Below are 41,468 nucleotides of genomic sequence, written 5' to 3'. Positions count from 1 at the left end.
CCAGTACGCCCAGCGCCGGACCTCCGAAGGCAAGACCCCCCGGGAGATCCGACGCTGCCTCAAGCGCTACATCGCCCGCGACCTCTACCGACTACTCGAAGCCGGACCCACCACCCCTTGACGAACCATAGGAGCGTCGCCGGGCGCCTCGTCGTCAGGCCGTGTGCGCCGGGCGACGCTCGCTGCGCGGGGCGCGAGCCGCCGGCGCCCCCTTGTCCGGGGCGATGCGCAGCTGGCGGCCGGCCACGTTGGCCCGGCCGATCTTGTTCATGGCCGCGTCGTCGAGCGGCTTGGTGATGTCGACCAGCGAGAAGCTGCCGAAGATGTCGATCTTGCCGATGTCGGCACCACGCAGGCCGCCCTCGTTCGTCAGCGCGCCGACGATGCCGCGGGGCTGGGCACCGTGGGCGTGGCCGACGGCGACCCGGTAGCGGGTGCCCTCGGCCGGGCGACGGATACCGCGGGGGCGGTCCCCGTCGCGGTCGGCGCGAGGGTGGCGCCGGGTGCGGTCGCCGTCGCGGTCCGAGCGCTCGGCGCGCTTCGTCTCACGGGTGCGACCGCCCTTGACCTCGGCGCGCTCCTTCTCGTGCTCGGCCTGGGCGGCGAGGTGCTGCGGACCGTCGTCGCCCACCGCGAGCGCCAGCAGGGCGGCCGCCACCTGGGCGGGGTCGGGCGTGGTGCCGTCCTCGCCGGGGGTCAGGTGCTCGGTGAGCAGCTGGGTGTACAGGTCGAGCCGGCCGGCCTCGAGGCGGGTGGGCACCGTGGACAGGATGGTGCGCGCACGGTGGGCGGAGACGTCCCGGGGGGAGGGGATCTCGGCCTCGACGAGGCGGGTGCGGATGGTGCGCTCGATGTGCTTGAGCTTGCCGCGCTCGTGGGGGGTCACGAAGGACAGGGCCTTGCCGGTGCGGCCGGCGCGGCCGGTACGGCCGATCCGGTGGACGTAGGCCTCGGCCTCGCGGGGCAGGTCGAAGTTGACGACGAGGCCGATGCGGTCGACGTCGAGACCGCGGGCGGCGACGTCGGTGGCGACCAGGACGTCGAGGGCGCCGCTGCGCAGGCGCTCGACGATCTTCTCGCGCTCCTTCTGGGCGACGTCGCCGGAGATGGTGGCGGCGGACACGCCGCGCTCGACGAGGGCGACGCCGACCTCCTCGGCGGCCGCACGGGTGCGGGTGAAGACGATGGTGGCGTCGGCGTCGGAGGTGGCCAGGACGCGGACCAGGGAGCCGACCTTGTGGCGGAACGGCACCACGGCGTAGGTCTGCTCGACGGTGGTGACGGTGCTGGACTGCCGGCTGACGGCGATCTGCACGGGGTCGGTGAGGTGGGTGTCGGCGACCTGGCGGATCGCGGGAGGCATGGTGGCGGAGAACAGGGCAACCTGCCGCTCGGCGGGTGCCTGGCCGAAGATGGTCTCGACGTCCTCGGCGAAGCCCATGCGCAGCATCTCGTCGGCCTCGTCCAGGACGAGGAACTTCACGGTGTCGAGGTGGAGCGCGCCGCGGTCGAGGTGGTCCATCACGCGGCCGGGGGTGCCGACGACGACGTGGACGCCGTCGCGCAGGGCGCGCTGCTGCGGCTGGTAGGGGGCCCCGCCGTAGACGGGCAGGACCTGCACGCCGGGCAGGTGGGTGGCGAAGGACTCGACGGCCTCGGCGACCTGCATGGCGAGCTCACGGGTGGGGGCGAGCACGAGCGCCTGCACGTGGCCGCGGGCGACGTCGGCGTCGGGGTCGAGGGCGGCCAGCAGGGGCAGGCCGAAGGCGGCGGTCTTGCCGGTGCCCGTCTGGGCGACACCGGTGATGTCGCGGCCGGCGAGGAGCGGGGGGACGGCCTCGGCCTGGATCGGCGAGGGCGTGGTGAAGCCCAGGTCGTCGACGGCGCTCTGCAGCGGCGCAGGCAGGCCGAGGTCGCGGAAGGTGGGCTGGGCGTCGGTGGGCAGCGTGGAGTCAGGGGTGCTCATGAGCGATGACCGTTCGTCGGGTGCGGGGGAGTCCTGCGTCGCCGTGACGGCGAGGCGGTCGCTCGGTCCCGGACACACACCTGCCCCGCCGCTGATGGCGGGACCCTTGAACACGCGGGAAGACGACGAACTCCGAAGGATGTCCTCCCATGCTACGGGGCGGGGCTCGCCGTGGGCAGTGCCCGGTCCGGTGAGGTTGCCCACTACGTCGTGAGTGAGCCGGTGGTGCGTAGGATGTGCGGGGTAGCAGCCCGGTGGACGCAGGCGGTGAACGTGCAGGCAGGTCGGCAGGCCGACTCGGCGGTGTGGACGGTGCCGAACGTCGTCAGCATGCTCCGGCTGGCGCTGGTCCCGGTGTTCGCGGTCCTCATCGTCACGGGCGAGGACGTCTGGGCGCTGGTGGTGCTGGCCGTGTCCGGGGCGACGGACTGGCTCGACGGCGTGCTGGCGCGTCGGCTGAACCAGGTGACGAAGCTGGGCCAGATGCTCGACCCGGCCGCCGACCGGCTGTTCATCCTGGTGACCCTGATCGGCCTGGCATGGCGCGAGGTCATCCCGTGGTGGGTGCTGGCCGTCATCGTGTCGCGCGACGTCATGCTGGCCTTCCTGGTGCGGCCGCTGGCACGCCGGGGGTACGGTCCGGTGCCGGTGACCTTCGTCGGCAAGGCCGGCACGTTCGCCCTGCTGTACGCGTTCCCGCTGCTGCTGCTGGCCTCGATGCCCGGTGGCGTCGGTGCGGTGGCGCACGTGGTCGGCTGGGCCTTCGCCTGGTGGGGCATCGGCCTGTACTGGTGGGCAGGTCTGCAGTACGTGCGTCATGTGCGCCGGCTGGTGGACGACGACCGAGACGACGCGCGGACGGAGGGTGCGGCATGAGTGTTCCGACGCAGCGGCGCCCTGACGAGTCGATGACGCTGCTCGTCGAGGTGATGGAGCGCCCGCTGGACCCTGGCTACGCGCAGGCGGCCGAGCGCCGGGCGGCCGGCGAGCGCCCGAGCCGTGCGACCTGGCTCCTGCTCGGTCTGGTGGCGGTGCTGCTGGGGCTGATGACGGTGGCCGCCGCGCAGCAGCTGCGAGCGCCGGTGGAGGGCGTCTCCGCCCGCGAGGTGCTGGAGGAGGAGATCACCGAGCGCCAGGCGATCGCCGACGACCTGCGGGAGCGGTCGGCCTCGTTGTCGGCGGAGATCGCGACGCTGAACGAGGAGGCGCTGGCGGCGCAGGACGCCGAGCTGCTGGACCGGGTGCGGCTGGACGGGGTGACGACCGGGTCGGTGCCCGTGTCCGGACCCGGGCTGGTGGTGACGCTCAGCGACGGCGCCGCGGGCACGACGCCGGACGGCACGGCGTCGTCGGCGCCGGTGCAGGCCGTGGATCTGCAGCGGGTGGTCAACGCGCTGTGGGCCTCGGGCGCCGAGGCCATCAGCGTGGGCGGCGAGCGCCTGACGTCGGTGTCGGCGATCCGGCACGCGGGTCAGGCGATCATGGTCGACCTGGTGCCGCTGCCGGGACCGAGCTACGAGGTGCGGGCGATCGGTGACCCCGAGGCGATGCAGACCGCGTACGCTCGGACCGACGCGCCGGCCTACACCCAGCTGCTGTCGTCCCAGTACGGCATCGCGTCGTCGGTCTCGACGGCGGACTCGTTGGACCTGCCCGGCGTGGGCAGCCAGTTGTTGCGGTACGCGGAGCCGGTGGGTCCGGACGCAGACCAGGAGGGGAACTCATGATCGCCGTCGTCGGGCTCGTGATCGGCGTGGTGGCCGGTCTGCTGCTGGAGCCGACCGTGCCGGTGGCTCTGCAGCCGTACCTGCCGATCGCGGTGGTGGCGGCGCTGGACGCGTTGTTCGGCGGTCTGCGCGCCAAGCTGGACGGGCTGTTCGACGACAAGGTCTTCGTGGTCTCGTTCCTGTCGAACGTGCTGGTGGCGGCGTTCATCGTGTTCCTGGGCGACCAGCTCGGGGTCGGGTCGCAGCTGTCGACCGCGGTGGTGGTCGTGCTGGGCATCCGGATCTTCTCGAACGCGGCCGCGATCCGACGGCACCTGTTCAAGGCGTGAGGATGAACGACAAGGACGAGCGCGAGGAGCCGGTGGAGCCGCGCGAGGACACCCCGGAGGCGACCGAGGCCGGGGAGGGGCCGCAGCCGGCCGTGGACCCGCTGGACCGTTCGGTCCCCGTGGAGCGCCTGGAGGACCCCGCACCGGCGCACGCCGCCGACGCTCCTGAGGTGCCCGCGGAGCACACCGACGGGGCCGACACCCGGCCGGGGACCTCCGAGCCCGACCACACGTCGCCCGAGCACACCTCGCCGGAGGACTCCCCGCCCGAGGACACCACCGCGAGCGCCGCTCCCGAGGACGACCGGCCCGAGGACCAGCGGGAAGCGCCCGCTGAGGAGGATGCCCACGAGTCCGCGGACGCGGACGGGCCCGCCGACACCGAGCAGGCAGCGACCCCGGCCACCGGGTGGCGCGCGCTCGGCGAGGCCATGCACCCGCGCGGCAACCGGTCCCAGCTGCTGGCGGCCGTGCTGTGCGCGGCCCTGGGCTTCGCGCTGGTGGTCCAGGTCCAGCAGTCGTCCCAGGACCCGTTGTCCTCGGCCCGCCAGGACGACCTGGTGCGTCTGCTGGACGAGGTGACGCAGCGCGCCGAGCAGCTCGGCGACGAGGTGGCCGACCTGACCCGGACGCGCGACGAGCTGGCCTCGGGCACCGGGCAGGCCCAGGCCGCCCTGGAGCTGGCCGAGGACCGCGCGACGTCGGAGGGCATCCTGTCGGGCCGGCTGCCCGCCGTCGGGCCGGGGCTGGAGATCCGTATCAGCGACCCGCAGCGCGTCCTGGCGGCGTCGAAGCTGTTCAACATGCTCGAGGAGCTGCGCAACGCCGGCGCGGAGGTCGTGGCCGTCAACGACGTGCGGCTGGTGACGTCCACGTGGTTCATGGACGGCGAGGGCGGCGTCATCGTCGACGGCCGGCTGATCGAGCCGCCCTACCGGTGGCAGGTCATCGGCGACCCGGCGACGTTGACGCCCGCGCTGGAGATCCCCGGCGGTGCGCTGGCCGCCGTGCGCAACGACGGGGCGGAGGCCACCACCGTCGAGCGCGACGAGGTCGAGATCTCCGCCGTGCGGGTGCCCAGCGAACCGCAGTACGCGACGCCGCAGCGCCCCGAGGAGTAGAACCACCCGCAGAACCACCCCCGTCGGGCCGCAGGGCCGCTTCCGTCCGCGGGTGGTGAGAAGATAGGTTGAGCGGACGACGGTGCACGTCGACCGTGTGATCCAGCAGGAGGACGAATGACGGACCCGCGCTCCAAGCCGCCGCACGAGGCCGGCGTGGACACCACCGCGCACCTCGGCCGGATCGGTGGCTCGACGGAGGAGCAGACCCCGCGCGTCCCGCTGACCGCCGAGGAGTCGGCCGCCGTGTCCGCGCTGCCCCGGCACTCCGCCCTGCTGGTCGTGCAGTACGGGTCCGGCGCCGTGGGCGAACGCTTCCTGCTCGACACCGACCGCACCGTGGCGGGCCGCAGCGAGCACGCCGACATCTTCCTCGACGACGTCACCGTCTCCCGCAAGCACGCCGAGTTCGTCCGTGAGGGCGACCGCTTCGTCGTGCGCGACATCGGCTCGCTGAACGGCACCTACCTCAACCGGGACCGGATCGACGCGGCCGTGCTCACCACCGGTGACGAGGTCCAGATCGGCAAGTTCCGCATGTCCTTCCACGCCAGCCCGCAGGCGCCCCGGGACATCCAGGCGCCGGGGTCGTGACAGCCGGTTCCGGGGCGGCCTCGGCTCCGGAGCCCGACGCGCCCGAGCCGTGGCCGCGGGGCATCTCGCGGCACGCCGGCATGCGCATCTCCGACGTGCTGAACCACCTGCGCGGAGACTTCCCGCACGTGTCGCACTCCAAGCTGCGCTTCCTGGAGGACCAGGGACTCATCACGCCGGTGCGCACCCCGGCCGGCTACCGGCAGTACAGCCCCGCCGACGTCGAGCGGCTGCGGTTCGTGCTGGCCGAGCAGCGCGACTCCTACCTGCCGCTGAAGGTCATCAAGGAACGCCTCGCCGCCATGGACGCCGGGGAGCCCGCGCCCGCACCGTCGCCGCGCCTGGCCGCTCCCGCCGGGGCGACGGGGGAGGCGCGGCGGCGCTGGACCGTGGAGTCGGTCGCCGAGACGACCGGCAGCAGCGTCGAGCTGGTCCGGTCCCTGGTCACGGCCGGCGTGCTGCACACCACCCCGGACGAGGCCCTGGACGGTTCGGCCGCCGAGGTGGTCCGCATCGTGCAGCGCCTGACCGAGCACGGTATCGAGCCGCGCCACCTGCGCCCGCTGCGCTCCTCGGCCGACCGCCACGTCGCGCTCGTCGACCAGGCCGTGGCCCCGTACCGCAGCCAGCAGCGCGGCAACAGTGCCGAGGCCGCCGCCGACCTGGCCGCCGAGCTCGGCGAGCTGCTGGCCCGCCTGCACACCACCTGGGTCCGCCAGGGCACCCGGGGCACGGACTGACCACCTCCTGACGCACCGTCCGGCACGGCGGAGGGCGCCGCGTCGTCGTACCGTGGAGAAGGTGGACAGAGACGAGGGCGCGCAGGCGCCCATGGTGCCGGTCGAGGTGCTCGGGGTGCGCCAGCAGCAGAACGACCAGGAGATCGTCGTGCTGCTCCTGGACACCTCCGCCGAGCTCGCCGTCCCCATCGTCATCGGTGCCCGCGAGGCCTCGGCCATCGCCATGGCGCAGGCGGGCGTGGCCACCCCGCGACCCATGACCCACGACCTGCTGCGCGACCTGCTCACCGCCGTCGGGGTCGAGCTCGACCAGGTCGAGATCGTCGCGCTGGACGGCGGCATCTTCTTCGCCGAGCTCGTGCTGTCCAACGGCACCCGGCTCGACTCGCGCGCGTCGGACGCGATCGCCCTGGCGGTGCGCACCGGGAGCCCGGTGCTGTGCTCGGCCGAGGTCGTGGCCGCCGCCGGCGTGGAGGTCGTCGACCTCGCCCAGCAGCGCGAGGTCGAGAAGTTCCGCGACTTCCTCGACCACGTCAACCCCGAGGACTTCACGGCGCCGGAGGGGGAGGACAGCCCCGACACGCCACCTTGACCCTGCGGCCGGCGACGACGGGACGCGCGTATCCTCGAGGCACACCCTCGGCCGATGCCGAGCGGCCGCACCGCAGGTCACGGCTCGGCATCAGCCCGCGACACGCCGCGTGCGCCGGAGGCGACGTCGTTGACGGCCCCCCGGGGCCGCCATAGCGTGGAAGCGACATCACGGGAGGCACAGTGGACAGCAGTGGCGAGGCCAGCGCCTCGGTCGACCCCACCCCGGCAGGCGCCCAGGGCCTCCTGTTCGGCGAGGACCTCACGGAGCAGGACGCCGGGACCGGCTACCGCGGGACCACGGCCTGCCGCGTCGTGGGCATCACCTACCGCCAGCTCGACTACTGGGCCCGCACCGGGCTGGTCGAGCCGTCCATCCGTGCCGCTACCGGGTCGGGGACCCACCGGCTGTACAGCTTCCGCGACGTGCTCGTGCTCAAGATCGTGAAGCGGCTGCTGGACACCGGCGTCTCGTTGCAGCAGATCCGCACCGCGGTGACCCACCTGCGCGAACGCGGCGTCGAGGACCTGGCGCAGATCACCCTGATGAGCGACGGCGCCTCGGTGTACGAGTGCACCTCTCCCGACGAGGTCGTCGACCTCGTCCAGGGAGGCCAGGGCGTCTTCGGCATCGCCGTCGGACGGGTGTGGCGCGAGATCGAGGGCACCCTGTCCCAGATGCCGACCGAGTCCCTCGAGCAGGACGACCCGGAGGTCGTGCGGGCCGGCGACGAGCTCGCCGCCCGGCGTCGCGCACGGACCGCCGGCTGACCGGTCGGCCCGTCCACCACCACCACGGCCCCGTGGGGGGCCCGTCCCCGCGGTACGCGGTGGACCGACGTGTCAGAGCAGCGGCTCGAGCGGCTCCAGCACGCGCTCGGCGACCTTGTTGACGAACGAGCGGCCCAGCCACTCCTCGTAGGTCAGCTCCCGCGAGTTCGACTCGTCCATGCGGAACACGTCCTCGAGCCGGGCGGCGAGCCCCCGGTCGACGATGTCGAGGTTGATCTCGTAGTTGCCGGTCAGGCTCAGCCGGTCGATGTTCGCCGTGCCGACCGTCGCCCACCGGCCGTCGATCGTCGCGGTCTTGGCGTGCACCATCGCGCCCTGGTACAGCATGATCCGCACCCCGCCGCGCAGCAGCTTGGTGTAGCGGCCCCGGGCGAGCCAGTCCGCGAGCGCGTGGTTGGACCGCTCGGGCACCAGGACACGCACGTCGACGCCGCGGGCGGCGGCGGCCAGCAGCGCCTGCAGGATGTCCCGGTCGGGGATGAAGTAGGCCTGCGTGATGTAGATGTGGCTGGTCGCGCGGTCGATCGCGTCGAGGTAGATGCCGCGGATGGGGAACACCAGGTCGCTGGGGGCGTTGCGCGCCGCGCGCAGCGCGGGCTGCCAGTGCTCGGCGCCCTTGTCCTGCAGGACCGGGTGCCGCGGGCCGCGCCACCGGTTCCAGAAGTCGACGAAGGCGTTGCGCAGCTCCCACACCGCGGGGCCCTCGATGCGCAGGTGGGTGTCGCGCCACTGCGTGGCGTACAGGTCGCCGATGTTGTACCCGCCCACGAAGGCGACCCGGTCGTCGACGACGAGGATCTTGCGGTGGTCACGACCCGAGTGGCGGATGTTGAGCGTCATCAGCCCGGCACGGAACGCGGGGAAGCGCAGGACGTGCACCTGGGGCGGGAAGACGAAGAACGACGGCGGCACGACGAGGTTCGCGAACCCGTCGTAGACGACGTAGACCTGGACCCCGCGGGCGCAGGCGTCGGCGATGGCCTGCTTGAACCGTTCGCCCGTGCGGTCGCCCTTCCAGATGTAGGACTCGAGCATGACCGTGTCCTCGGCGGACTCGATCGCCTCGATCATGTCCTCGTACAGGTCGGCGCCGAAGGTGTAGAGCGTGGCGTCCGACCCCTCGACGTCCGTGGTGGACGGTCTGGCGGTGGGGAAGTGGGCGTCCAGCGGGTGGCGCTGGCCGCGCACCTTGTCGATCGCCATCACGGCCGCGCCGGCGGTCACGGGGATCGCGGCGGCCACGGCCGCGGCACGGCCGGCGAGTCGCAGGACTCGGCGCCAGTCCACCTGGATGTCGACGGGGAGGGCGGAGCGAAAGGATCCTTCGGGCACAGGCTCACCGTAGCGACGACTCGGAGGATCTGCCCGGCGAATCGGACAGGTCCCCTCGGGGGGCGCCTTCCAGGGAGCGGGCCAGGGGGTGGGTGCGCAGCGCGGCGGCCAGCTCGCCGTCGATGCGGTCGAGGTAGACGTCGGTGGTCGCGATGGAGGAGTGGCCGAGCAGCTCGGCCACGACCTTGACGTCCCAGCCGTCGGCGACGAGCAGCGTGGCGGTGGTGTGCCGCAGGGCGTGCGGTGTGGTCGGCCGCCGGTAGGGCTCGGGCATGCGGGCCACCGCCCGGGCGAGCAGGGACCGCACCGCCTGGGTGTCCAGGCGGCGGCCCCGCCAGGACAGCAGCAGCGCGTCCTGGGCGTCCGCGTCGTCGGGACGGCGCTCGGCCAGCCGTGGCCGCAGCGTGGACAGGTAGGTCTCCAGCGCCCCGGCCAGGGGTGCCGTCAGGGCGACGGTCCGCGTGCCGCCGCCCTTGCCGAGGATCCGCCAGGACGTCTGGTCCGGCTCGCGGCGGAAGTCGGCGACGTCGGCGCGCACGAGCTCCGAGACGCGGGGGCCGAGGACCATCAGCAGCGCGACCACGAGGCGGTCGCGGGCCGCGAGCGCCTGGTCGTGGCGGGTGCGTTGCGTGGGGTCGGTGGCCTCCTGCTGGACGGTGCCGAGCAGGGCCTGGGCGGCCGAGGCCGACAGGGCGGTGCGCTGGACCCGGACGCGTTCGCGGACCTTGGCCGGGGGAGCGGCCCACTGCATCGGGTCGGCCTGGACCCAGGCGTGGCGGGCGGCGTGGGAGAAGAAGCGGGTCACCGACTGGCGGAACCGGTTCACGGTGGCCGTGGAGCGGCCGGGGCCGGTCTTGCGGGCGGGGTCGGTGAAGCGGCCGTCGGGTCCGGCCTGGTAGCGCACGAGCGCGGCGTCGACGTCGTCGCCGGTGACGTCGTCGAGCACCCGGTCCGGCCCGAGCAGGTCGACGAGCTCGCGCACGTCGCGACGGTAGGAGCGTTCGGTGGCGGCGGAGAGCACGCCCCGGACGGTCTCGACACGGACCGCGGCGAGGTAGCGCTCGGCGGCGTCGACGACGGAGACCCGTTCGGGGCGGGGCGGTGCGACCATCGGGTGCCTCTTTCGTCGGCCGGCGGCGGGGCGGGCGCAGGCCGGTGACCTGCGACGTCGTCGCTCACGATAGGGCGCACCTCTGACAGGATGACCGGGATGCCCCGTTCTCTCGGCGCTCTCGCCGCCCTGCTGGTCCTGTCCGTGACGCTCCTGTCGGGCTGCACGCCGCCGCCGTCCTACGGTGCGGCGCTGGCCGACGGGGCCGAGCTGGGCGACACCCAGCCGTGGCCGGACTCGGTGCGCGGCGCGATGCCCGGCGTGGGCTACCGGGACCCGTACGGCGGCGCCGCGCCGGTGGACGTCGCCGACGCCGTGATCGTCGGGACGTTCACGGGGTGGCGGTCCGCCGAGCCCCGGCGGCCGGTGCACTGGAGCGGCGACGCCGACGAGTGGGACGTCTACAGCAGGGGAGCGGTGCTCGACCTCGCCGTGGACGAGGTCGTCTCGACCGGGCCGGACGTGACGGTGGGCGACACCGCGCGGGTGCTGCTGGCCGACGGCTTCTTCGAGGAGCGCGACCTCGCCGACGTGGCCGACGAGCTCGTCGCCGTCGACCGGGTCGCCGTGTTCCTGAACCGACCGCTGTTCACCGAGCGGACGGGTTGGGTCGTCAGCCTGGACTGGAGCCTGCTGGGGGAGGTGGCTGGGGACGGAACGGTGACGTGGCCGGTGCTGACCGCGGCGCGCGCGGCGGAGGAGGAGCGCCGCGACGGCGAGGCGCTACCGCCGCAGCGGCAGGGCAGGACGCCGGGCAGCCTTCCGGTCGACGTGGCCACGCTGGCCGAGCTCCGGGCCGAGGCCGAGTGAGGGCCACCCGGCCTCGCGATGCGCAGGACTGCTCAGACAACTGTGTTGCCCTATACACAATGGTATGCGTCGATTGTCCGTTTCAGGATAGCAAGGTGCGCGCCGTGGTGCGCGACGTCACCAGATCGGCCGTTCTGCGAGCGTCCTGGCGTCCAGGCCGCGTGCTAGCGTCCGGGACAGAGTCCACGACCAGGACTCCCGGACGAGGGGTGCCGTACCCGGAGCGCGACAAGACGGCATCGGGGAGTGGTGGTCATGTCCTGGGTTCTTCTCGTGCTCTCCGGCGTGCTGGAAGCCGTGTGGGCGACCGCGCTGGACCGGTCGGACGGATTCAGCCGACTCGTGCCGTCGATCGTCTTCGGCGTGGCGCTGACGGCCAGCATGGCCGGCCTGGCGTACGCGCTCCGCGAGCTGCCGGTCGGCACGGCCTACGCCGTCTGGGTCGGTATCGGCGCGGCGCTGACGGCCGGCTACGCCATGGCGACGGGCGCCGAACCGGTCACCGTGGTGCGCATCGCGCTGATCCTGGGGATCGTGGCCTGCGTCGCCGGGCTGAAGATCACCACCTGAGCAGCTAGCGCGACGGCGCCACGCTGCGGCGCATCACCGTGTTCTTCATGCCCTTGGGCCGGATGAAGTCGAAGCCGGCGCGCTCGTAGACGGCCTTGGTCCCGTTGTACAGGAACGACGAGGAGAGGCGGCGCTCGCCGGGGATGTGCGGGTAGCCCTCGACGATCCCTCCGCCGTCCCGTGCGATCAGGTCGAGGGCGCCCTGCAGCGCCACGGTCACCAGGCCGTGCTGGCGGAACCGCTTGTCGACGAAGATGCAGGTGATCCGGTAGTCCGGCTCGAGGTCCTGCTCGGCGAGGTACTGCTTGAGGTGGTGGAGGCGGGGCAGCTCCGCCGGTGTCCCGTACTCGGCCCAGGCGACCGCTTCCTCGCCGTCGTCGCCCTCACGGACCACGAGCGCCGCGTGGGCGACACCCTCGTCGACGAGGCGCTGCTTGAACGCCCGGTTGCCGTCGTAGCCCGGGCCACGGTCGTCCCGGTCGGGATGGAAGCTGGTGCACCAGCACCCGCCGAAGATGCCGTGGTGGCGTTCCACGAGCGCGGCGAACAGCGGCCAGGTGTCCGGGGTCAGGGCCTTGATCGTCGTCGAGCCGGGGTCCTGGTGCGGCATGGTTCGACTGTAGCGAGCGGTGACCCCGGCGACCAGGGGTCGACCCGGGGGACGTGGAGCAGGCGCTCGAGCAGGGGTCCTCATCCCGCAGAATGACATAATGTACATTATCGGCCTACTGGGGATCCGCAGGAATCCGGGCCTCAGCCCCTCTCGTGCCGCTCGCCGGTCCGGATCGTCGGGAGCTGCCCGGATCGTCCGACCGGATCTTCTGCGCGCATCGTCGCTCCGCGCACCACCCGCTGCGGCGGTTCTCGCCACGCACGGCACCCACCGTCGGCGGACGCCTCCCGTCGGAGCGCGTCGATACCGTCGCGGATCGCCCGTACGCCGGCGTCCTGGGCCCGGTCGACCCCGTGCGCGCGTCGTGCCGAGCTCGACGGGCGGGCGACGGCGTCTGCGATCTTCCCTCTCCGTGCCTCTCCCCTGCCGTGCGAGCGAGATTGCTTGACTGCAGCATGAACGATGCATCTGGATACACCCTGGTGACATCCAGGAAGCATTGCGCTGGTAGTCATGAGGTGCACGTCTGTTCGGAATGATCACTTCGTCGGAGAGGTATCAGCATGTCAGGCAGAAAGTCACTCAGGGCGGCTACCGCGGCCCTCATGGTGGGTGGGCTCCTTCTCGGAGGGGCCTCGGTCGCCGGGGCACACCCCGGCCACGACTTCAGCGGCGACAGCAAGCCGTTCAAGGAGCGCTACTTCGACAACGGCGTCGTGGGCGACGTCAGCCCCGGCGGTGTGCCCATGGAGGCGCTGTCGGGTGCGCGGTGCGAGGACGGTATGGCTGCCGACCTCTTCCCGTGCCACAAGGTCGACCTGGCCTCCTTCACCCCGCTGCAGGACCTGGACTCCACGTTCCTCAACGACCTGTGGGGCTGGGAGGACGAGGTCACCGGCATGCAGCTGGCGATCGTCGGCACGTACGAGGGCACCGCGTTCGTCGACGTCACCGACGGCGAGAACCCCGTCCTGCTCGGCACCCTGGGCGCGGTGGACCCGGGCGACTCGGGCAACACCTGGGGCGACGTCCGCGTCTTCGAGGACACGGCCTACATCGTCACCGAGTCGATCGACCTCAGCACCTACGACCCGGCCACCGGCTACCTCGAGGGCAACGGCGTCCAGATCGTCGACCTGACCCAGTTCCGCGGCGTGACCGAGGAGATCGAAGTCGTCGAGGAGCCGCGGATCACCGACTTCACCCAGAGCCACAACGTCTCGATCAACACCGAGACGGGGCGGATGTACGTCGTCGGCGCGGTGTACTCGGTCAAGAACGAGTGCGCCACGGCGGAAGGGACCGTGTACAGCGGCTCCGGCGGTGCGATCGTCTACGACCTCAACGGCGACCCGGCCGCGCCCAGCCTCATCGGCTGCCTCAACGAGGACGGGTACACCCACGACATCCAGTGCGTGGTCTACGAGGGCCCGGACGAGGACTACCAGGGCCGCGAGATCTGCATCGGGTCCAACGAGGACACCGTCACGCTGTACGACGTCACGGACATCGACAACCCCGTGGTGCTGTCCCGGCTCGACTACGAGGCGGCCGCCTACACCCACCAGGGCTGGCTCAGCGAGGATCACCGGTTCTTCTTCCTCGGTGACGAGCTGGACGAGCTCTACGGCACCGCCCCGGAGCGCACCACCTACATCTGGGACTTCAGCGACCTGGACGACGCCGAGCTCATCGGCATCCACGGCGACGGCAACTCGTCGATCGACCACAACATGTTCGTCAAGGACGGGCTGCTGTACCAGTCCAACTACACGTCCGGACTGTGGATCTACGACACCTGGAAGGCCGAGCAGGGGCGGGTGACGTCGCGGGGCTACTTCGACATCTTCCCGTCCGACGACCGGACCGACTTCTTCGGCACCTGGGGCAACTACCCCTACTTCGGTGACGGGAAGGTCGTCGTGACCAGCAGCGACGAGGGCCTGTTCGTCCTGCAGTCGCGGGCCAAGAGCTCCTCGCAGAACAACGGCAAGGGAGTGTCGCCCGCGTCGGTCCGCTGACGGGCACCGGGCGATGAGCGTCGCGGCGGTCGGACCGTTCCGGGTCCGGCCGCCGCGGCGTTCGTGCTGCTCAGCCGGCCCGTTCGAGGTCGAGCGCGAAGTCGGTCCGCCACGTGGTGCCGCCGTCGTCCGACGCCTGCCAGCGACCCGTGATCCGGTCCGGCGCCACCGCGGCGACGAACCGCTGGAACATGTCGTCGTCCTCGCGGGTCAGTGTCCAGCGCCCGTCGTCGACGTCCATGGCGAAGACGCGGCTCACGCCGCGCTCGTCGTGGTAGAGCGCCGTGTAGGCGTCGCGCACGTCGTGGTGCCCGAGGGCCAGGCTCATCGCGCTACCGGTCGCGCCGTCGCCACCCGGGGTGGTCCAGCGGCAGAGCACGAAGGCGTCGTGCCACCACTCGATCGTCGTCGTGCCGACGACGGGCTGCTCGGTAGGTTCCAGGAACCACGCGTCGTGCATCGTGGTCCGCCAGGTCCCGGTCAACCCGTCGAGCCGCTGCATGGAGGCGCTGCGCATCGGTTCTCCCCTGCTCTTTCGTCGGTCGATGTCCTGGTGGACGACACCGGCGGCCGGGACTCCTCGCCCCTCGGGCGTGCGCGGGCGCTCAGGCGTCCATCGCGGCGATCTGGACCAGGTTGCCGCACGTGTCGTCCAGGACGGCCGTCGTCACCGGGCCCATCGACAGCGGCTCCTGGGTGAATCGCACGCCGAGGTCGCGCAGGCGCTCGTGCTCGGCGTGCACGTCGTCGACGGCGAACTGGGCGGCCGGGATGCCGTCGGCCACCAGGGCGGCCTTGAAGGGGCCGACTGCGGGGTGGTCGGACGGCTCCAGGAGCAGCTCGGGGCCGTCGGGATCCTGCGGCGACGCTACGGTCAGCCAGCGGTTCTCCCCCATCGGGATGTCGTGCCGGACGACGAACCCGAGGGCTTCGGTGTAGAAGCGGCGGGCGACCTCCTGGTCGTCGACGAAGATGCTGGTCAGGTGGATCTTCATGGTGCGTCCTTCCGTTCGTCGGGCACGGGCCACCGCGCGACGATCTGTCGCAGCGGTGAGGTGTCGAGGTCGTGGAACTTGTACCGCCCCTCACGGCGCGTGGTGACGAGCCCCGCGCCCTCGAGCACGGCCAGGTGCTGCGACACCGCTTGGCGGGACATCGACAGCCCGTGCTTCATGGTCAGCCGCGTGCAGATCTCGAACAGCGTCTGCCCGGACTGCTCGGCGAGCTCGTCCAGGATTGTGCGCCGCGTCGGGTCGGCCAGCGCCTTGTAGAGGTCCTCGGCCACAGGTCGAGGATAGGCAAGCCCGCACTTGCCTGTCTAGCGCAGTACGACCGGGCCGCCACTCCCCTGCCTGGTTGCGAGACGACGACCGTCACGGACGATGGGACCGGTCGACGTCACCGGACGCCTCTCGACAGGAGCCAGCCATGGACCTCGGAGCCTTCTCCGTCAGCCTCGCAGTGCAGGACCTGGACGCCTCTCGGCACTTCTACGAGCGGCTCGGGTTCACCGTCTTCGGCGGCGACGCCGAGCAGAACTGGCTCATGCTGCGCAACGGTGACCACGTGATCGGGCTGTTCCAGGGCATGTTCGAGCGCAACATCCTCACGTTCAACCCGGGGTGGGACCAGCAGGCGCGTCCCGTGGACGGCTTCACCGACGTGCGCGAGCTGCAGCGCCGGGTCCGGCAGGCCGGCGCCGAGCTCGAGACCGCGGCCGACGAGACGACGACCGGCCCGGCGAGCTTCGTGCTGATCGATCCCGACGGCAATCCCGTGCTCGTCGACCAGCACGTCTGAGGCCGCTGGTCACGTCTCGGTCCGGCGCAGCGCACGTTGCGCCCGCGCCACGGTCCGGGCGAGCTCCTCGTCCGGGCGACCCTGGAGCAGGGCGAACGCGACGATCTGCAGCGGGAAGGTGCCGGCGAAGCCGCGGGCGCGGTGCACGGTGTCCGGGTCCGCGAGCGCCGTGGCCGCCGACCAGAGGTCGAAGGAGGTGGCCACCGTGGCGACGTCCTCGGCGGGGTCCTCGCGCGCGGTGAGGTCCCAGTCCAGCACCGCACCGACCCGGTCGCCGTGCCACAGCACGTTGGTGGACCCGAGGTCGCCGTGGTTCACCGTGCGGGGCGCGTCCTCGACGGTGGCGAGCACGTCGATGCGTCGCACGGCCTCGCCCCGTAGGTCGGCGTCGAGCAGGGGGACGACGCGGTCGCGGAGGGTCGCTTCCCAGTCCTCTCCCCCGCAGAACGCCCGGCGCTGCGCGAGGTACGGCTCGAGCGGGGCCGGGTCGAGCCCGTGCACGGCGTCGAGCACCTCGCGCAGGGCGCCGGCGTCGGGGCGGGTGGCCGGCGTCGTGGTGCCGTGCAGGCGGCGGGTCGCGACGGTGAGGTGCCCGTCGAGCTCGACGGGCGCGGCGAGCGACCGGGGAACGTCGAACGGCAGGTCGGGCAGGGCGTCCACGAGTCGTTGCGCCCGGAGCACCTCTCCCCCGGCCCGGCGCTCCCGCGCGATGCGGACCGCCGCTCGATCGGTGAGTGCCACCAGGGTGTTCGACCCGTGCTCGACCCACTCGGGGTCGTGGGGCGGCGGGTCGACGTCCGCGAGCGCCGCGGCGACGAGGGCGTCCAGCGTCGGCTGGTCGGGGCGCGGGTAGCGGGTCTCGTGCGCCACCAGGTCACGCCTCCGGGGTCCGCACCATGCGCAGGTCGGTGACGCCGTCGGCGACGGTGGTGGCGCCGTCCGGGGTGAAGCCGTGCTTGCGGTAGAAGGCCTGGGCGCGCGGGTTGGGCTCGGCGACCCAGAGTGCCGCGGACTCCTCCGGGCCGATCACGGCCTCCAGCAGCCCGGGGCCCGCTCCGGTGCCGTGGTGGGCGGCGTCGAGGTAGAGCACGAACAGCTGGCGCGACCAGGCGGCGTCGTCGTCCACGGGTGGACCGGACATCGCGATGCCGACGATCTCGTCGTCGGCGGTCGCGACGGCCGTGCGGTGTCCGCGGTCGTCCTGGACCGCCAGCACGTGGGTCCACAGCCGCTGGCGGGCGTCGACGAACCCGGGGTCGTCGAGCACGTGGTCGGGCATCAGCCCGCGGTAGGTCTGCTGCCAGCAGCGCACGTGCACACGGGCCATCGCCGTGGCGTCGTCGGGGCGTGCGGGGCGGACCCGGGGCGAGCTCATGCGCCGACCGTACCGGCCGCCGGGCGCGCTGGGCCGCGCCCGGCGGTGGGGTCATCCGCCGACGTAGTCGGCCAGGTGCCGGCCGGTCAGGGTGGACCGGTCGGCGACGAGCTCGGCCGGGGTGCCCTCGAAGACGACGCGACCGCCGTCGTGCCCGGCGCCGGGGCCGAGGTCGACGAGGTGGTCGGCGTGGGCCATGACCGCCTGGTGGTGCTCGATGACGACGACCGTCTTGCCGGCGTCGACGAGCTGGTCGAGCAGCGCCAGGAGGTTCTCGACGTCGGCCAGGTGCAGCCCGGTGGTGGGTTCGTCGAGCACGTAGGTGCCGCCGCGTTCACCCATGTGCATGGCGAGCTTGAGGCGCTGGCGCTCTCCCCCGGACAGGGTGTTCAGGGGCTGACCGAGGTGCAGGTAGCCGAGCCCGACGTCGCGCAGGTGGGTCAGGGTCGTGGCGACGGCCGGGACCCGGGCCTCGCCGGTGGAGAAGAACGCGTGGGCCTCGGTGACGGACAGGTCGAGGACGTCGGCGATGTTCTTGCCGCCCAGGGTGTGGTCGAGCACCTCGGCCATGAAGCGGCGCCCGCCGCAGTCCTCGCAGGGTGTCTCGACGGTCTCCATGAAGCCGAGCTCGGTGTAGATGCGCCCGTTGCCCTTGCAGGTGGGGCACGCGCCCTCGGAGTTGGCGCTGAACAGGGCGGGCTTGACGCCGTTGGCCTTGGCGAAGGCCTTGCGGACCGGTTCGAGCAGGCCGGTGTAGGTGGCGGGGTTGGAGCGCCGTGAGCCCTTGATGGCGCCCTGGTCGACGACGACGACACCGTCACGGCCCGCGAGGTTGCCGTGGATCAGCGAGCTCTTGCCCGAGCCGGCGACGCCGGTGACGACGGTGAGCACGCCGGTGGGGATGTCGACGTCGATGCCCTGCAGGTTGTTCTGCCTCGCCCCGCGGATCTCCAGGGCGCCGGTGGGCTCGCGCACGGAGTTCTTGAGACGGGCGCGGTCGTCGAGGTGGCGGCCGGTGAGGGTGCCGCTGGCGCGCAGCCCGTCCACGGTGCCCTCGTAGCAGAGCGTGCCGCCGTCGGACCCGGCGCCCGGCCCCAGGTCGACGACGTGGTCGGCCACGGCGATGGCCTCGGGCTTGTGCTCGACGACGAGCACGGTGTTGCCCTTGTCGCGCAGGTCGACCAGCAGGTCGTTCATCCGGGCGATGTCGTGCGGGTGCAGGCCGATGGTGGGCTCGTCGAAGACGTAGGTGACGTCGGTCAGCGCCGAGCCGAGGTGGCGGATCATCTTGACGCGCTGCGCCTCTCCTCCGGACAGCGTGCCGGCGGGCCGGTCGAGCGAGAGGTAGCCGAGCCCGATCTCGACGACCGAGTCGAGCAGGGCCACCAGGTGGGCGACCAGGGGTGCGACCTCCGGCTCGTCGACGCCGCGCACCCAGTCGGCGGCGTCGGTGATCTGCATCCCGCACACGTCGGCGATGCTCGCGCCGTGGATCGTGGCCGACCGGGCGGCCTCGTTGAGTCGGGTGCCCTCGCAGGCCGGGCAGGGGCCGAACACGGCGGCGCGCTCGACGAAGCGGCGCACGTGCGGCTGCAGCGAGGCGGGGTCGCGCGAGAACATCGACTCGCGCAGCTTCGGGATCAGGCCTTGATAGGTCATGTTCATGCCCAGGGCCTTGATCTTGCCCTTGTCCCGGTACAGGAAGTCGTGCCGCTCGGTGTCGCTGTAGTCGCGCACCGGCTTGTCGGGGTCGACGAAGCCGGACTCGGAGAAGCCGCGCACCATCCAGCCGTCGGCCTTGTAGCCGGGCGCGAGGATGGCGCCGTCGTTGAGGGACCTCGACTCGTCGACGATGACGGACAGGTCGAGGTCGGACACGGTCCCGCGGCCCTCGCACTCGGGGCACATGCCCCCGAGGTAGACCTGGTCGCGGACCACGGTCTTCTCGGTGGTGCCGCCGGCCCGGTCGGTGCGCATCACCCCCGAGGCGCGTGAGGTCGGCACGTTGAAGCTGAACGCCGTCGGCGGGCCGACGTAGGGCTCGCCGAGGCGGCTGAACAGGTGGCGCAGCATCGCGTGGGCGTCGGTGACGGTGCCCACGGTCGAGCGGGCGTTGGCACCGAGCCGCTCCTGGTCCACCAGGATCGCGGTGGTGACGCCCGACAGGTCGTCGACGTCCGGACGCGGCAGCGACGGCATGAACCCCTGCAGGAACGTCGAGTAGGTCTCGTCGATGAGCCGCCGCGACTCGGCGGCGATGGTGGCGAAGACCAGCGAGCTCTTGCCCGACCCGGACACGCCGGTGAACACCGTCAGACGGCGCTTGGGGATGTCGACGTCGATCTCGCGCAGGTTGTTCTCCCGGGCGCCGCGCACGCGGATGACGTCGTGGGCGTCGGCCGGGTGGACGCCGGCGGCGGTGGTCTCGGTGCGGGTCGCCATCGGCTCAGCCGACCTCGTCGATGCGCACCATGTTGCCCGCGGGGTCGCGGAAGGCGCAGTCGCGCACGCCCCACGGCTGCTCGGCCGGTTCCGAGACGACCTCGACCGCCGCGCCGGCGATCCGGGCGAAGGTGGCGTCGAGGTCCGAGGTGGCCAGGATGATCGACTGGTAGCTGCCCTTGGCCATCAGCTCGGTGATGGTGCGGCGCTCGTCGTCGCTGATGCCCGGGTCCGCGGCGGGCGGGGCGAGCACCAGGCGTACGTCGGGCTGGGACGGCGACACGAGCGTGAGCCAGCGCATCTCGCCGGAGCCGACGTCCTGGACGAGCTCGAAGCCCAGCAGGTCGCGGTAGAAGGCCAGCGACGCCTCGGGGCGGGTGTGCGGCAGGAACGTGGTGTGAATGCGGATGTCCATACCGGTCACGCTAGACATCCGGCGGCGGCGGCGCTTCTCGATTCCTGATCGGGCGGTCGATCTGCTTGGTCACGCACGAGGGCAGCTCGCCGGCCGGCGCGGTGCGGGCCCGGCGGCGATACTCCCCCGGCGGCATGCCCACGAGCTCGCTGAAGCGGGTGGTGAAGGTGCCCAGCGAGGACGAGCCGACGGCGAAGCACACCTCGGTCACGCTCAGGTCGCCGCGGCGCAGCAGCGCCATCGCCCGCTCCACGCGCCGGGTCATCAGGTAGCTGTAGGGCGACTCGCCGTAGGTCTCCTTGAACCGGCGCGACAGGTGCCCCGCCGACATGCCCACCCCGGCCGCGAGCGCCGGCACGTCCAGCGGCTGGGCGTGGTCGCGGTCGATGCGGTCGCGCACGCGGCGCAGCAGCGCGAGGTCGGCCAGGTGCTCCTCGGCGGCGCGGCGGGTCATGTCCCGATCCTGCCAGTGCCGCCCGCGCCGTACGCACGGCACCGCCGGCGTGCTGCGGCGCGCGCGGGGGCTCAGTAGCCGGTGTAGCGCCCGGGGCGGTGGTTCATGGCCAGGACGAGGTTGAGCAGCACGGCGCCGAGGGCGGACAGCAGCACGGTGGTGGCGGGCACGACGGCGAAGGCGGCCAGCACGACGGTGGTGTCCAGGGCCATCTGGACGTACCCGGCGCGCCAGCCGAGGCGCTCCTGGGCGATGAGCGCGACGATGTTGAACCCGCCGAGGCTGGAGCGGTGCCGGAACAGGATGAGCAGGCCGACCCCGGCCAGGGCGTTGCCGGCCAGGACGCCGTACAGCGGCGGCAGGTCCACGGTGCCGAACACGGCCGGGTGCAGCACGGAGAAGCCGGAGACCAGCGCGATGGCGGCGCCGGTGCGCAGGGTGAAGCTCCAGCCCTTCTTGGTGATCGCCAGCAGGAAGAACGGCAGGTTCACCGCGGCGAACAGCACGGCGAAGGGCAGCGGGGCGACGTAGCTGACCAGCAGCGACAGTCCGGCGGTGCCGCCGGTGACGGCGGAGACGGACTCGAGCAGGAACAGTCCGAGGGAGACCACGAAGGTGCCGGTCAGGATGCCGAGGGCGTCCTCGAACGGGGTGTGCTTGACGGCGGTGGGGGCGGTCGGCTGGTCGGCGGGTGCGGGCGGCGTGGTCATCGGCGGGTCGGGTCCTCGTGGGTCCGTGGGCGGGCAGGGGCACGGGGTGGCCGTGCGCGTGCCATGGTGCCACGTGCCGGGAGCGCCACGTGCCGCGGCCAGGACGACGTCCGGACCCGCCGCAGGGGTCGGCGGGTCCGGACGTCGGGTCCGGCCGGGCGCGGAGGGGAAGGTGCGCCCGGCGTGCTGCGCGGCCTCAGCCGCGCATGTCCATCACGACGCGGCCGTCGATGGCGCCGGCCAGCATCTCGTCGAAGATCTCGTTGATGTCGCCCAGGGGGCGCACCGTGTAGGTCGGGTCGACCTCGCCGCGGGCGAAGAAGTCCAGCGCCTCGGCCATGTCGGCGCGGGTGCCGACGATGGAGCCGCGCACGGTCAGGCCGAACAGCACGGTGGAGAAGATGTCCAGGCCGAACTCCTCCGGCGGCAGGCCCACCAGGGACACGGTGCCGCCGCGGCGCAGCCCGCCGACGGCCTGGGGGAAGGCCTTGCCGTTGACGGCGGTGACCAGTCCGCCGTGCGCTCCCCCGCCGGTGACCTCCTGGATCCTGGCGGTGACGTCGGGGTCGGTGGCGGCGTTGACGGTGGCCTCGGCGCCGTGCCGGCGGGCCAGGGCGAGCTTGTCGTCGGCGACGTCGACGGCCACGACGCGCATGCCCATGGCGCGCGCGTACTGCACGGCGATGTGGCCCAGGCCGCCGATGCCGGAGACGAGGACCCACTGGCCGGGCTTGACCTCGGACTGCTTGAGACCCTTGTACACCGTGACCCCGGCGCACAGGATCGGGGCGGCGGCGGCCAGGTCGACGCCGGCGGGGATGATCGGGGCGAAGCGCGCGTCGACCAGCATGTACTGGCCGAAGGAGCCGTCGACGCTGTAGCCGCCGTTGGTCTGGTGCGGGCACAGGGTCTCGCGGCCGGTCTCGCAGAACTCGCACTCGCCGCACGCGCTCCACAGCCAGGCGTTGCCGACGGTGTCGCCCACGGCCAGGCGGGTGACGTCGTCGGCCACGGCGACGACCTCGCCGACGCCCTCGTGGCCGGGCACGAACGGCGGGACGGGCTTGACCGGCCAGTCGCCGTGGGCGGCGTGCAGGTCGGTGTGGCACACGCCGGAGTACAGGACCTTGACCAGCGCCTGGCCGGGGCCGGGCTCCGGCAGGGCGACGTCGGTGATCTCCAACGGCGCGGCGAACTGGGTGACGACGGCTGCCTTCATGCTCATGGTGACCTCCTAGGGTCGCGCCGGGGCGGTGTCTCGGGAGGTGCCTGCCGCTGCCGTGCGGCGGCTCCCCGGCTCCGACGCCCAGTCTACCGCTTGTGGTCTGACCATAGGGTGCGCGGCGGTGTGGAGTGCGCCACGTCTATCGGTTGCTGTAGAGTAACGGTTACTGATGAGCAACATTGTGTCCGCCCACGCCGTGCTCGACGCCCTCGGGGACCCGACCCGTCGGCAGATCGTCGAGCGCCTGGGCCGCGGTCCCCGGCCGGTGGGTGCGCTGGCCGACGCGCTGCCCGTCGGGCGGCCCGCCGTGAGCAAGCACCTGCGCGTGCTGGCCGACGCCGGGCTGGTGCGGCACACCGCCGTGGGCACGCGACACCTGTACTCGCTGGCGCCGGCGGGCCGCGACGCCGTGCAGGCGTGGCTGACCGAGCAGTGGGGCGAGGTCCTGGGGGCCTTCGCCGAGCACGTCCAGACCCTCGAGCACGCCGAGCAGCGGAGGCCACCATGAACGTCGAACCCGTCGTGTGCCAGGTCGTCGTGCCCTGCCCACCGGCACGGGCCCACCGCCTGTTCGTCGACGACATCGGCACCTGGTGGCCGCTGGGCGAGCACGGCGTCTTCGGCGCGGGCGGCACCGTGACCGTGACCGAGGGACGCATCGTCGAGACCGGCCCGGACGGGCGCACCGCCGTGTGGGGCACGCTCACCGACGTCGCCGAGCCCGGCCTGCTGGCCTTCACCTGGCACCCGGGCGCCGACCCCGAGGCCGCGACCCACGTCCGGGTCACCTTCGCCGACGACGGCGCCGGGGGCACCCGGGTCGAGCTCGTGCACACCGGCTGGCCGGCGCACCGGGACCCCCGCGCCGCGCGGGAGGCCTACGACCGTGGCTGGCCCGGCGTGCTGGCGGCGCTGGCCGCGGCCGCCTGAGCCCCGTCCCCCGCGCCGAGGCGGTCGCGCAGGTGCGCGGCCAGGCGCACCGACGCCTCGATCTCGGCGCGCCGGATGGAGACCGACTCCACGTTGAACCCGAACGGGATCCGGTGCCGCGTGCAGAACTGGGCCAGGTCCTCGGCGATCGCCACGCACTGGTCGTAGCTGGTCGCCAGCGGGTCGTCGGTGTGCCGCAGGTCGTTGCGCATCCAGGTCGGCACGTGCACCCCCAGCCACTCCAGGAAGGCCAGGGTGCGCTCCGAGCCGCACACCGACAGCGTGAACACCACCGGCACCGTCGTGCTGCCCGCGTCGCCGCAGGCGTAGTGGTAGTCCGAGACCATCGACTTGGCCGCCCCGACGTCGTAGACGACCTGGGTGACGAAGAAGCTCGCCCCGGCCGCCTGCTTGGCGCGCATGCGCTCGTGCTCTCCCCCGCGCGAGGCGTGCCGCTCGGGGATCGCCACCCCGCCGGTGGCCAGGTCCGGTGCGTGCTCGCGGCGCAGCCGCCAGGCCTCGGGCAGCGTGGTGCGCACCGCGCTGTCCGAGGAGGAGGCCCCCACCAGCACCGTGCGCACGCGCCGGACGTCCTGGGCCGCGAACCAGTCCGCCAGCGCCCGGGGGTCGTGCTTGCCCGCGCTGCGGTAGACGATCACCGGCCGGTCCCAGGAGCCCAGGTGCTCCTCGGCGAAGTCCCCCGGGTCGAGGGTGGGCAGGTAGGGAAAGGGCCGCTCGTGGGGGTTGCGGTCGGACTCGTCGTCGATGTCGTAGATCACCAGCGCGTCCAGGTCCAGGTCGCGCAGACGCGCGCAGGTGCGCTCGGCGATGCGGCGGGCCTCGGCCGGCTCGGTGGACCGCCGCGGCGGGGTGATGGCGAACAGCAGCCACGGGCGGGACGGGGCGGCGTCGGACATGCGTCCACGCTAGCGGCGCCCGCCCGGCGGCGCCCGACGCCCGGTACCCCGCGGCCCGCCCACGCTCGCGCGGCACTTTCGCCGCAGGTCGACAGGCTTTTGAGCGCTGCGGCTGACAAAGTCCGTCGGCGCCGATAAGTTGAGCGGACGAGATCAATCCGTCTGCGCAAAGGAGCGTCATGACTTCCTCGACCCGTTCGCGCCGCCTGGTCGCGGCGTCCGCCACCGGCGCCGTCGCCGTGGGGCTGTGCGCCGCGGCCACCGCCCCGGCCGCCGCCGCCGAGCACGAGCTGGAGGAGATCCTCGTGGTCGGCAAGACCCTGGGGTTCCGGCACTCGCACATCGACGAGACCACCCACGCCCTGATCGACCTCGGCGCCGAGCACGGCTTCGACGTCGACGTGTGGGACCCGCCCAACGACTCCGGCGGCTGGTGGGGCCCCGGCTCGCCCGGCCAGCCCGACCTGACGATGGACACCACCCCGTTCACCACCGCCGCCGACCTCGAGCAGTACGACTCGATCGTGTTCGTCTCCCCGGTGGACAACACCAACAACCTCGACCCCGACCAGCCGCGACTGCTCGACGACGCCGAGCTCGCCGCGCTGCAGGGCTACGTCCACGACGGCGGCGGCGTGGTGGGCATCCACGCCGCCACCGACACGATGCACACCTCGAGCTGGTTCACCGACCTCATCGGCGGCGGGGCACGGTTCGCCGGGCACCCCCAGCAGCAGACCGCCACCATGCGCGTGGAGAACCCGGCGCACCCGTCCATGCTCGACGTGCCCACCGCCTGGGAGCGCTGGGACGAGTGGTACAACTACACGCTCAACCCCCGCGGGGAGGTCCAGGTGCTGATGACCCTGGACGAGTCCACCTACGACGGCGGCAGCATGGGCGCCGACCACCCGATCGCCTGGTGCCAGAACTTCGAGGGCGGGCGCTCCTGGCACCAGGGCGCCGGGCACGTCGACGAGTCCTGGTCCGACCCGACCTTCCTGACCTCGGTGCTGCGCGGCATCCGCTGGACCGCCGGCACCGTCAGCGGCGGCGGGGACTGCGTCACCTTCGGCGAGGTCGACGCCCTGGTGGCCGAGCTGCCCGCCGACACGGCCCGCGACCGGGTCGCGCTGGCCCAGCTCGAGCAGCGCCTGGACACCGCGCGCGAGCACGCCGAGGCCGGCGAGCACGACGACGCGGTGCGCACCCTGCGCCCCGCCCGCGCCCTGGCCGGCGCCCTGGTCGCCGACGACGCCGCGGCCGAGCACCTGGCCGGCAAGGTCGCCGACCTGATCACCTGGCAGCAGGCCGTGGCGACCACGTCCTGACCCCGCCCCTCGTCGGGCAGGGCCGGCGCCCCGCACCCGCACGGGTGCGGGGCGTCAGTCCTGCCCGGTGACCGTGCGCACCGCCTCGGCCACCGCCTCGGCCACGCGGTGGTCGAACACGCCGGGGATGACGAACGCGCTGTTGAGCTCGTCGTCGGCCACCACCCCGGCGATCGCCAGCGCCGCGACCCGCATCAGCTCGTCGGTGATCTCGGTCGCCCCGGAGTCCAGCAGCCCGCGGAACAGCCCCGGGAAGGCCAGCACGTTGTTGATCTGGTTGGGGTGGTCGCTGCGGCCGGTGGCCACCACCGCCGCGTGCTCCGAGGCCTCGACCGGGTCCACCTCCGGGGTGGGGTTGGCCAGCGCGAACACGATCGCGTCGTCGGCCATGCGGGCCACGTCGGCCCCGGTGAGGATGTCGCCCGCCGAGACGCCGACGAACACGTCGGCGCCCACCAGGCCCTCGCGCAGCGTGCCGGTGAACCCCTCGGGGTTGGTGTGCTCGGCGATCCAGGTGCGGTGCGGGTCGTCCTGCGGCGCGCCGGGGCGCAGCGCGCCGGTGCGGCCGAAGGCGACGATGTGCTCGGCGCCCTGGGCGCGCAGCAGCCGCACGATCGCGTTGCCGGCCGCGCCCACGCCGGAGACGACGATGCGCACCCGCGAGATGTCCTTGCCCACCACCTTCAGCGCGTTGACCAGGGCGGCCAGCACCACGATCGCGGTGCCGTGCTGGTCGTCGTGGAACACCGGGATGTCCAGCTCGGCGCGCAGACGCGCCTCGATCTCGAAGCAGCGCGGGGCGGCGATGTCCTCGAGGTTGACTCCCCCGTACACCGGGGCGATCGCCTTGACGATCGCGACGATCTCGTCGGTATCGGTGGTGTCCAGGCACACCGGCCAGGCGTCCACCCCCGCGAACTGCTTGAACAGCGCCGCCTTGCCCTCCATCACCGGCAGCGCCGCGGCCGGGCCGATGTCGCCCAGGCCCAGCACCGCGGTGCCGTCGGTGACCACGGCGACCGTGTTGCGCTTGATGGTCAGCCGGCGCGCGTCGTCGGGGTTGTCCGCGATCGCGGTGCACACCCGCGCCACCCCGGGGGTGTAGGCCCGCGACAGGTCCCGGCGGGTCTTGATCGGCGACTTCAGCGCCACCTCGATCTTGCCGCCCAGGTGCAGCAGGAACGTCGAGTCCGACCACTTGAGCACGTGCACGCCCTCGAGCTCCTCCAGCGCCGCCGCCACCCGCTCGCCGTGCTCGGCGTCGACGGTGTCGCAGGTCACGTCCACCACCAGCCCGTGCGAGGTCGAGTGGGCGATGTCCACGCCGGTGACCGCCGCACCGGTGTCGGCCACGGCCGCCACGACGGTGCTCGAGGCCCGCTGGGAGGCCGGGACCTGCACGCGCAGGGTGATGGTGTAGCTGGGGCTGGGCAGTGCCACGGTGCATCCTTCCGCGGCGGCGACGGTGCCGCCCGGTCGAGAACGGGTCGAGGGCCCCAGTATGGCGCGTCGACCAGCGCGGACGTCGCCCCCGCACCGGGCGGTGGTTATCGTGCCCCGGTGACGTACCAGCAGCAGGACCTCGACACCGCCGTGCACGAGCTCGTGGCCGCGTGGCTCGGGCCCGTCCGCGTCGTGGCCGAGCACTCCTCGGGCCTGCTCGGGACCCGCGTGTGGCAGGTCCGGGCCGACGACGGCACCCGGGCGGCCGTCAAGCGCTACGCCGGCGCCGACCGCCACTTCGAGCGCGAGCTGGCCGCGCACACCCAGGTCCTGGCCGACATGACTGGCCGGGCCGGCCACGCCGACCAGGCCGACCAGGGCCGCTTCCCCCGGCTTCTCGGCGCCGACCGCGACCACCGCCTGCTCGTGCTCGCCTGGCTCCCGGGACGCCTCGTCGAGCACCAGCCGGCCGAGGAGCAGCCCGACACCTACCGGCAGGCCGGGACGCTGCTGGCCCGGCTGCACGCGGCCGGCTCGCGCGTGGACGGCGACTGGGAGGCGGCCGAGCACTCCCGCACCCTGGAGCTGCTCGCGGCCGAGCACCGCATCGCCCCGGCGACCGTCGCCCGCCTGCGGGCGGCCCTGGCCCGGCACGAGCACCCGCCGGTCCGGGTAGTGCCCACCCACGGCGACTTCCACCCGCGCAACTGGGTCGTCGACGACGCCGGGACCGTGCGCCTGATCGACTTCGGGCGCCACGCCTGGCGTCCGCCCGTCACGGACCTGGCGCGCCTGGACGCCCAGCAGCTCGCCGGCCGGCCGGACCTGACCGCCGCGTTCGTCGAGGGCTACGGCACCGACCCCCGTCGCGGGCCCGGCTGGCGGCGCGTGCGCCTGCGCGAGGCGATCGCCGCGGCGGTCTGGTCCCACCGGGTCGGGGCGTCGTCGCTGGAGGCGCAGGGCCACCGGATGATCGCCGCGGCGCTCGCGGACGAGGAGGCGGCCGGGGCCGTCGGCTGACGCCGGATCAGCACGCTGGCGGCCGCCGCCAGAGCGCAGAGGACCGCCACGGCGACGAACGCCGGGCCGTAGGACCCCGTCAGGTCGCGCACGACGCCGGCGCCCAGCGCGGCCCCGGCGGCCCCGACCTGGTGGGCGCCGGTCAGCCAGGCGAACACCACGGCGCCGTCGAGGTCGAAGTACTCGCGGCACAGCGCGACCGTGGGCGGCACGGTGGCCAGGTCCAGCAGGCCGAAGGAGACGGCGAAGACCACCAGCGCGGGGGTGAGGTCCGGCCCGAGCAGCACGGGCAGCGCCGCCAGGCTCACCGCCCGCAGGGCGTAGGTGCCCGCGAGCAGCAGGCGCGGGTCCACCCGGTCGGTGCCCCACCCGGCCGCGACCGTGCCGGCCACGTTGACCGCCCCCATGACCGCCAGCAGCGTCGAGGCGAGCGCGGGGGCGAGCCCGACGTCGGCGGCCGCCGGCACGAAGTGGCTCATCATCACCCCGTTCGTCGAGGCCCCGCACACCGCGAAGGTGGCCACCACGAGCCAGAACGGACCCGTGCGTGCCAGGCGCGTCAGCGCGGCCAGGCTGCGTCGCATCGTGCCCCGGTCCAGGACCGGCGCCGTGGGTGCCGACCCGGCCGCCCACGGCGCCCGCACCGGTGCCCGGCCGTCGGGGCCGTCGGCTCCGGGCCGGTCGCGCAGCAGGCCGGCGGCGGCCAGCGCCACCACCCCGGCAGCGCCGGCGGCGACCCAGGTCGCCGCCCGCCAGCCCGCCGTCGTGGTCAGCCCGGCCAGCACCGGCAGCAGCACCATGCCGCCGACCATCGTCCCCGACGTCAGCAGGCCGGTGACCAGCCCCCGGTGCCGGGTGAACCACCGCTCGGCCACCAGCGCCCCGAAGGCGGTGGCGATCGCGCCGCAGCCCAGTCTCACCAGCACACCCCAGGCCAGCACGAGCTGCCACGAGGCGGTCACGGCCGTGGTCGCGGCGGCCCCGCCGGCTACGAGCAGCAGCGCCACCACGGCGACACGGCGTACGCCCAGGCGGTCCGTCGCCGCCGCCGCGAACGGCGCGGTGAGCCCGTACAGCACCGCGTTGACCGCGATCGCGACCGAGATCGTGCCGTAGGACCAGCCGAGCTCGTCGTGCAGCGGGCCCACGAGCAGGTTGGGCAGGCCGACGAACACCCCGGCGCAGACGATGACCACGAACGCGGTGGCGGCCACGACCACCGCGCGGGGCGCCGGTGGGCCCCCCGTCGGCGGCGAGGTCACGGGGCGCGGTGCAGGACGGGAGCGTCGTCGGAGTGCCATGGCTCCACGGTGCGCGGCGGGCGACCCGCCCCACGAGTGGCCAGAAGGTCAAGTGATGAAAGAATCGGGCCATGTCCGTCCAGCCGGGATCAGGCCCCGCACGCCGGGCCGACGCCGTCTCCCGGCCCCACCGCGTCGCCGTGCTGGTCCGGCCCGGGGTGATGCCGCTCGAGCTCGGCCTCTGCCACCAGCTGTTCGGCCGGGCCCGCGACACGGCCGGCCGCGCGCCGTACACCGTGACCACGTGCGCGCCCGCACCCGGTCCGGTGCCGACCGACGCCGACTTCACGATCCACGTCGCCGCCGGGCCGGAGGCGCTGGCCGCGGCGGACACCGTCGTCGTGCTCGCCTCCCACGCCCCGGGCGAGACCGAGATGACCGGGACGCTGGGCCCCGACCTGGCCGCCGCCTGGGACCGGGTGCGGCCCGGGGCGCGGCTGGCGTCGATCTGCACCGGCGCGTACGTGCTCGCTGCCGCCGGGGTCCTGGACGGCCGGCGCGCCACCACGCACTGGAACTCCGCCGCCGACCTGGCACGCCGCTTCCCCGCCGTGCAGGTCGACCCCGACGTGCTGTTCGTCGACACCGGCGACGTGCTCACCTCCGCCGGCGAGGCGGCCGGGATCGACCTGTGCCTGCACCTGATCCGGCGCGACCACGGCGCGGCCGTGGCCAACGACGTCGCCCGTGCCGCCGTCGTGCCGCCGTACCGCGAGGGCGGGCAGGCGCAGTACATCCCGCGCCCCGCCGCCTCCCCGCACGGGCCGGTGACGGCATCGGCCCGCGCCTGGGCGCTGGACCGCCTCGACCAGGACCTCTCGCTGGCCTCCTGGGCCGCCGCCCAGGCGATGAGCGTCCGCACCCTGACCCGCCGCTTCGCCCAGGAGACCGGGCTGTCGCCCTGGCAGTGGCTGACGGCCCAGCGCGTGGCCCGTGCCCGCGAGCTCCTGGAGAGCACCGACCTGTCCGTGGACCGGGTGGCCGCCCAGGTCGGGTTCGGCACGGCGGTGTCCCTACGCACCCACCTGCACGAACGCCTCGGGGTGACGCCGTCGGCCTACCGGGCCACGTTCCGCGGCCCGGCGGCCGTGACGTCCTGAGGGTCAGCGCCAGCCGAGCTGCGGGGCCACGTGCCGCACCACGTTGTCGATGACGTGGGCGTTGTAGTCCACCCCGAGCTGGTTCGGCACCGTCAGCAGCAGCGTGTCCGCCGCCGCGACGGCCGAGTCCTCGGCCAGGTCGGCCACGATCTGGTCGACCTCGCCGGCGTAGGTCTTGCCGAACCGGGCCCGGCCGCCGTCGAGCACGCCCACCTGGTCCGTCGAGCCGGTCGCCGTGCCGAAGTAGGCACGGTCGCGGTCGTCGGTGATCGGGAACACCGACCGGGACACCGACACCCGCGGGGTGTGCGCGTGGCCGGCCGCCGTCCACGCGTCGCGGAACCGCTGGATCTGCTCGGCCTGCAGCTCGTGGAACGGCACCCCCGTGTCCTCGGTCAGCAGCGTCGAGCTCATGAGGTTCATCCCCTGGGTTGCGGCCCACTCGGCCGTCGCCCGCGAACCCGCACCCCACCAGATGCGCTCGCGCAGGCCCGGGGAGTGCGGCTCCAGGCGCAGCAGGCCCGGTGGGTTGGGGAACATCGGACGCGGGTTCGGCTCGGCGAACCCCTCGCCCGTCAGCAGCTCGAGGAACCGCGCGGTGTGCCGGCGCGCCATGTCCGCGTCCGACTCCCCCGCGGCCGGGACGTGGTCGAAGTGCCGGTAGCCCTCGATCACCTGCTCCGGGCTGCCGCGCGAGATGCCGAGCTGCAGACGCCCGCCGGCGATGAGGTCCGCCGCGCCGGCGTCCTCGGTCATGTAGGCCGGGTTCTCGTAGCGCATGTCGATCACGCCCGTGCCGATCTCGATCCGGCGCGTGCGCGCCCCGACCGCGGCCAGCAGCGGGAACGGGCTGCCCAGCTGTCGTGCGAAGTGGTGCACCCGGAAGTAGGCGCCGTCGGCCCCGAGCTCCTCGGCGGCCTCGGCCAGCTCGATCGACTGGTGCAGCACGTCCGCCGCGCTGCGGGTGGCCGAGGACGGGTGGTCGGTCCAGTGACCGAAGGACAGGAAACCGATGTGCTTCATGTCCATGACAACCGATGGAACGGCACGACATTCCCGGCCCGGGTGCGATCGGCACCCCGTGCTCCTAGCGTGGGGTCATGCTGCTCGCCCACGACATCGCCGGTACCGGCCCGCACGTCGTCCTGCTGCACGCCGGTGTCGCCGACCGGAACATGTGGGACCCCGTCATGCACGGGCTGACCCAGGTCTTCCGCGTGCTGCGCCCCGACCTGCGGGGGTTCGGCGAGACTCCGCTGCCCGCCGAGGACTACGTCGACGCCGACGACGTCGCCGAGGTCATGGACGCCTGCGGCATGGACGACGCCGTCGTGGTCGGCAACAGCCTCGGCGGACGCGTCGCTCTCGAGCTCGCTACCCGCCACCCCGCCCGCGTGCGCGAGCTCGTGCTGCTCTCGCCGGCCTACCCCGACCTGCCGCCCAGCGACGCCCTGCACGACTTCATCGCCCGCGAGGAGACCCTGCTCGACGCCGGCGACCTCGAGGCCGCCGTCGCGCTCAACGTCGACACCTGGCTCGGGCCCGCCGCCGACGACGACACCCGGGCCGCGCTGGCACGCATGCAGCACCGTGCCTTCGACATCCAGCTCGCCGCCGAGGCCGACGCCGACGTGCGCGGCGCCGCGGTCGGTACACCCCGGCCCGTGGCGGTCGACCTCGACCAGATCCACGTGCCCACGCTCGTCGTCTCCGGTGCCCACGACCTGGACCACTTCCGCGCCGTCGCCGAGCGCCTCGTGGCCGCCCTGCCCAGCGCCGAGCACCTCGACCTCGACTGGGCGGGCCACCTGCCCACCCTGGAGAACCCCGACGCCATCGAGCCGCTCCTGCTCGACGTGCTGCGCGACGACCCCACCGTGCACGCACCGTGACGCCACCCCTCCCCCGCGCGGGTCGGTGTCCGCGGCAACCGGTGCGAAACACGGCTGGACGATGATGCCCGGATGAACATCGCCGTCGACTCCCCCGCCCGCGACGACGTCCGTGCCCTGCTGGACGAGCACCTGACCGAGATGCGCGCCACTTCGCCCGAGGAGTCCGTCCACGCCCTCGCCCCGGCGGCGCTCACGGCCCCCACCATCACGTTCCTCACCGCCCGCAGCGACGAGACCGGCGCCCTGCTGGGGTGCGGGGCCCTCAGCGAGCTCGCCCCGGGCCCGGGCGGGCACGGCGAGATCAAGTCGATGCGCACCGCCCGGAGCGCTCGAGGGCTCGGAGTCGCCACCCGGTTGCTGGGCGAGCTGCTCGCCCTGGCCGCCGAGCGCGGCTACGAACGGGTGAGCCTGGAGACCGGCTCGGAGCAGTTCTTCGCCCCGGCACGGCGGATCTACACCCGCCACGGGTTCGTCGAGTGCGAGCCGTTCGCCGACTACGTGCCCGATCCGAACAGCGTTTTCATGACGTTTGCCTTGCCCGTCCCGCCTCCTGAGGGCGATCGCTGAGCAGTCGTCGGGCCGCCATCACCGGGTTGCCCGCTGAAAGCGTCCGTGACACGCCGACATGGGTGACTCTGACCTGCGTCGGTGCAGGTCATCGCCGTGCCCGGACCAGTAGTCTCCCCCCATGGCCTACACGGAGAAGCGCACCGGAACCGGCGGCACGACGTCGTACGTGGGGCGCTTCCGGATCGACGGCCGCCTGCGCAGCACCCGGGCGTTCCGGGCCCGGCGCGACGCGCTGGCCGAGGCACGCCGGGCCGAGGAGGCAGGCAAGCGCGGCGACTGGGTCGACCCGAGGTCCGGCATGCTCACCGTGGCCGAGTGGTTCTCCGCGTGGCAGGCCGGCCGCGCGGACCGCGCCCCGCGGACCCTGGAGTCCGAGCGCGAGCGGTTCCGCTCCCTGGTCGCCCCCACCTTCGGCGAGGAGCCGTTGCGCCGGGTGACGCACGACGACGTCGCCCGGTGGGCGGTCGAGATGCGCGGACCCGGACGCACCGAGCCGGCCTCCGCGGCCCGGCGCCGCGACGCGGTGCGTTTGCTGGTGGCGCTGCTGGACGCGGCGGTGGACGCCCGCCGGCTGACGTCGAACCCGGCGCGCACCCCGTCCGGCCGGGTCCCGTCGCTGCCGCGTGCGTCCACGACGAAGCCGCACCGGTACCTGTCCCACGAGCAGCTGCGCCGCGTGGCCGACGCGACGACGTCCGCCCAGGCGCGCCCGCTGGTGCTCCTGGCCGGGCTGACCGGCCTGCGCTGGGGCGAGGTCTCGGCCCTGCGCACCGGGGACGTGGACCTGCTGCGCCGTCGTGTCACGGTCGAGCGCGCCTACACCCGCCTGGACGACGGCACCCTGCTGCTCGGCAACACCAAGACCCACGCGCGCCGGGAGGTGCCGGTCCCCCGAGTGCTGGAGCCCGAGCTGACCGACCGGCTCGGCGGCCGCCCGGGCACCGCGCTGCTGTTCACGGCGCGCGACGGCGGCCCGCTGCGCCGCGAGTCCTTCGACCGGCACGCCTTCCGTCCGGCCGTGCGCGCCGCCGGCGCTGCGGTGAGCACGCTGCAGGAGCTGCTCGGGCTGACCGCGACCGGGATCTACGACACGACGGCCCTGACCGCAGTGCGCCGGGTCCAGGCCGAGCACGAGCTGCCGGTCACCGGGGTCGTGGACCCCGCGACCTGGGCGGTGCTGGTCGCGGCCGACCGCACCCGTCGCGACGGGATGACCCGTGGCGAGAAGATCGCGCGCACCCGTCGCCTCGACGTCGTGGCCCGGGTGACCCTGCGCGCCGGCGCCGAGGACTTCGCCCCGCTGACCCTGCACGACTTGCGGCACACGGCGGCCTCCCTGGCCATCGCCAGCGGCGCGAGCGTCAAGGCCGTCCAGCGCATGCTCGGCCACGAGTCGCCGGTGCTGACGCTGCGCACCTACGCCGGTCTGTTCGAGGACGACCTCGACCGCCTCGGCGAGTCGATGTCCGCGCAGTTCGCGGCGCACGCCCCGACAACCGGTGCTCACGATGTGCTCAGCGAGGCGTCGTCGGCGCCCGCGGGAGTGGTCGACCTGTCCATGCGCGCGGCGCTCTGACCTGCACAGACGCGGCATCCTCTGCTCTGGAACCCTTGCCTGCGCACCCGCTTTGGAAAAGCGGGTGTCGGTTATTGGAAAAGAGGAGTAGGAGTAGTCTCAGGTGATGACGCAGACTACTCCGCAGGACCTGGATGTCGAGCCCGAGGCCTCCGACCTCGCCGCTCCCCCGCCGCCGGTCACCGCGCGCGACCGCGTGTTCGCCGCGGCCGACGCCCTGCTCGCCGACGACGAGCCCGTCACGGTCAGCACCGTGCGCGAACGGGCCGGCTGCTCCAACGCCACGGCCACCACCCACCTGCGCGCCTGGCGCGAGGCACGGGCCGCCGCCGCGGCCGACGCGGCGCGGCTGCCCGAGCTGCCGCGGTCGGTGGAGCTGCTCGTCGAGCGGGGCGTGGCCGGGCTGTGGGGGGCGGCCGTGCGTGCGGCGCGCGAGGAGCACACCGCGCAGGCGACCCGGAGGGACGAGGACCTCGCTACCGCGCGCGAGGACGCCGACCGGCTCGCCCGCGCGCTGGACACCGCCCGGGACGAGCGCGACGACGCCCGCGCCGCGCTGTCCCAACTGCGCGACCAGACGTCCGACCGGGTGGAGTCGTTGACCGAGCGGCTCGCGCAGGCCGAGGACGAGCGCACACGGGCCGCGGACGCCGCGCACCGGTCCGCGGGTCAGGTCGACGAGCTGCGCGAGACGCTGCAGCAGCTGCGCAGCCAGGCCGAGGAGCTGCGCAGGGACCTGGCCGCCGCCGTGGCGGCACGGGCCGACGCGGCCGAGCAGCGTGCCGAGGCGCGGGCGGCGGCCGAGGCCCGGCAGGACGCCCTGGCCGAGGCGCGATCGGTACTGGAGTCGGTGCGGACCGACCACCGGCGCGCCGAGGACGAACGGTCGCGCCTGGTCGCCGAGCTGGCAGCGGCCCGTGCCACGGCCGAGCGGTCCGCGGCCGAGGTCGGCTCGCTGCGCGAGGAGCTCGCCGCGGCCCGGTCGCGTGCCGAGGAGGCGGTGCACGAGACGGCGGTGCACGCGGCGGCGCGGGCCCGCGCCGAGGGCGAGCTCGCCGGCGTGCGCGCGGCGTCCACCCCCGCGGAGGGGAGCTGATGGCCGCGACGCCGCCGCGGCTGGACCGGACCTTCCGCTGGCGCGGACGCGAGATCGCCTGGACGCGCCTCGGCGCCGGCCCGCCGCTGGTGTTCTGCCACGGGACGCCGTGGTCGTCCTGGCTCTGGGCGCCGTACGCGCAGGCCCTGGCCCACGAGTTCACGGTCTACCTGTGGGACATGCCCGGCTACGGGTCCTCGTCGCACCTCCCGCAGCACGACGTGCACCTCGGGGTGCAGGGCGAGGCCTTCGCGGCGCTGCTGGAGCACTGGGAGCAGGAGGCCGGCGCACGGACCGCCGGCTGGCGTCCGCACGTCGTCGCCCACGACTACGGCGGTGCGGTCGCTCTGCGCGCGGCGCTGCTGCACGGTGCCCGGTACCGCTCGCTGTGCCTGGTCGACGTCGTGGCGCTGCGTCCCTGGGGCTCGCCGTTCTTCACCCTCGTGGGTGGGCACGCGGACGTGTTCGCCGCGCTGCCGCCGGCCGTGCACCGCGGGGCGCTGGAGGCCTACGTCCGCAGCGCGGGGTTCCGGCCGCTGGGCGACGACGACCTGGGGGCGCTGGTCGCGCCGTGGCTCGACGAGGCAGGGCGGGCCGCCTTCTACCGGCAGATCGCCCAGGCCGACGAGGGCTGGACGGCGGAGCTCGAGCCGCTGCTGGGGGACCTGGACCTGCCCGTGCACGTCGTCTGGGGCGCCGAGGACACCTGGATCCCGGTCGACCGGGCGCACCGGCTCGCCGACGCGCTCGGCGCCGGCCCACCCACGGTGCTGCCCGGGGCCGGGCACCTGGTCCAGCTCGACGCACCGGTCGCCCTGGCGACCGAGCTGCACCGGTGGCTGACGGCCGTGCGGTGAGGAGTCGCCGGCGCGCCGGCGACGCCGTTGCCGGCGTCAGTACCAGCCACCCCGGGTGTGCTGGAAGATCAGGTTCGTCTCGGTCAGCGCCACGCCCGGGTTGGCCGAGAGGTTCTCGATGACGAAGTCGTTGAGCACGTCGGAGTCGGGTGCGGTGACGTGCACGAAGAAGTCGTGCGCCCCGCCGATGAGGTAGACGTCCAGCACGCCGGGCAGCCGTGCCAGCTCGCGGGCGAAGGCCGGCAGGTGGGACCGGGCCGCGCCCTGCATGCGCACCGCGATGATCGCCTGCAGCGGGCGGCCGGCCAGCGCGGGGTCGACGTCGGCGTGGAAGCCGCGGATCACCCCCTCGTCGCGCAGGCGCCGCACGCGGGTCAGGCAGGTCGACGGGGCGATCCCGACCCGGGCCGCCAGGGCGTTGTTCGGCATGCGGGCGTCCTCGGCCAGCGCCGCCAGCAGGCGGTGGTCGATCCCGTCGAGGCGCACGGTCGCGCGCGCACGGCGTTCCAGTCCGGCGCCGCCGTCGACGCGGGTCCGAAGATCCTGCGAACGAGGTCCCCCAGACATCCGCGCGGACGAAGATCCGGTGCTCATTCCTCGACCCTACCGAAGGATCCACCAATCCTGCCGCGCGTGCCGAACGACGGGGTCACACTGGCAGTGAGCGCCGTCACATCCGGTCGGCGCGACCGTGCTCGCGAACCGAGCCGACCGAGAGGGCCACGATGGACGTCGCCGTCCCGAAGGAAGTCAAGAACCACGAAGACCGCGTCGCCATCACCCCGGCCGGCGTGCACGAGCTCGCCACGCGCGGTCACACCGTGCACGTCCAGGCCGGTGCCGGGCTGGGCGCGGGCATCACCGACGAGCAGTACGCCGCCGAGGGGGCCCGCATCGTCGAGGGTGCCGCCGCGACCTGGGACGCCGGGGAGATGGTGCTCAAGGTCAAGGAGCCCGTGGCCTCCGAGTACGAGCTGCTGCGCGAGGACCTGCTGCTGTTCACCTATCTGCACCTGGCCGCGGACAAGGCCCTGACCGAGGAGCTGCTCGCCCGTCGTGTCACCGCGGTGGCCTACGAGACGGTCCAGCACGCCGACGGCTTCCTGCCCCTGCTGGCGCCGATGTCGGAGGTCGCGGGCCGGCTCGCCACGCAGGTCGGGGCCGCCACGCTGCAGAACGCGGCCGGCGGGCGCGGCGTGCTGCTCGGCGGGGTCCCGGGCGTCCCGGCCGCGCAGGTGGTGATCATCGGCGCCGGCACCTCGGGCATGAACGCCGCTCGCATCGCCGTCGGCATGGGCGCCCACGTCACCCTGCTGGACACCAACGTCGACGTGCTGCGCGCCGCGGACCGCGAGTTCGCCGGCCGCGTGCAGACCCTGACCTCCAACCGGCTCAGCCTGCGCCAGGCCGTGCTCGAGGCGGACCTGGTCATCGGCGCGGTCCTGCTGCCCGGGGCCAAGGCACCCGTGCTCGTGCCGAACGAGCTGGTGGCGCAGATGCGACCCGGCGCGGTGCTCGTCGACATCGCCATCGACCAGGGTGGCTGCTTCGCCGACTCGCGGCCCACCACCCACGACCAGCCCACCTACCCGGTGCACGACACCGTGTTCTACTGCGTGGCCAACATGCCCGGCGCGGTCCCCCGGACCTCCACCTACGCCCTGACGAACGTCACCCTGCCCTACGCGGTGGCGCTCGCCGACTCCGGCTGGCGCGAGGCGCTCGGTGCCGACGCGGCACTGGCGCGCGGGCTGAACACCCACGACGGTCACGTCATGCACGCCGGCGTCGCCGAGGCGCACGGGCTGGACCACCGCGAGGTCGCGGGAGTGCTGTGAGGGGGCCCCGCCGCGGATCCACGCCCGCGCCCGGCGATGCCGGGCGCGGGCGTTCGCGTGGTCCGGTGGCGCTCGCCCTGGCCGGGGTCGTGCTGGCCGGGTGCCGGTCGGCAGGCCCGGACGACGCCGCCGACGCCTCGCCCTCCGCGACGGCGGCGGAGACCCAGCGTCACCCGGACGTGCTGGAGGTGGTGGCCGACTGCGCCGGGAAGACGTGCGACCTCGAGGTCACGATCAGCTCGCCGTACGACACCCCGCAGCGGTACGCCGACGGTTGGCGCGTCCTGACCGAGGACGGCGTCGTGCTCGGGGTGCACACCCTGGCCCACGACCACGCCGGCGAGCAGCCGTTCACGCGCACCCAGCGTGGCGTCGAGATCCCGCGGGAGGTCGAGGCCGTCGTCGTCGAGGGCCGGGACCAGGAGCACGGCTTCGGCGGGCGGACCGTGACGGTGACGCTGCCGGACCGTTGAGCCCGCCGCGTACCGGCGGATCCGACGTCGGGCGTCGGCCCGGGCCGACGCCCGACGGCGCGCAGCAGCCCCGAGGTGCTGGCGTCGCGGCGGGTCAGGCGTCCGGGAAGCCCTGCGGGTTGGCCTGCTGCCAGCGCCAGGTGTCGGCGCACATGTCGTCGATCGACTTCTCGGCGCGCCAGCCCAGCTCGGTGTTCGCCCGGGTGGGGTCGGCCCAGAACGCCGGCAGGTCCCCGGCCCGCCGGGGCCCGACCTCGTAGGGCAGCTCGCGCCCGACGGCCCGCTCGAATGCGTGCAGCATGGCCAGCACCGAGGTGCCGGTCCCGGTGCCGAGGTTGAAGGCGCGCACGGGCTCGGCCATGTCGTCGAGGTGCTCGAGCGCGGCGACGTGCCCGGCGGCGAGGTCCTCCACGTGCAGGTAGTCGCGCTCGCAGGTGCCGTCGGCGGTGGCGTAGTCGTCGCCGAACACGGTGAGCTTCTCGCGACGGCCCACGGCGACCTGGGCGATGAAGGGCATGAGGTTGTTCGGGATGCCCTGCGGGTCCTCGCCGATCTCGCCCGAGGGGTGCGCCCCGACCGGGTTGAAGTAGCGCAGCAACGCCACGCGCAGGCCCTCGGTCGCGGCGGCGACGTCGGTCATGATGCGCTCGATCATGACCTTCGTCTGCCCGTACGGCGAGGAGGAGGACAGGTGCTCGTAGTCCTCGACGTAGGGCACGGGAGCGTGCTCGCCGTAGACGGTCGCCGAGGAGGAGAACACGAGCCGGTGCACGTCGTGGCGGCGCATCGCCTCCAGCAGCGACAGCGTGGAGTCGAGGTTGTTGCGGTAGTAGGCCAGCGGCTTGGCCACCGACTCCCCCACGGCCTTGAAGCCGGCGAAGTGGACCACGGCGTCGAAGCGCTCGTGGGCGAACAGCCGCTCGGTCTTCTCGGCGTCCGTCAGGTCGATGGCGTGCACCGGCACGTGCTTGCCCGACAGGGCCTCGAGCCGGCCGATGACGCTGGGCTTGGCGTTGGAGAAGTCGTCGACCACGACGACGTCGTGACCGGAGGCCAGCAGGGACAGGACCGTGTGGGAGCCGATGTAGCCGGCACCGCCGGAGACGAGGACGCGCATGGGCCCGAGCCTACCCGGGCGGCCGGTGCCGCCCGGGTCGCGGCCCGGTGGGCGGACTGCTCAGGAGCCGCCGAGCAGCTGGGCGAAGTCCGGGGTGTCACCGAAGGGGTCGTCCTGCCCGGTGGCCGCCGGGCGCGACGCCACGGCCGCGGCGAGCTCGCGCCCTGCGCGGGAGATGCGGCGCGTCAGGGCGTCGGAACCGTCCTGGCCCGCCCAGTCGTCGGTGGCCGCGAACACGGCCGTGGGCACCACCTGCGTGCGCAGGTACGTCAGCAGCGGACGCATCGAGTAGTCCAGCGCCAGCGAGTGCCGGGACGTGCCGCCCGTGGCGCCGAGCAGCACCGGCTTGCCGGTCAGGGCGTCGGGGTCGATGACGTCGACGAAGGACTTGAACAGCCCGGAGTAGGTCGTGGTGAACAGCGGGCTGACCATGACCAGCCCGTCGGCGCCGGTGACGGTGTCCAGCGCGGTGGCGAGCTCGCCCGAGGGGAACCGCGTCAGCATGGCGTCGACGATCGCGTGGGCGTGCTCGCGCAGCTCGACGACCTCGACGTCGGTCTCCTGGCCGGCCTCGAGCAGCCCGTCGGCCGTGGCGGTGGCCAGCCGGTCGGCCAGCAGCCGCGACGAGGACGGCTGGGACAGGCCTGCGGTGACGACGGCGAGGGTACGGCGGGTGCTCATCGGACGGCCTCCTCGGCTCGGGTGCCGGTGACGGCGTCGCCGCCGTCGCCGACGTGGGTGGTGCCGGAGGCGCCCGCCGTGCGGGCGGCGGCGACGCGCTCGGCGTGCGTGGGCGGGTCGAGCGGCACGTCGTCGGCGGGCCGCTTGGCCTCGACGATCCTGCGCAGCTCGGGCACGATCTCCTCGGCCAGCAGGTCGATCTGCTCCAGCACGGTCTTCAGGGGCAGGCCGGCGTGGTCGATGAGGAACATCTGACGCTGGTAGTAGCCGACGTCCTCGACGAACGCGCCGTAGCGGTCGATGACCTGCTGGGGCGAGCCGACCGTCAGGGGCGTCTGGGCGGAGAAGTCCTCCAGGCTCGGGCCGTGGCCGTAGACCGGTGCGACGTCGAAGTAGGGGCGGAACTCGCGCACCGCGTCCTGGGAGTTCTTGCGCACGAAGACCTGTCCGCCCAGGCCGACGATCGCCTGGTCGGCGCGGCCGTGGCCGTGGTGCTCGTAGCGCTGGCGGTAGAACCGCACCATCTGCTTGGTGTGGTGCATGGGCCAGAAGATGTTGTTGTGCAGGAACCCGTCGCCGTAGTAC

General features: G+C 73.6%; 45 protein-coding genes, 1 pseudogene and 1 riboswitch (1 of these 47 cut by a window edge). Of the genes and pseudogenes, 24 read left to right on the top strand and 22 right to left on the bottom strand.

The features are described 5' to 3' along the window. Window positions 1-154: 154 nt before the first annotated feature. Window positions 155-1,966: a DEAD/DEAH box helicase gene (locus tag V5O49_RS01050; RefSeq protein ID WP_332900600.1), complete on the bottom strand. Its 1,812-nt coding sequence runs from the start codon at window positions 1,964-1,966 to the stop codon at window positions 155-157. 273 nt (window positions 1,967-2,239) lie between these two features. Here V5O49_RS01050 and clsA point away from each other — a divergent pair, with 273 nt between their 5' ends. The 8 genes from clsA (at window position 2,240) to V5O49_RS01010 (ending at window position 7,839) form a co-directional block, all read left to right on the top strand. Beyond that, on the top strand, window positions 2,240-2,842 hold the full coding sequence (gene clsA / locus V5O49_RS01045) for a cardiolipin synthase ClsA (RefSeq protein WP_332900603.1): 603 nt from the start codon (window positions 2,240-2,242) through the stop codon (window positions 2,840-2,842). Further along, the gene (locus tag V5O49_RS01040) at window positions 2,839-3,693 is read left to right on the top strand and encodes a DUF881 domain-containing protein (protein WP_278234472.1); all 855 of its coding nucleotides are present in this window, start codon (window positions 2,839-2,841) and stop codon (window positions 3,691-3,693) included. The genes clsA and V5O49_RS01040 overlap by 4 nt, the downstream gene beginning before the upstream one ends. Then, window positions 3,690-4,022, top strand: coding sequence for a small basic family protein (locus V5O49_RS01035; RefSeq protein WP_332900599.1), 333 nt, complete (start codon window positions 3,690-3,692; stop codon window positions 4,020-4,022). Before V5O49_RS01040 ends, V5O49_RS01035 begins: the two co-directional genes overlap by 4 nt. 2 nt (window positions 4,023-4,024) lie before the next feature. Next, window positions 4,025-5,143, top strand: a complete 1,119-nt coding sequence (locus V5O49_RS01030; protein ID WP_332900598.1) for a DUF881 domain-containing protein — start codon at window positions 4,025-4,027, stop codon at window positions 5,141-5,143. A gap of 117 nt (window positions 5,144-5,260) precedes the next feature. After that, entirely contained in the window at window positions 5,261-5,737 is a 477-nt protein-coding gene (locus tag V5O49_RS01025; RefSeq protein ID WP_278234469.1) for an FHA domain-containing protein, read from the top strand. Next, window positions 5,734-6,477, top strand: a complete 744-nt coding sequence (gene ftsR, locus V5O49_RS01020) for a transcriptional regulator FtsR (protein WP_332900597.1) — start codon at window positions 5,734-5,736, stop codon at window positions 6,475-6,477. Before V5O49_RS01025 ends, ftsR begins: the two co-directional genes overlap by 4 nt. Window positions 6,478-6,568: 91 nt before the next feature. Next, window positions 6,569-7,069 (top strand): bifunctional nuclease family protein, encoded by a 501-nt coding sequence (locus V5O49_RS01015; protein ID WP_332900602.1) that lies wholly within the window; start codon window positions 6,569-6,571, stop codon window positions 7,067-7,069. Window positions 7,070-7,251: 182 nt separating this feature from the next. Further along, entirely contained in the window at window positions 7,252-7,839 is a 588-nt protein-coding gene (locus V5O49_RS01010) for a MerR family transcriptional regulator (RefSeq protein ID WP_332900596.1), read from the top strand. Between the two features lie 72 nt (window positions 7,840-7,911). Here the strand turns inward: V5O49_RS01010 and V5O49_RS01005 are convergent, their stop codons facing one another. After that, on the bottom strand, window positions 7,912-9,192 hold the full coding sequence (locus V5O49_RS01005) for a phospholipase D-like domain-containing protein (RefSeq protein WP_332900595.1): 1,281 nt from the start codon (window positions 9,190-9,192) through the stop codon (window positions 7,912-7,914). 4 nt (window positions 9,193-9,196) lie between these two features. Continuing rightward, entirely contained in the window at window positions 9,197-10,303 is a 1,107-nt protein-coding gene (locus tag V5O49_RS01000; RefSeq protein ID WP_332900594.1) for a tyrosine-type recombinase/integrase, read from the bottom strand. A gap of 99 nt (window positions 10,304-10,402) precedes the next feature. Between V5O49_RS01000 and V5O49_RS00995 the strand changes: the two genes are divergently transcribed. After that, the gene (locus tag V5O49_RS00995; RefSeq protein WP_332900593.1) at window positions 10,403-11,113 is read left to right on the top strand and encodes a hypothetical protein; all 711 of its coding nucleotides are present in this window, start codon (window positions 10,403-10,405) and stop codon (window positions 11,111-11,113) included. A 176-nt stretch (window positions 11,114-11,289) separates the two neighbouring features. Then, window positions 11,290-11,356, top strand: a riboswitch (guanidine-III (ykkC-III) riboswitch). 12 nt (window positions 11,357-11,368) lie between these two features. After that, entirely contained in the window at window positions 11,369-11,683 is a 315-nt protein-coding gene (locus V5O49_RS00990; protein ID WP_332900592.1) for a DMT family transporter, read from the top strand. A 4-nt stretch (window positions 11,684-11,687) separates the two neighbouring features. On the opposite strand, the gene V5O49_RS00985 is transcribed toward V5O49_RS00990, so the two are convergent. Beyond that, complete coding sequence (locus V5O49_RS00985) at window positions 11,688-12,293, bottom strand: GNAT family N-acetyltransferase (protein WP_332900591.1); 606 nt, start codon at window positions 12,291-12,293, stop codon at window positions 11,688-11,690. 608 nt (window positions 12,294-12,901) lie between these two features. Between V5O49_RS00985 and V5O49_RS00980 the strand changes: the two genes are divergently transcribed. Continuing rightward, window positions 12,902-14,317, top strand: a complete 1,416-nt coding sequence (locus V5O49_RS00980; protein ID WP_332900590.1) for a choice-of-anchor B family protein — start codon at window positions 12,902-12,904, stop codon at window positions 14,315-14,317. 70 nt (window positions 14,318-14,387) lie between these two features. Here the strand turns inward: V5O49_RS00980 and V5O49_RS00975 are convergent, their stop codons facing one another. The 3 genes from V5O49_RS00975 to V5O49_RS00965 all read right to left on the bottom strand — a co-directional run bounded on the left by V5O49_RS00975 (window position 14,388) and on the right by V5O49_RS00965 (window position 15,602). After that, the gene (locus V5O49_RS00975; protein WP_332900589.1) at window positions 14,388-14,834 is read right to left on the bottom strand and encodes a hypothetical protein; all 447 of its coding nucleotides are present in this window, start codon (window positions 14,832-14,834) and stop codon (window positions 14,388-14,390) included. Between the two features lie 88 nt (window positions 14,835-14,922). Then, entirely contained in the window at window positions 14,923-15,312 is a 390-nt protein-coding gene (locus V5O49_RS00970; RefSeq protein ID WP_332900588.1) for a VOC family protein, read from the bottom strand. Beyond that, on the bottom strand, window positions 15,309-15,602 hold the full coding sequence (locus V5O49_RS00965) for an ArsR/SmtB family transcription factor (protein WP_332900587.1): 294 nt from the start codon (window positions 15,600-15,602) through the stop codon (window positions 15,309-15,311). The genes V5O49_RS00970 and V5O49_RS00965 overlap by 4 nt, the downstream gene beginning before the upstream one ends. A gap of 143 nt (window positions 15,603-15,745) precedes the next feature. Here V5O49_RS00965 and V5O49_RS00960 point away from each other — a divergent pair, with 143 nt between their 5' ends. Then, entirely contained in the window at window positions 15,746-16,117 is a 372-nt protein-coding gene (locus tag V5O49_RS00960) for a VOC family protein (protein WP_332900586.1), read from the top strand. 9 nt (window positions 16,118-16,126) lie between these two features. Here V5O49_RS00960 and V5O49_RS00955 read toward each other — a convergent pair whose 3' ends face one another. The 7 genes from V5O49_RS00955 to adhP form a co-directional block, all read right to left on the bottom strand. Continuing rightward, on the bottom strand, window positions 16,127-16,987 hold the full coding sequence (locus V5O49_RS00955; protein ID WP_332900585.1) for a phosphotransferase: 861 nt from the start codon (window positions 16,985-16,987) through the stop codon (window positions 16,127-16,129). Window positions 16,988-16,991: 4 nt separating this feature from the next. Further along, window positions 16,992-17,492: a GNAT family N-acetyltransferase gene (locus tag V5O49_RS00950; RefSeq protein WP_332900584.1), complete on the bottom strand. Its 501-nt coding sequence runs from the start codon at window positions 17,490-17,492 to the stop codon at window positions 16,992-16,994. 51 nt (window positions 17,493-17,543) lie between these two features. Next, window positions 17,544-19,934: an excinuclease ABC subunit UvrA gene (locus V5O49_RS00945; RefSeq protein ID WP_332900583.1), complete on the bottom strand. Its 2,391-nt coding sequence runs from the start codon at window positions 19,932-19,934 to the stop codon at window positions 17,544-17,546. Window positions 19,935-19,938: 4 nt separating this feature from the next. After that, complete coding sequence (locus V5O49_RS00940; RefSeq protein WP_332900582.1) at window positions 19,939-20,349, bottom strand: VOC family protein; 411 nt, start codon at window positions 20,347-20,349, stop codon at window positions 19,939-19,941. A 10-nt stretch (window positions 20,350-20,359) separates the two neighbouring features. Then, entirely contained in the window at window positions 20,360-20,803 is a 444-nt protein-coding gene (locus V5O49_RS00935) for a helix-turn-helix transcriptional regulator (protein ID WP_332900581.1), read from the bottom strand. 71 nt (window positions 20,804-20,874) lie between these two features. After that, entirely contained in the window at window positions 20,875-21,513 is a 639-nt protein-coding gene (locus tag V5O49_RS00930; RefSeq protein WP_332900580.1) for a YitT family protein, read from the bottom strand. Window positions 21,514-21,709: 196 nt separating this feature from the next. Next, on the bottom strand, window positions 21,710-22,738 hold the full coding sequence (gene adhP / locus V5O49_RS00925) for an alcohol dehydrogenase AdhP (protein ID WP_332900579.1): 1,029 nt from the start codon (window positions 22,736-22,738) through the stop codon (window positions 21,710-21,712). Window positions 22,739-22,907: 169 nt separating this feature from the next. Here adhP and V5O49_RS00920 point away from each other — a divergent pair, with 169 nt between their 5' ends. Together V5O49_RS00920 and V5O49_RS00915 are read left to right on the top strand one after the other, a co-directional pair. Beyond that, the gene (locus V5O49_RS00920; RefSeq protein ID WP_332900578.1) at window positions 22,908-23,246 is read left to right on the top strand and encodes an ArsR/SmtB family transcription factor; all 339 of its coding nucleotides are present in this window, start codon (window positions 22,908-22,910) and stop codon (window positions 23,244-23,246) included. After that, window positions 23,243-23,668: an SRPBCC domain-containing protein gene (locus V5O49_RS00915; protein ID WP_332900577.1), complete on the top strand. Its 426-nt coding sequence runs from the start codon at window positions 23,243-23,245 to the stop codon at window positions 23,666-23,668. Before V5O49_RS00920 ends, V5O49_RS00915 begins: the two co-directional genes overlap by 4 nt. Here V5O49_RS00915 and V5O49_RS00910 read toward each other — a convergent pair. Next, window positions 23,617-24,585, bottom strand: a complete 969-nt coding sequence (locus tag V5O49_RS00910) for a methylenetetrahydrofolate reductase (protein ID WP_332900576.1) — start codon at window positions 24,583-24,585, stop codon at window positions 23,617-23,619. The genes V5O49_RS00915 and V5O49_RS00910 overlap by 52 nt on opposite strands. A gap of 179 nt (window positions 24,586-24,764) precedes the next feature. On the opposite strand from V5O49_RS00910, the gene V5O49_RS00905 reads away from it, so the two are divergent. Continuing rightward, a complete protein-coding gene (locus V5O49_RS00905; protein ID WP_332900575.1) occupies window positions 24,765-25,916 on the top strand; it encodes a ThuA domain-containing protein in 1,152 nt (383 codons plus the stop codon). A 54-nt stretch (window positions 25,917-25,970) separates the two neighbouring features. Here V5O49_RS00905 and V5O49_RS00900 read toward each other — a convergent pair whose 3' ends face one another. Continuing rightward, on the bottom strand, window positions 25,971-27,356 hold the full coding sequence (locus tag V5O49_RS00900; RefSeq protein WP_332900574.1) for an NAD-dependent malic enzyme: 1,386 nt from the start codon (window positions 27,354-27,356) through the stop codon (window positions 25,971-25,973). Window positions 27,357-27,476: 120 nt separating this feature from the next. On the opposite strand from V5O49_RS00900, the pseudogene V5O49_RS00895 reads away from it, so the two are divergent. After that, window positions 27,477-28,193: pseudogene (locus tag V5O49_RS00895) on the top strand (phosphotransferase enzyme family protein); the annotation flags it as partial. Window positions 28,194-28,207: 14 nt separating this feature from the next. Here the strand turns inward: V5O49_RS00895 and V5O49_RS00890 are convergent. Then, window positions 28,208-29,680, bottom strand: a complete 1,473-nt coding sequence (locus V5O49_RS00890) for an MFS transporter (RefSeq protein WP_332900573.1) — start codon at window positions 29,678-29,680, stop codon at window positions 28,208-28,210. Between the two features lie 71 nt (window positions 29,681-29,751). On the opposite strand from V5O49_RS00890, the gene V5O49_RS00885 reads away from it, so the two are divergent. Beyond that, the gene (locus V5O49_RS00885) at window positions 29,752-30,780 is read left to right on the top strand and encodes a GlxA family transcriptional regulator (RefSeq protein WP_332900572.1); all 1,029 of its coding nucleotides are present in this window, start codon (window positions 29,752-29,754) and stop codon (window positions 30,778-30,780) included. A 3-nt stretch (window positions 30,781-30,783) separates the two neighbouring features. Here V5O49_RS00885 and V5O49_RS00880 read toward each other — a convergent pair whose 3' ends face one another. Continuing rightward, window positions 30,784-31,803 (bottom strand): LLM class flavin-dependent oxidoreductase, encoded by a 1,020-nt coding sequence (locus V5O49_RS00880; protein ID WP_332900601.1) that lies wholly within the window; start codon window positions 31,801-31,803, stop codon window positions 30,784-30,786. Between the two features lie 77 nt (window positions 31,804-31,880). Between V5O49_RS00880 and V5O49_RS00875 the strand changes: the two genes are divergently transcribed. The 5 genes from V5O49_RS00875 to V5O49_RS00855 all read left to right on the top strand — a co-directional run bounded on the left by V5O49_RS00875 (window position 31,881) and on the right by V5O49_RS00855 (window position 36,774). Further along, complete coding sequence (locus V5O49_RS00875; protein WP_332900571.1) at window positions 31,881-32,672, top strand: alpha/beta fold hydrolase; 792 nt, start codon at window positions 31,881-31,883, stop codon at window positions 32,670-32,672. A 72-nt stretch (window positions 32,673-32,744) separates the two neighbouring features. Continuing rightward, window positions 32,745-33,242, top strand: a complete 498-nt coding sequence (locus V5O49_RS00870) for a GNAT family N-acetyltransferase (protein WP_278234440.1) — start codon at window positions 32,745-32,747, stop codon at window positions 33,240-33,242. A 121-nt stretch (window positions 33,243-33,363) separates the two neighbouring features. After that, the gene (locus V5O49_RS00865) at window positions 33,364-34,821 is read left to right on the top strand and encodes a tyrosine-type recombinase/integrase (protein ID WP_332900570.1); all 1,458 of its coding nucleotides are present in this window, start codon (window positions 33,364-33,366) and stop codon (window positions 34,819-34,821) included. A gap of 106 nt (window positions 34,822-34,927) precedes the next feature. Next, on the top strand, window positions 34,928-35,917 hold the full coding sequence (locus V5O49_RS00860) for a DNA-binding protein (RefSeq protein WP_332900569.1): 990 nt from the start codon (window positions 34,928-34,930) through the stop codon (window positions 35,915-35,917). Further along, complete coding sequence (locus V5O49_RS00855) at window positions 35,917-36,774, top strand: alpha/beta fold hydrolase (RefSeq protein ID WP_332900568.1); 858 nt, start codon at window positions 35,917-35,919, stop codon at window positions 36,772-36,774. The genes V5O49_RS00860 and V5O49_RS00855 overlap by 1 nt, the downstream gene beginning before the upstream one ends. Window positions 36,775-36,810: 36 nt before the next feature. Here V5O49_RS00855 and V5O49_RS00850 read toward each other — a convergent pair whose 3' ends face one another. Then, window positions 36,811-37,368, bottom strand: a complete 558-nt coding sequence (locus V5O49_RS00850) for an Lrp/AsnC family transcriptional regulator (RefSeq protein WP_332900567.1) — start codon at window positions 37,366-37,368, stop codon at window positions 36,811-36,813. 131 nt (window positions 37,369-37,499) lie between these two features. Between V5O49_RS00850 and ald the strand changes: the two genes are divergently transcribed. After that, window positions 37,500-38,612: an alanine dehydrogenase gene (gene ald, locus V5O49_RS00845; RefSeq protein WP_332900566.1), complete on the top strand. Its 1,113-nt coding sequence runs from the start codon at window positions 37,500-37,502 to the stop codon at window positions 38,610-38,612. Between the two features lie 65 nt (window positions 38,613-38,677). After that, on the top strand, window positions 38,678-39,085 hold the full coding sequence (locus V5O49_RS00840) for a hypothetical protein (RefSeq protein WP_332900565.1): 408 nt from the start codon (window positions 38,678-38,680) through the stop codon (window positions 39,083-39,085). A 94-nt stretch (window positions 39,086-39,179) separates the two neighbouring features. Here the strand turns inward: V5O49_RS00840 and galE are convergent, their stop codons facing one another. The 3 genes in view from galE to V5O49_RS00825 are tightly spaced (at most 60 nt apart) and all read right to left on the bottom strand, a layout consistent with a single transcriptional unit that may run on beyond the window. Continuing rightward, a complete protein-coding gene (galE, locus tag V5O49_RS00835) occupies window positions 39,180-40,202 on the bottom strand; it encodes a UDP-glucose 4-epimerase GalE (protein WP_332900564.1) in 1,023 nt (340 codons plus the stop codon). 60 nt (window positions 40,203-40,262) lie between these two features. Further along, window positions 40,263-40,883, bottom strand: coding sequence for an FMN reductase (locus tag V5O49_RS00830; RefSeq protein WP_332900563.1), 621 nt, complete (start codon window positions 40,881-40,883; stop codon window positions 40,263-40,265). Further along, window positions 40,880-41,468 carry the 3' portion of an LLM class flavin-dependent oxidoreductase gene (locus tag V5O49_RS00825; protein ID WP_332900562.1) on the bottom strand. It continues 572 nt past the right edge of the window, so 589 of the gene's 1,161 nt are visible here — the last part of the coding sequence; the start codon falls outside the window, past its right edge; its stop codon occupies window positions 40,880-40,882. The genes V5O49_RS00830 and V5O49_RS00825 overlap by 4 nt, the downstream gene beginning before the upstream one ends.

This window comes from Isoptericola haloaureus, assembly GCF_036689775.1.
Lineage (GTDB): Bacteria > Actinomycetota > Actinomycetes > Actinomycetales > Cellulomonadaceae > Isoptericola > Isoptericola haloaureus.
This window is presented reverse-complemented; position numbering and strand designations above follow the sequence as displayed.

What these genes read in the sequence shown, in the direction of transcription:
- V5O49_RS00945 (WP_332900583.1), bottom strand. Translation starts at nt 19,934, where the DNA reads ATGGCGACCCGCACCGAGACCACCGCCGCCGGCGTCCACCCGGCCGAC.
- V5O49_RS00855 (WP_332900568.1), top strand. Translation starts at nt 35,917, where the DNA reads ATGGCCGCGACGCCGCCGCGGCTGGACCGGACCTTCCGCTGGCGCGGA.
- V5O49_RS00885 (WP_332900572.1), top strand. Translation starts at nt 29,752, where the DNA reads ATGTCCGTCCAGCCGGGATCAGGCCCCGCACGCCGGGCCGACGCCGTC.
- V5O49_RS00865 (WP_332900570.1), top strand. Translation starts at nt 33,364, where the DNA reads ATGGCCTACACGGAGAAGCGCACCGGAACCGGCGGCACGACGTCGTAC.
- V5O49_RS00905 (WP_332900575.1), top strand. Translation starts at nt 24,765, where the DNA reads ATGACTTCCTCGACCCGTTCGCGCCGCCTGGTCGCGGCGTCCGCCACC.
- V5O49_RS01025 (WP_278234469.1), top strand. Translation starts at nt 5,261, where the DNA reads ATGACGGACCCGCGCTCCAAGCCGCCGCACGAGGCCGGCGTGGACACC.
- V5O49_RS00870 (WP_278234440.1), top strand. Translation starts at nt 32,745, where the DNA reads ATGAACATCGCCGTCGACTCCCCCGCCCGCGACGACGTCCGTGCCCTG.
- V5O49_RS01035 (WP_332900599.1), top strand. Translation starts at nt 3,690, where the DNA reads ATGATCGCCGTCGTCGGGCTCGTGATCGGCGTGGTGGCCGGTCTGCTG.
- V5O49_RS00890 (WP_332900573.1), bottom strand. Translation starts at nt 29,680, where the DNA reads ATGGCACTCCGACGACGCTCCCGTCCTGCACCGCGCCCCGTGACCTCG.
- V5O49_RS00980 (WP_332900590.1), top strand. Translation starts at nt 12,902, where the DNA reads ATGGTGGGTGGGCTCCTTCTCGGAGGGGCCTCGGTCGCCGGGGCACAC.
- V5O49_RS00940 (WP_332900582.1), bottom strand. Translation starts at nt 20,349, where the DNA reads ATGGACATCCGCATTCACACCACGTTCCTGCCGCACACCCGCCCCGAG.
- V5O49_RS00995 (WP_332900593.1), top strand. Translation starts at nt 10,403, where the DNA reads ATGCCCCGTTCTCTCGGCGCTCTCGCCGCCCTGCTGGTCCTGTCCGTG.
- V5O49_RS01030 (WP_332900598.1), top strand. Translation starts at nt 4,025, where the DNA reads ATGAACGACAAGGACGAGCGCGAGGAGCCGGTGGAGCCGCGCGAGGAC.
- adhP (WP_332900579.1), bottom strand. Translation starts at nt 22,738, where the DNA reads ATGAGCATGAAGGCAGCCGTCGTCACCCAGTTCGCCGCGCCGTTGGAG.
- V5O49_RS01015 (WP_332900602.1), top strand. Translation starts at nt 6,569, where the DNA reads ATGGTGCCGGTCGAGGTGCTCGGGGTGCGCCAGCAGCAGAACGACCAG.
- V5O49_RS00990 (WP_332900592.1), top strand. Translation starts at nt 11,369, where the DNA reads ATGTCCTGGGTTCTTCTCGTGCTCTCCGGCGTGCTGGAAGCCGTGTGG.
- V5O49_RS00975 (WP_332900589.1), bottom strand. Translation starts at nt 14,834, where the DNA reads ATGCGCAGCGCCTCCATGCAGCGGCTCGACGGGTTGACCGGGACCTGG.
- V5O49_RS00875 (WP_332900571.1), top strand. Translation starts at nt 31,881, where the DNA reads ATGCTGCTCGCCCACGACATCGCCGGTACCGGCCCGCACGTCGTCCTG.
- V5O49_RS00910 (WP_332900576.1), bottom strand. Translation starts at nt 24,585, where the DNA reads ATGTCCGACGCCGCCCCGTCCCGCCCGTGGCTGCTGTTCGCCATCACC.
- V5O49_RS00860 (WP_332900569.1), top strand. Translation starts at nt 34,928, where the DNA reads ATGACGCAGACTACTCCGCAGGACCTGGATGTCGAGCCCGAGGCCTCC.
- V5O49_RS01000 (WP_332900594.1), bottom strand. Translation starts at nt 10,303, where the DNA reads ATGGTCGCACCGCCCCGCCCCGAACGGGTCTCCGTCGTCGACGCCGCC.
- V5O49_RS00935 (WP_332900581.1), bottom strand. Translation starts at nt 20,803, where the DNA reads ATGACCCGCCGCGCCGCCGAGGAGCACCTGGCCGACCTCGCGCTGCTG.
- V5O49_RS00880 (WP_332900601.1), bottom strand. Translation starts at nt 31,803, where the DNA reads ATGAAGCACATCGGTTTCCTGTCCTTCGGTCACTGGACCGACCACCCG.
- V5O49_RS01040 (WP_278234472.1), top strand. Translation starts at nt 2,839, where the DNA reads ATGAGTGTTCCGACGCAGCGGCGCCCTGACGAGTCGATGACGCTGCTC.
- V5O49_RS00915 (WP_332900577.1), top strand. Translation starts at nt 23,243, where the DNA reads ATGAACGTCGAACCCGTCGTGTGCCAGGTCGTCGTGCCCTGCCCACCG.
- V5O49_RS00960 (WP_332900586.1), top strand. Translation starts at nt 15,746, where the DNA reads ATGGACCTCGGAGCCTTCTCCGTCAGCCTCGCAGTGCAGGACCTGGAC.
- V5O49_RS00920 (WP_332900578.1), top strand. Translation starts at nt 22,908, where the DNA reads ATGAGCAACATTGTGTCCGCCCACGCCGTGCTCGACGCCCTCGGGGAC.
- ald (WP_332900566.1), top strand. Translation starts at nt 37,500, where the DNA reads ATGGACGTCGCCGTCCCGAAGGAAGTCAAGAACCACGAAGACCGCGTC.
- V5O49_RS00850 (WP_332900567.1), bottom strand. Translation starts at nt 37,368, where the DNA reads ATGAGCACCGGATCTTCGTCCGCGCGGATGTCTGGGGGACCTCGTTCG.
- V5O49_RS00950 (WP_332900584.1), bottom strand. Translation starts at nt 17,492, where the DNA reads ATGAGCTCGCCCCGGGTCCGCCCCGCACGCCCCGACGACGCCACGGCG.
- V5O49_RS01050 (WP_332900600.1), bottom strand. Translation starts at nt 1,966, where the DNA reads ATGAGCACCCCTGACTCCACGCTGCCCACCGACGCCCAGCCCACCTTC.
- galE (WP_332900564.1), bottom strand. Translation starts at nt 40,202, where the DNA reads ATGCGCGTCCTCGTCTCCGGCGGTGCCGGCTACATCGGCTCCCACACG.
- V5O49_RS00830 (WP_332900563.1), bottom strand. Translation starts at nt 40,883, where the DNA reads ATGAGCACCCGCCGTACCCTCGCCGTCGTCACCGCAGGCCTGTCCCAG.
- V5O49_RS00985 (WP_332900591.1), bottom strand. Translation starts at nt 12,293, where the DNA reads ATGCCGCACCAGGACCCCGGCTCGACGACGATCAAGGCCCTGACCCCG.
- V5O49_RS00930 (WP_332900580.1), bottom strand. Translation starts at nt 21,513, where the DNA reads ATGACCACGCCGCCCGCACCCGCCGACCAGCCGACCGCCCCCACCGCC.
- V5O49_RS00970 (WP_332900588.1), bottom strand. Translation starts at nt 15,312, where the DNA reads ATGAAGATCCACCTGACCAGCATCTTCGTCGACGACCAGGAGGTCGCC.